Source organism: Sphingobium sp. HDIP04 (assembly GCF_000445085.1).
GTDB lineage: Bacteria > Pseudomonadota > Alphaproteobacteria > Sphingomonadales > Sphingomonadaceae > Sphingobium > Sphingobium indicum.
Map to the genome: position 1 here is coordinate 1 of NZ_ATDO01000102.1, position 44,720 is coordinate 44,720.

At 65.6% G+C, this 44,720-nt stretch carries 40 protein-coding genes; 26 read left to right on the top strand and 14 right to left on the bottom strand.

The features are described from left to right. Positions 1-37: 37 nt before the first annotated feature. The 3 genes from L286_RS38365 to L286_RS38375 all read right to left on the bottom strand — a co-directional run bounded on the left by L286_RS38365 (position 38) and on the right by L286_RS38375 (position 2,628). A complete protein-coding gene (locus L286_RS38365; protein ID WP_021223621.1) occupies positions 38-1,288 on the bottom strand; it encodes an efflux RND transporter periplasmic adaptor subunit in 1,251 nt (416 codons plus the stop codon). A gap of 3 nt (positions 1,289-1,291) precedes the next feature. Next, positions 1,292-1,675: a hypothetical protein gene (locus L286_RS38370; RefSeq protein WP_020819684.1), complete on the bottom strand. Its 384-nt coding sequence runs from the start codon at positions 1,673-1,675 to the stop codon at positions 1,292-1,294. Between the two features lie 344 nt (positions 1,676-2,019). Then, the gene (locus tag L286_RS38375; RefSeq protein WP_020819685.1) at positions 2,020-2,628 is read right to left on the bottom strand and encodes a TetR/AcrR family transcriptional regulator; all 609 of its coding nucleotides are present in this window, start codon (positions 2,626-2,628) and stop codon (positions 2,020-2,022) included. Between the two features lie 97 nt (positions 2,629-2,725). Here L286_RS38375 and L286_RS38380 point away from each other — a divergent pair, with 97 nt between their 5' ends. Beyond that, positions 2,726-3,613, top strand: coding sequence for a LysR family transcriptional regulator (locus tag L286_RS38380; protein ID WP_020819686.1), 888 nt, complete (start codon positions 2,726-2,728; stop codon positions 3,611-3,613). A gap of 175 nt (positions 3,614-3,788) precedes the next feature. Here the strand turns inward: L286_RS38380 and L286_RS38385 are convergent, their stop codons facing one another. Further along, the gene (locus L286_RS38385) at positions 3,789-4,232 is read right to left on the bottom strand and encodes a MarR family winged helix-turn-helix transcriptional regulator (RefSeq protein WP_020819687.1); all 444 of its coding nucleotides are present in this window, start codon (positions 4,230-4,232) and stop codon (positions 3,789-3,791) included. A gap of 112 nt (positions 4,233-4,344) precedes the next feature. On the opposite strand from L286_RS38385, the gene hmgA reads away from it, so the two are divergent. From hmgA to fdhD, 8 genes are all read left to right on the top strand, one after another. Next, entirely contained in the window at positions 4,345-5,634 is a 1,290-nt protein-coding gene (hmgA, locus tag L286_RS38390) for a homogentisate 1,2-dioxygenase (RefSeq protein WP_020819688.1), read from the top strand. Next, positions 5,631-6,932: a fumarylacetoacetase gene (gene fahA, locus L286_RS38395; RefSeq protein ID WP_020819689.1), complete on the top strand. Its 1,302-nt coding sequence runs from the start codon at positions 5,631-5,633 to the stop codon at positions 6,930-6,932. Before hmgA ends, fahA begins: the two co-directional genes overlap by 4 nt. Further along, on the top strand, positions 6,929-7,570 hold the full coding sequence (gene maiA, locus L286_RS38400; protein ID WP_020819690.1) for a maleylacetoacetate isomerase: 642 nt from the start codon (positions 6,929-6,931) through the stop codon (positions 7,568-7,570). The genes fahA and maiA overlap by 4 nt, the downstream gene beginning before the upstream one ends. An 83-nt stretch (positions 7,571-7,653) precedes the next feature. Beyond that, positions 7,654-8,121 (top strand): NADH-quinone oxidoreductase subunit E, encoded by a 468-nt coding sequence (locus L286_RS38405; protein WP_020819691.1) that lies wholly within the window; start codon positions 7,654-7,656, stop codon positions 8,119-8,121. Then, positions 8,118-9,698, top strand: a complete 1,581-nt coding sequence (locus L286_RS38410; protein ID WP_020819692.1) for an NADH-ubiquinone oxidoreductase-F iron-sulfur binding region domain-containing protein — start codon at positions 8,118-8,120, stop codon at positions 9,696-9,698. The genes L286_RS38405 and L286_RS38410 overlap by 4 nt, the downstream gene beginning before the upstream one ends. Continuing rightward, on the top strand, positions 9,695-12,541 hold the full coding sequence (gene fdhF / locus L286_RS38415; RefSeq protein ID WP_020819693.1) for a formate dehydrogenase subunit alpha: 2,847 nt from the start codon (positions 9,695-9,697) through the stop codon (positions 12,539-12,541). The genes L286_RS38410 and fdhF overlap by 4 nt, the downstream gene beginning before the upstream one ends. Before the next feature lie 10 nt (positions 12,542-12,551). Then, complete coding sequence (locus L286_RS38420; RefSeq protein ID WP_013053751.1) at positions 12,552-12,788, top strand: formate dehydrogenase subunit delta; 237 nt, start codon at positions 12,552-12,554, stop codon at positions 12,786-12,788. Next, positions 12,785-13,603, top strand: coding sequence for a formate dehydrogenase accessory sulfurtransferase FdhD (fdhD, locus tag L286_RS38425; protein ID WP_020819695.1), 819 nt, complete (start codon positions 12,785-12,787; stop codon positions 13,601-13,603). Before L286_RS38420 ends, fdhD begins: the two co-directional genes overlap by 4 nt. A gap of 70 nt (positions 13,604-13,673) precedes the next feature. On the opposite strand, the gene L286_RS38430 is transcribed toward fdhD, so the two are convergent. Genes L286_RS38430 through L286_RS38440 form a run of 3 tightly spaced genes read right to left on the bottom strand, consistent with a single transcriptional unit; the run spans position 13,674 to position 16,496 of the window. Beyond that, on the bottom strand, positions 13,674-15,068 hold the full coding sequence (locus L286_RS38430) for an NAD(P)(+) transhydrogenase (Re/Si-specific) subunit beta (RefSeq protein WP_020819696.1): 1,395 nt from the start codon (positions 15,066-15,068) through the stop codon (positions 13,674-13,676). Between the two features lies 1 nt (position 15,069). Continuing rightward, a complete protein-coding gene (locus L286_RS38435; RefSeq protein WP_013053754.1) occupies positions 15,070-15,360 on the bottom strand; it encodes an NAD(P) transhydrogenase subunit alpha in 291 nt (96 codons plus the stop codon). Then, positions 15,357-16,496 carry an NAD(P) transhydrogenase subunit alpha gene (locus L286_RS38440; RefSeq protein ID WP_020819697.1) on the bottom strand — a complete coding sequence of 380 codons (1,140 nt, stop codon included), beginning with the start codon at positions 16,494-16,496 and terminating at the stop codon, positions 15,357-15,359. The genes L286_RS38435 and L286_RS38440 overlap by 4 nt, the downstream gene beginning before the upstream one ends. A 223-nt stretch (positions 16,497-16,719) precedes the next feature. Here L286_RS38440 and L286_RS38445 point away from each other — a divergent pair, with 223 nt between their 5' ends. Continuing rightward, positions 16,720-17,415 carry an FCD domain-containing protein gene (locus L286_RS38445; RefSeq protein ID WP_013053756.1) on the top strand — a complete coding sequence of 232 codons (696 nt, stop codon included), beginning with the start codon at positions 16,720-16,722 and terminating at the stop codon, positions 17,413-17,415. A gap of 87 nt (positions 17,416-17,502) precedes the next feature. Next, positions 17,503-18,087, top strand: a complete 585-nt coding sequence (locus L286_RS38450; protein ID WP_025160586.1) for a TetR/AcrR family transcriptional regulator — start codon at positions 17,503-17,505, stop codon at positions 18,085-18,087. Between the two features lie 66 nt (positions 18,088-18,153). On the opposite strand, the gene L286_RS38455 is transcribed toward L286_RS38450, so the two are convergent. Then, on the bottom strand, positions 18,154-18,861 hold the full coding sequence (locus L286_RS38455) for a helix-turn-helix domain-containing protein (RefSeq protein ID WP_020819699.1): 708 nt from the start codon (positions 18,859-18,861) through the stop codon (positions 18,154-18,156). A gap of 140 nt (positions 18,862-19,001) precedes the next feature. Here L286_RS38455 and L286_RS38460 point away from each other — a divergent pair, with 140 nt between their 5' ends. Both L286_RS38460 and L286_RS38465 read left to right on the top strand, forming a co-directional pair. Next, positions 19,002-20,735, top strand: coding sequence for an acyl-CoA dehydrogenase family protein (locus L286_RS38460; RefSeq protein ID WP_020819700.1), 1,734 nt, complete (start codon positions 19,002-19,004; stop codon positions 20,733-20,735). Positions 20,736-20,745: 10 nt separating this feature from the next. Next, entirely contained in the window at positions 20,746-22,833 is a 2,088-nt protein-coding gene (locus L286_RS38465) for a 3-hydroxyacyl-CoA dehydrogenase NAD-binding domain-containing protein (protein ID WP_020819701.1), read from the top strand. A gap of 9 nt (positions 22,834-22,842) precedes the next feature. Here the strand turns inward: L286_RS38465 and L286_RS38470 are convergent, their stop codons facing one another. Next, positions 22,843-23,151: a hypothetical protein gene (locus tag L286_RS38470; protein ID WP_020819702.1), complete on the bottom strand. Its 309-nt coding sequence runs from the start codon at positions 23,149-23,151 to the stop codon at positions 22,843-22,845. 36 nt (positions 23,152-23,187) lie between these two features. On the opposite strand from L286_RS38470, the gene L286_RS38475 reads away from it, so the two are divergent. The 3 genes from L286_RS38475 to L286_RS38485 are packed head-to-tail and all read left to right on the top strand — an operon-like array spanning position 23,188 to position 23,873. Further along, positions 23,188-23,454 (top strand): DUF2171 domain-containing protein, encoded by a 267-nt coding sequence (locus L286_RS38475; protein ID WP_013053762.1) that lies wholly within the window; start codon positions 23,188-23,190, stop codon positions 23,452-23,454. A 27-nt stretch (positions 23,455-23,481) separates the two neighbouring features. After that, positions 23,482-23,667: a hypothetical protein gene (locus L286_RS38480; protein WP_013053763.1), complete on the top strand. Its 186-nt coding sequence runs from the start codon at positions 23,482-23,484 to the stop codon at positions 23,665-23,667. Then, positions 23,667-23,873 carry a DUF2945 domain-containing protein gene (locus L286_RS38485; protein WP_020819703.1) on the top strand — a complete coding sequence of 69 codons (207 nt, stop codon included), beginning with the start codon at positions 23,667-23,669 and terminating at the stop codon, positions 23,871-23,873. The genes L286_RS38480 and L286_RS38485 overlap by 1 nt, the downstream gene beginning before the upstream one ends. An 18-nt stretch (positions 23,874-23,891) precedes the next feature. Here L286_RS38485 and L286_RS38490 read toward each other — a convergent pair whose 3' ends face one another. Further along, complete coding sequence (locus L286_RS38490) at positions 23,892-25,772, bottom strand: gamma-glutamyltransferase family protein (RefSeq protein WP_020819704.1); 1,881 nt, start codon at positions 25,770-25,772, stop codon at positions 23,892-23,894. A 74-nt stretch (positions 25,773-25,846) separates the two neighbouring features. Then, positions 25,847-28,912 carry a TonB-dependent receptor domain-containing protein gene (locus tag L286_RS38495; RefSeq protein WP_020819705.1) on the bottom strand — a complete coding sequence of 1,022 codons (3,066 nt, stop codon included), beginning with the start codon at positions 28,910-28,912 and terminating at the stop codon, positions 25,847-25,849. A 512-nt stretch (positions 28,913-29,424) separates the two neighbouring features. On the opposite strand from L286_RS38495, the gene L286_RS38500 reads away from it, so the two are divergent. From L286_RS38500 to L286_RS38535, 8 genes are all read left to right on the top strand, one after another. Then, positions 29,425-31,299 (top strand): gamma-glutamyltransferase family protein, encoded by a 1,875-nt coding sequence (locus L286_RS38500; RefSeq protein ID WP_025160585.1) that lies wholly within the window; start codon positions 29,425-29,427, stop codon positions 31,297-31,299. A gap of 12 nt (positions 31,300-31,311) precedes the next feature. After that, positions 31,312-34,290: an amidohydrolase family protein gene (locus L286_RS38505; protein WP_020819707.1), complete on the top strand. Its 2,979-nt coding sequence runs from the start codon at positions 31,312-31,314 to the stop codon at positions 34,288-34,290. A 150-nt stretch (positions 34,291-34,440) separates the two neighbouring features. Then, positions 34,441-34,944, top strand: coding sequence for a RidA family protein (locus L286_RS38510; protein WP_020819708.1), 504 nt, complete (start codon positions 34,441-34,443; stop codon positions 34,942-34,944). Positions 34,945-34,982: 38 nt separating this feature from the next. Beyond that, complete coding sequence (locus L286_RS38515; protein WP_020819709.1) at positions 34,983-36,569, top strand: flavin monoamine oxidase family protein; 1,587 nt, start codon at positions 34,983-34,985, stop codon at positions 36,567-36,569. Continuing rightward, positions 36,566-36,973, top strand: a complete 408-nt coding sequence (locus tag L286_RS38520) for a c-type cytochrome (RefSeq protein ID WP_020819710.1) — start codon at positions 36,566-36,568, stop codon at positions 36,971-36,973. Before L286_RS38515 ends, L286_RS38520 begins: the two co-directional genes overlap by 4 nt. A gap of 153 nt (positions 36,974-37,126) precedes the next feature. Beyond that, positions 37,127-38,578, top strand: a complete 1,452-nt coding sequence (locus tag L286_RS38525; protein WP_020819711.1) for a UbiA family prenyltransferase — start codon at positions 37,127-37,129, stop codon at positions 38,576-38,578. Between the two features lie 21 nt (positions 38,579-38,599). Beyond that, positions 38,600-39,010 carry a DMT family transporter gene (locus L286_RS38530; RefSeq protein WP_020819712.1) on the top strand — a complete coding sequence of 137 codons (411 nt, stop codon included), beginning with the start codon at positions 38,600-38,602 and terminating at the stop codon, positions 39,008-39,010. A 1-nt stretch (position 39,011) separates the two neighbouring features. Beyond that, positions 39,012-40,307, top strand: a complete 1,296-nt coding sequence (locus L286_RS38535) for a hypothetical protein (protein ID WP_020819713.1) — start codon at positions 39,012-39,014, stop codon at positions 40,305-40,307. Between the two features lies 1 nt (position 40,308). On the opposite strand, the gene L286_RS38540 is transcribed toward L286_RS38535, so the two are convergent. The 3 genes from L286_RS38540 to L286_RS38550 form a co-directional block, all read right to left on the bottom strand. Next, complete coding sequence (locus L286_RS38540; RefSeq protein ID WP_021223626.1) at positions 40,309-41,238, bottom strand: acyltransferase family protein; 930 nt, start codon at positions 41,236-41,238, stop codon at positions 40,309-40,311. A gap of 41 nt (positions 41,239-41,279) precedes the next feature. After that, on the bottom strand, positions 41,280-42,044 hold the full coding sequence (locus L286_RS38545) for an IS6-like element IS6100 family transposase (RefSeq protein WP_001389365.1): 765 nt from the start codon (positions 42,042-42,044) through the stop codon (positions 41,280-41,282). 146 nt (positions 42,045-42,190) lie between these two features. Continuing rightward, positions 42,191-43,408 carry a tyrosine-type recombinase/integrase gene (locus L286_RS38550; protein WP_020818722.1) on the bottom strand — a complete coding sequence of 406 codons (1,218 nt, stop codon included), beginning with the start codon at positions 43,406-43,408 and terminating at the stop codon, positions 42,191-42,193. 99 nt (positions 43,409-43,507) lie between these two features. On the opposite strand from L286_RS38550, the gene L286_RS38555 reads away from it, so the two are divergent. Together L286_RS38555 and L286_RS38560 are read left to right on the top strand one after the other, a co-directional pair. Beyond that, entirely contained in the window at positions 43,508-44,152 is a 645-nt protein-coding gene (locus tag L286_RS38555; RefSeq protein WP_021222981.1) for a hypothetical protein, read from the top strand. Between the two features lie 4 nt (positions 44,153-44,156). Further along, entirely contained in the window at positions 44,157-44,591 is a 435-nt protein-coding gene (locus tag L286_RS38560; RefSeq protein ID WP_020818720.1) for a hypothetical protein, read from the top strand. The last annotated feature ends 129 nt before the right edge of the window (positions 44,592-44,720 follow it).

Sequence of the window (44,720 nt, forward strand, 5' to 3'; positions counted from 1 at the left end):
GGGGTGGGGGCTCGCCAGATGGCAGGACGCTAGGAAATCACCGCGCAAAGGTAGCCTGAGCCGCCGCCGGAACAGCCGCACCCACCGCCGCAACCGGCGCCGGAGCCGCCTTGACCGCCACCGCCCGCGTCGCGACCTTCGCCCCAGGCATGGCCGCCTGGATGTTCGAAACGATCACCCGATCCCCAGGCGCCAGCCCGGCGCGAATGATGCGCAACCCGTCCACCACCGGCCCCAGTTCCACCGGCTTCGCCACGACGCTGTCGTTCCTGGCCACCACCAGCACGGTCTTGCGCGCCTGATCGGACTGGATCGCCTCGTCCGGCACCAGCAGGGCGTCGACCTTGCCCCCATTGGCCAGCCGCATGTTGCCGAACAGCCCCGGCGTCAGGAACATGTCCGGATTGTCGAACACGGCGCGCACCCGGATCGTCCCCGAACGCGGGTCCAGTCCATTGTCGGTGAAGTCCAGCCGCCCCTTGTGCCGGTAATCCGCCTCATCCTGCAACCGCACCTCCACCGTCCCGCCGGCGCCCCTGTCCCGCTGCGACTTCAGGTACAGCGCCTCGGAAGCGTCGAAGTTGAAGTAGATGGGATCGATCTTGTTGACCGTGGTCAGCAACGTCGCGCCCGCCCCCTCACCGGCCGAGACGAGATTGCCAATATCGACCCGCCGGTCCGAAACCCGCCCCGAAATCGGCGCGCGCACCTGCGTGAACTCGACCTCCAGCGCCCGCTGCCGCTCCCGCGCCTGCGCCCCGGCCAGCGCGGCCTGAGCCGCCTGCAACCGCGACCGCAGCGAATCCACCTCGCTCGCGGAAACCGCCTCGTCCCCCGTCAGCCGCTGCACCCGGCCATAATCATTCTGCGCCAGCAGCAGCGCGCTCCGCGCACTCGCCGTACTGGCCCGCGCCTCGGCCAGAGCCGCCAGGAAGGGCCGCTGGTCGATGGTGAACAGCAATTGCCCCGCCTTCACATAATCGCCGTCCCGGAAATGGATCGCCGTCACCGACCCCGACACGCGGGGGCGGATTTCCACCGTCTGGCTGGGCGCGAAGCGGCCGACATAATCGTCCCACTGCGTCACCGCCCGGCTCAGCGGAGCGGCGATGCCCACGGTCACCAGCGGCGTGGCCGCCGCCTGCGCCTCCGGCCTGTCGACGATCTTCCACCCGACGCCGCCCAGGATGACCAGGGCCATCGCGGCCAGCGAAACATGGCGCTTGCGCCAGCGGGAGAGGGGGGTCGCCGACCGGGTGTCGACGTCGATGGGTGCATGCATGTTCATGATTTATCTGCTCCGGGAAGCGCGAAAGCGCCGTTGCGCGCTGATGCTGGCCAGCAGCGTTTCAAGCTGGCCCTCGTTGAAACCGGCCTTCAAAAAGGCCTTGAGATAGGACGGACGCACCGCATAGCCGCGATGCCAGGCGTCGACCGCCAGCCGCCGCAGGCTCTCCAGCCGCATATTGGCGAGGCGCGGATTGGACCGCCGTCCGAAAATCCAGCCCTTCACCCGATCCCACAGATCGGGCGCGCGCAGCGAATCCAGCCCGTCCCGCCGCGCAAGCTGGATGATCTGCCATTCGACCGGCGCGAAACCGGGGTTCGCCGCCGCCTTCTTGACGCCAATAGTCCCGCCATCGTCGGCCAGCGCGGCAAGTTGCAGAAATGCCATGACTATTCCCCTGTGAATGACGCAAAACCGGGGGGATCGGGCCGATGCAGGATCGTCCGCTGCGAGCCTTCCCGGCCGAACGTGAAAAAAATCTCCCCGCCACGCGACCGGCGGCCGCGCATCAGGCGTGCTATGTTTGTCTGGTCACGGCCCCCTGTTGGGCTGGCCGCTCAAGCCGTCAGCGACGACAGGTTTCGATAAATATCCGCATTTCACGACCCCTTTTGATCGCAGGTCCATTCAATACTGAACAGTATATAATGAACGACGGCAGCAGGGTCAACGATCTTTTTATACCGATCGGTAATTTTCTGGTATTTAATCCGGAAAGCCCCGGATTCCCGTCACTTCCCCGGCCAGACGGCCAGCGTCGTGTCCACCAGTTGCTCCAGCAGTTCGCGGGACATGCCCGCGCCCGCATGCACCGCCATGCCCTGCATCACTGTCGTCAGATAGGTGGCCAGCGCTTGCGGCTCGATCGTATCGGGAAAGTCGCCCTCGTCCCGCGCCCGCTCCAACCGGGCCAGCAACGCCGCGTCCGAAGAGGCGCGGCGGGCCATCACATCTTCGCGGATCGAGTCCGCCTGGATGGTGCACCCCACCGTGCTGATGACGCCCAGGCAGCCATGGGGATCGGTGGTCCCGGTCTGGATCGCCAGCGACCCGCGCAGCAGCCGTTCGGCCACGCCCTTCGCCGTCGGCGCCTCCAGCGCGGATTTCATGTAGCACAGCTTGTCCCGCTCATAGAGGTCCAGCGCCTTGCGGAACAGCGATTCCTTGTTACCGAAACAGGCATAGAGGCTGGGCTTGGTGATCCCCATCGCCTCGGTCAGCTCGGCCATGGACGCGCCCTCATAGCCGCGCCGCCAGAACACGTTCAGCGCGGCGCCGAGCGCTTCTTCCGGATCGAACTCGCGCGGGCGGCCCCGCGCTGCCTGAGTCTGTGTTTCCATACCGGTCGGTATATAGTAGGCCTTGCACCCATCGTCCAGACCCGGCTTACATGTCGCGACACTTTACCCTATCAACCGGGAAAACAAGGCAAGGCGCATGCAGACCCGGCTACTCCAATATTTCCTGGCGCTGGAGAGGGAGGGGCATTTCGCCCGCGCCGCGACGGCCTGCCACGTGTCGCAACCCACGCTCTCGGCGGGCATCTCCGCGCTGGAGGCGCAGCTTGGCAAGCGCCTGATCCTGCGCAACCGCCGCTATGCCGGACTGACGGAGGAGGGGAGGGCGATCCTGCCCTGGGCGCAGCAACTGGTCGCGGCTGCCGACAATCTGATGCAGGCGGCGGCGGTCGCCAAGGGACCGTTGCAGGGCGAATTGCGGCTGGGCGCGATCCCGGCGGCGATGCCCGCGGTCGGCCCGCTGGTGGAGGCGCTGCTGGAACGGCACCCCGGCCTCAACATCTCCGTCCGGGCGCTGACCTCCCGCCAGATCGAGCGGGAACTGACCGCGTTCGAACTGGACGCGGGCCTCACCTATCTGGATTTCGAGCCGCCCTCCCACATGCTCGCCGCGCCGCTCTACGTCGAACGCTACATGCTGGCGGCGGCGCAGGGCGTGCTGGACGAAGGCCGGACGCCAAGCTGGGAGGATGTCGCCGCCCTGCCGCTCTGCCTGTTGCACCAGGGGATGCAGAACCGCCGCATATTGGACGCCCGCCTGGGCGAACGCGGCCTGGCGCTGCGCCCGGTGGTGACAGCGGACAGCTATGTCGCCCTGTTCGCGCTGGTCCGGCAGGGCCGCCTCTGCTCCATCGTGCCGGACAGCCACGCCATGCTGCTGGACGGCCTGGACTGGGTCCGCACCTTCGCCCTCCCCGAAGCGGACGAAGGCAGCCGCATCGGCGTCATCGTCTCCGACCGCGCCCCCCTAGGCCCCCTGGCCCAGGCGGTCCTGAACATCGCCCGCGAAATCCCAAACATAACCTAAGCCACCAATTCCTCCCCATGCTTGCATGGGGAGGGTCGAAGAGAGGCACGTGACTCTCTTCGACGCCGCCGAAGGCGGTGGTGGAGGGGAAATACGCAGGTCGCGCCCCATTCCCCTCCACCAGCCTTCGGCCGGTCCCCCTCCCCACGCTACGCGCAGGGAGGAAAAGGACAGATCAACTCCCCAAAACCACCGCATCGATCCGCCGCAACATCCCCACAAAGGCCTCCACCTCCTCCGCGCTGAAATGCGAAAACACCCCGCTCTCCAGTTCCAGCGCCTTGGGCGCAATGGCCGCATGCAGCCGCTCCCCTTCCTCCGTCAGCGCCAGCAGATGCGACCGCCTGTCCTCCGCCTTGGGCAAGCGCCGCAGCACCCCCCGCCCGGTCAGGGCAATCGCCGCCCGGCTCACCGTCACCTTGTCCATGCGGCTCATCGCGCAAATCTGCTGCTGGGTGATGCTCCCCCGTTCCGCCACCCAGGCAATCACCCGCCACTCCGCGATGCCGATGCCGAACAAATCCTCATAACTTTGCGCAACGGCGTCGCTCAGCAACGCCGCCGTGAAGGACAGCCGATAGGGAATAAACGCATCCAGGCGCAGCACTTTGTCAGTCATCCCGAACTGGTAACATTTGATACTTCCTCCGCAAAGCGCTATGATGGTAACAATTGATACCATCAGGAGTCGCGCCGAAATGGGAGAGAGCAGGCCGCCCGAAGCCCCCCTGATGACAGGCTTCGGCAATCATTTCGCGACGGAGGCCGTGCCCGGCGCGCTGCCCGTGGGCCGCAACTCCCCCCAGCACGCCCCCTATGGCCTCTATGCCGAACAATTGTCCGGCACCGCCTTCACCGCGCCACGGGCGGAAAACCGGCGAAGCTGGCTCTACCGCCTGCGCCCGGCCGCCAATCACCCGCCCTATCGCCCCTATGAAGCCGATACGCTCCTGCGCAGCGGCCCGTTCGATGAAGTCCCGCCGACCCCCAACCGCCTGCGCTGGAACCCCCTGCCGATCCCCGAACGGCCGGTGGATTTCGTCGACGGTCTGATCAGCTATTGCGGCGCGGGCGATCCGGCGGCGGGGGAGGGGCTGGCCGTCCACCTCTATGCCGCCAACCGCCCGATGGAAAAGCGCGCCTTCGCCAATGCCGACGGCGAAATGCTGATCGTGCCGCAACAGGGCAGGCTGCGCATCATCACGGAAATGGGCATGTTCGACATCGCCCCGCACCAGATCGCGCTCATCCCCCGCGGCGTCCGGTTCAGGGTGGAACTGCCCGACGGAACGGCGCGCGGCTATGTCTGCGAAAATTACGGAGCCTCGTTCCGCCTCCCCGACCTTGGCCCCATCGGCTCCAACGGCCTCGCCAACCCCCGCGACTTCGAAACCCCCGCCGCACGATATGAAGATGACGACAGCCCCCATGAAATCGTCCAGAAATATGGCGGAAGCCTGTGGGTCACGACGCAGGACCATTCCCCCTTCGACGTGGCCGCCTGGCACGGCAATCTCGCGCCCTGCCGCTATGACCTGCGCCGCTTCAACACGATGAACACGGTCAGCTACGACCATCCCGACCCGTCGATCTTCACCGTGCTGACCTCCCCCAGCGACCGGCCGGGCACCGCCAATTGCGATTTCGTGATCTTCCCGCCGCGCTGGATGGTGGCGGAGGATACATTCCGCCCGCCATGGTTTCACCGCAATGTGATGAGCGAATTCATGGGCCTGATCCACGGCAGTTATGACGCGAAGGCAGGCGGCTTCGCCCCCGGCGGCGCGTCGCTGCACAATTGCATGGCGGGCCACGGCCCGGACAGGGCAAGCTATGAAGGCGCGCTGGCCGCCGAACTGAAGCCGCACCGGATCGCCGACAGCATGGCCTTCATGTTCGAAAGCCGCTACCCTTTCCGCCCGACCCGCTTCGCGATGGAAACGCCGCTGGGCCAGTTGGATTATGACGATTGCTGGTCCGGCTTCGCCAAGGCGCGACTGCCGCGAGAGGAACGGGCATGAGCTTCCCCCGGATCGACGAAACCCACGATCCCGCCCGGTCGAGCTGGGTGGAGGGAGCCGATGGCCATCCCGCCTTCCCGATCCAGAACCTGCCCTACGGCATCTTCTCGCCCACCGGCGGCGCGGCGCGGGCAGGGGTGGCGATAGGGGAGAGGATATTCGACCTGCGCGCCGCCGCCCAATCGGGCCTGCTCCCCGCCGCAGCATCCGCCGTCCTCGGCGAACCGACCCTCAACGCCCTGATGGCGCTCCCGGCGGCGGACCGTCTGGCGCTGCGCCGCTGGCTGAGCGCCCTTTTCAGCGACGAAGCCCAGCGCCACGCCATCGAACCCCTGCTGCACCCCGCGTCGGACTGCGCGCTGCATCTGCCCGCGACCATCGGCGATTATACCGACTTCTATGTCGGCATTCACCACGCCACCAATATCGGCAAGCTGTTCCGCCCCGACAATCCGCTGCTGCCCAATTATAAATATGTCCCCATCGGCTATCATGGACGGGCATCCTCCATCCGGCCGTCAGGCGTGCCGGTGATCCGGCCGCAGGGCCAGCGCAAGGCCCCCGATGCCGATGCTCCGGTGGTGGGGCCCAGCCAACGACTGGATTATGAGCTGGAACTGGGCATCTGGATCGGCGCGGGCAATGCGCTGGGGGAGCCTGTGCCGATTGCCGAGGCGGCGAACCATATAGCGGGCTTCTGCCTGCTCAACGACTGGTCGGCGCGCGACTTCCAGGCATGGGAATATGTGCCGCTGGGCCCGTTCCTCGCCAAGAATTTCCAGTCCACCATCTCCCCCTGGGTCGTGACGGCGGAGGCCATGGCCCCCTTCCGCATCGCCCAGCCTCCAAGGCCGCAGGGCGACCCGCAACCCTTGCCCTATTTGTGGGACGAACAGGATCAGGCCCATGGCGCGCTGTCCGTCGATCTGGAGGTCCATCTGTCGAGCGCAAACATGCGGGCGCTGGGCCTCGCGCCCATGCGCCTCTCGCGCGGCCCCGCTTCCTCCATGTACTGGACCGCGCAGCAGATTGTCGCCCATCATGCCTCCAACGGCTGCAACCTCAATCCCGGCGACCTGCTGGGGACGGGCACGCTGTCCGGCCCGACGCCGGACAGCTATGGCAGCCTCATGGAACTGACCCAGGGCGGCAAGACAAAGATCCTCCTGCCGACCGGCGAGGAACGCGCCTTTTTGCAGGATGGCGACGAACTGGCGCTGAAGGCGGTGGCGCGGGCGGACGGCTATGTCCCCATCGGCTTCGGGGAATGCCGCGCCCTGATCGAGCCGGCGCGATGAGCGCGCTGACGCTCCACGGCTATTGGCGCTCGACCAGCTCCTATCGCGTGCGGATCGCGCTGAACCTGAAGGGCGTGGCCTATGATCAGGTCACGCACGACCTGCGCACCGGCGCGCAGCGGGAGCCGGACTATCGCGCCATCGCGCCGCAGGGCCTCGTCCCGGCGGTGGAGGCGGACGATTTCACCCTCACGCAAAGCCCGGCCATATTGGAATGGATCGAGGAACGCTGGCCCCAGCCGCCCCTGCTGCCCGCCGACGCGGAGGGCAGGGCGCTGGTCCGCTCCATGGCGGCGCTGATCGGCTGCGACATCCACCCGCTCAACAATCTGCGCGTGTTGCAGGCGCTGAAACAGGATTTCGGCGCGGACCAGCCCGCGCTCGACCGCTGGATCGCCCGCTGGATCGCGGACGGCTTCGCCGCGCTGGAGGCATTGGTGGCGCGCCATGGCCGGGGCTTCGCCTTTGGCGACCGGCCGGGGCTGGCGGACTGCTATCTGGTGCCGCAGCTTTATTCGGCGGAGCGTTTCCATGTCGACCTCTCGCCCTTCCCCGCCCTCGTCGCGGCGGGGGAAAGGGCGCGGGCGCTCGACGCCTTCGCCGCGGCCCATCCCTCCGCCCAGCCCGACGCCGATTGATAGAGAATTTCTATCAAACATGATGCGCTTCGATTTGACGCCTCCCTCGCCAGGGCGCACCATGGGCGAAAAGGCGAGGGAAGATGCAGCAAGAAGAAACAGCCCGGCTGATAGAGGACTGGACCCAAACCCACGGCCGCGCTCGCGACCGCCTGCTCCCCCTCCTCCACATGCTCCAGGAAGAGATCGGCTTTATCGATGGTAGCGCTATCAAAATCATAGCCGAAAAACTCAACCTCACTCGCGCAGACGTTCATGGAGTCGTGACCTTCTACCATGATTTCCGCCGCTCTCCGGCCGGCCGCCATGTCGTGAAATTCTGCCGCGCCGAAAGCTGCCAGGCGAGAGGCGCCGCCGCGATGGAAAAGGCCGCCGCCGAACGGCTCGGCGTTTCGATGGGCGAAACCCGTTCCGACGGCCAGGTGACGCTGGAACCCATCTATTGCCTGGGCCTCTGCGCCGTCGGCCCCAACGCCCTGGTCGATGGCCGCCCCGTCGCCCGGATCGACATCGCCGCGCTCGACCGGATCGCGCAGGAGATCGCGGCATGACGCGCATCTATGTCAGCCGGGACATGGCCTCGGTCGCCCTGGGCGCGGACGATGTCGCCCGCGCCTTCGAAGCCGCCGGATGCGAAGTGGTGCGCACCGGAAGCCGGGGACTGTTTTCCATCGAACCCCTGGTGGAGGTCGAAAACGAGGGAAAACGGATCGGCTTCGGCCCGGTGGGACCGGGAGACGTCACGGCGGTGCTGGACGGCAGCCATAAGGCGCGGCTGGGCGAGGTAGCAGCGTTGCCCTTCTTCGCGGGGCAGCAGCGCTTCACCTTCGCCCGCTGCGGGATCATCGACCCGCTCAGCCTCCAGGACTATGCCGATCATGGCGGCTGGCGCGGACTGGACGCGGCGCGGGCGATGCCGCCCCAGGCGGTGGTCGACGCGGTCAAGGCGTCCGGCCTGCGCGGGCGGGGAGGGGCTGGCTTCCCCACCGGCATCAAATGGCAGACCGTGCTGGATGCGGTTTCCGACGCCAAGTTCATCGTCTGCAATGCCGATGAAGGCGACAGCGGCACCTTCGCCGACCGCATGCTGATGGAGGGCGACCCCTTCTGCCTGATCGAGGGGATGGCGATTGCCGGTCACGCCGTGGGGGCGGGCCATGGCTATATCTATATCCGCAGCGAATATCCCTTCGCCATCGCCGCCATGCAGGAGGCTATCGCGCTTTCCGCCGAACGGATCGCGCCCTTCACGCTGGAGGTCCGGGTCGGAGCAGGCGCCTATGTCTGCGGCGAGGAGACGGCGCTGCTCGACAGCATAGAGGGCAAGCGCGGGCAGGTGCGCGCAAAGCCGCCCCTTCCCGCGCTGGCCGGTCTGTTCGGCCAGCCCACGGTGATCAACAATGTGCTGAGCCTCGCGGCGGTGCCCTTCATCCTGGCGGAGGGGGCGGAGGCCTATGCGGCGGTGGGTTTCGGCCGGTCTCGCGGCACCATGCCGGTGCAGCTTGCGGGCAATGTGAAGCATGGCGGACTCTATGAGATCGGCTTCGGCATCACCCTTGGCGAACTGGTGAACGGCATCGGCGGCGGCACCGCCAGCGGCAGGCCGGTGCGCGCCGTGCAGGTGGGCGGCCCTTTGGGCGCTTATTTCCCGCCGGGCATGTTCGACCTGCCCTTCGACTATGAGGCTTTCGCGCAGGCGGGCGGGCTGATCGGCCATGCCGGGATCACCCTGTTCGACGACACTGTGGACATGGCGCATATGGCGCGCTTCGCCATGGAATTCTGCGCGGTCGAAAGCTGCGGCAAATGCACCCCCTGCCGCATCGGGTCGACGCGGGGCGTCGAGGTGATGGACCGGATCATCGCGGCGCGGGACAGCGCGCCTGCCGTCCCCGCCGGGCGGCAATGGGAGGGCTATCTCCAGAAGGCGCTCAACTCCCGCACCCCCGACCGGATCGATACCGGACTGGAGGCGCAGACCGCCCTGCTGCGCGACCTGTGCGACACGATGAAACATGGCTCGCTCTGCGCCCTTGGGGGCTTCACGCCCTATCCGGTGCTGAGCGCGCTCGACAATTTCCCTCAGGATTTCGGCGCTCCGGCCCCGATCAAGGAAGCCGCGGAATGAGCTACGCACGCGAAACCGATCATGGAACGCCGCCCGCCATCGCGACGGGCAAGCGCGTCACCCTGACCATCGACGGCGAGACGGTGACGATGCCGGAGGGCACGTCGATCATGCGGGCGGCGTCGCTTACCGGCTGCTCCATCCCCAAACTCTGCGCGACCGACAATGTGGAGAGTTTCGGTTCCTGCCGCCTCTGCCTGGTCGAGGTCGAGGGACGGAACGGCTATCCCGCCTCCTGCACCACGCCGGTCGCCGAGGGCATGGTGGTCCGCACCCAGAGCGAACGGCTGAAACAGCTTCGGCGCGGGGTGATGGAACTGTACATCTCCGACCATCCGCTCGATTGCCTGACCTGCCCGGCCAACGGCGATTGCGAATTGCAGGACCAGGCGGGCGCTGTGGGCCTGCGCGATGTCCGCTACGGCTATGACGGCGCCACCAATATGGGGCAGGCGAAGGACCAGTCGAACCCCTATTTCGACTTCGATCCCAGCAAGTGCATCCTCTGCTCCCGCTGCGTCCGCGCCTGCGACGAGGTGCAGGGCACGTTCGCCCTGACCATCGAAGGGCGGGGTTTCGATTCCAGGGTCTCGCCCTCGCAGGGGCAGGATTTCCTCTCGTCCGAATGCGTGTCCTGCGGCGCCTGCGTTCAGGCCTGCCCCACCGCCACCCTGACCGAGAAGAAAGTGGTGGAGGTCGGCACGCCCGACCGCTCGGTCGTCACCACCTGCGCCTATTGCGGCGTCGGCTGCACCTTCCGCGCCGAGATGCGAGGCGAGGAACTGGTGCGCATGGTGCCATGGAAGGACGGCAAGGCCAATCGCGGGCATAGCTGCGTCAAGGGCCGCTTCGCCTGGGGCTATGCCCAGCATCGCGACCGCATCCTCAACCCCATGATCCGCGCCTCCGTCGACGAACCCTGGCGCGAAGTGTCGTGGGAGGAGGCCATCGCCCACACCGCCAGCGAGTTCCGGCGCATCCAGGCCAAATATGGCACGCGCAGCATCGGCGGCATCACCTCCAGCCGCTGCACCAATGAGGAGACCTTCCTGGTCCAGAAGCTGATCCGCCAGGGCTTCGGCAACAATAATGTCGATACCTGCGCCAGGGTCTGCCATTCCCCGACCGGCTATGGCTTGAAGACGACGTTCGGCACCTCCGCCGGCACGCAGGATTTCGACAGCATCATGCAGGCCGATGTGATCCTCGTCATCGGCGCCAATCCGACCGACGGCCATCCGGTCTTCGCCAGCCGCATGAAGAAACGGCTCAGGCAGGGCGCGAAGCTGATCGTCATCGACCCCCGGCGGATCGATCTGGTGAAGTCCCCCCATGTCGAGGCGGCGCATCACCTGCCGCTGCGGCCCGGCACCAATGTCGCCATGCTGACGGCGCTGGCGCATGTGATCGTGACGGAGAAGCTCCATGACGAGGCCTTCATCCGCGACCGCTGCGATTGGGACGAGTTCGCCGAATGGGCCGATTTCGTCTCCGAACCGCAACGCTCGCCCGAAGCCGTCGAACCGCTGACCGGCGTCGAGGCGGAGGAAGTGCGCGCGGCGGCGCGGCTCTACGCGACGGGCGGGAACGCCGCGATCTATTACGGGCTGGGCGTGACCGAACATAGCCAGGGCAGTTCCACCGTCATGGCCATCGCCAATCTCGCCATGGCGACCGGCAATGTCGGGCGGGAGGGCGTGGGCGTGAACCCCCTGCGCGGGCAGAATAATGTGCAGGGCGCCTGCGACATGGGCAGCTTCCCGCATGAATTTTCGGGCTATCGCCATGTGTCGGACGATGCGGTGCGCGGCCAGTTCGAACAGGCCTGGGGCGTGGCGCTGGACGCCGAGCCGGGCCTGCGCATCCCCAACATGCTCGACGCGGCGACCGACGGGACGTTCAAGGGCATCTTCATCCAGGGCGAGGACATCCTCCAGTCCGACCCCAACACCCATCATGTCGCGGCGGGCCTCGCGGCGATGGAATGCGTGGTGGTGCAGGATCTGTTCCTCAACGAAACCGCCAATTACGCCCATGTCTTCCTGCCCGGATCGACTTTCCTGGAAAAGGACGGGACGTTCACCAACGCCGAACGCCGCATCCAGCGCGTGCGCAAGGTGATGGCGCCCTTGAACGGCTATGCCGATTGGGAGATCGTGCAATTGGTCGCGAACGCCATGGGCCTCAACTGGACCTATGATCATCCCTCGCAGATCATGGACGAGATCGCCGCCCTCACCCCCACCTTCGCGGGCGTGCATTATAACCGGCTGGAGGCGGAGGGATCGCTGCAATGGCCCGCCAATGACGCCGCGCCGGACGGCACGCCGACCATGCATGTCGGCGGCTTCGTGCGGGGAAAGGGCAAGTTCGTCGTCACCGACTATGTGCCCACCGACGAGAAGACCGGGCCGCGCTTCCCGCTGCTGCTGACCACCGGGCGCATCCTCAGCCAATATAATGTCGGCGCGCAGACCCGGCGTACGGCGAACGAGGCCTGGCATCCGGAGGACCGGCTGGAAATCCACCCCACCGATGCGGAAAATCGCGGCATCAACGACGGCGACTGGGCCTCGCTCAAGAGCCGCGCCGGGGAAACCAGCCTGCGCGCCCTGATCACGGAGCGGGTCGCGCCCGGCGTCGTCTACACCACCTTCCACCACCCCGACACGCAGGCTAACGTCATCACCACCGACTATTCGGACTGGGCCACCAACTGCCCGGAATATAAGGTGACGGCGGTGCAGGTCATGCGATCCAACGGGCCGAGCGACTGGCAGCGCGACTATGCCGAACAGGCGCGCCGCAGCCGACGCATTGCGCCTGCGGAAGCGGCCGAATAGGATCGGCCGCATGAGCGACGAAAATGAAGTCATGTCGACCGAGGACCGCCTGATCTACATGGCGAACCAGATCGCCCGCAATGTCGAGGCGTTGGGCGAAGCGGAGGCCGTGGCCATGACGGCGGATCACATCCGCGCCTTCTGGGATCCGGCGATGCGGCGGCGCATCGGCATGCTGGCCGCCGCGCGTCCCGGCGCCTTGTCCCCGATAGCCGCCGCCGCGGTGGGCCGGATCGTGGCGCCTTGAGCGCCGGGCCGGAAGATCGGTCCTTCACCTTCAGGCAAGTGACGCCGGAAGGCCGCGTCGCGCCAGTGACGCGGGAACTGGCGGAAGAAGTGCCGATTGCCATCGAATTCAACGGCATCGGCTACGCCGTGCTGATGGCCACGCCCGCCGATGTCGAGGAACTGGTGCTGGGCTTCGCGCTGGCGGAACGGCTGATCGGCCGGGAGGATGCGCCGTTCGAGGTGGACGTGCATGCGACCGCGCAAGGGATCGTCGCCCGGGCGACCCTGCCGCAGGAGCGGACGGAGGCATTGCTGAGCCGGGTGCGGCATCGCGCCTCGGAATCCTCCTGCGGGATCTGCGGGGTGGAAAATCTGGAACAGGCGATCCGGCCCTTGCCGCCCGTCACGGCCTCGATATTGACCGGCAGTCAGGCGGTTTTCCGGGCGTTGGAGGAACTGAAAGGGCGCCAGCCGCTCAATGCGCGGACCGGCGCTGCCCATGCGGCGGCGCTGGCGGCGGCGGACGGCGCCATCCGCCTCGCCCGCGAGGATGTCGGGCGGCATAATGCGTTCGACAAGCTGATCGGCGCGATGTGGCGGCGCGGATGGGCGTGGGACGGCGGCTTTGCGCTGCTCTCCTCCCGCTGTTCCTATGAGTTGGTGGAAAAGGCGGTGCTGGCGGACTGCCCCTTGCTGGCGACGATCTCCGCGCCGACGCGCCTTGCGGCCGAACGGGCGGCCGGGGCGGGGCTGGCTCTGGCGGTGCTGGCGCGCGCCGACTCCATCCTGTTGTACGGGGAAGGGACGTCGGGTCTCGATCAGCGGGAAGCGTAACGGTTCGGGGGGGCGGGCGGGAATGGCGCCCTTCCTCCTCCCAATATGGGGAAGGGCGCCGCCCTGCCGCTCAGTGCAGCCCCGAACCGCCGCCCGCCAGTTCCTTGGCGATGGTTCCGACCATGTCCTTGGCGTCGCCGAACAGCATCTGGGTGTTGCTGTTGTAGTAGATCGGATTGTCGATCCCGGCGAAGCCCGCATTCATGGAGCGCTTGATGACGAATACCGACTTGGCCCGATCCGCCTCGATGATCGGCATGCCCGCGATGGCGCTTTGCGGATCGTCGCGGGCCGACGGGTTGATCGTGTCGTTCGCGCCGATGATCAGCGCCACGTCCGCCTGCGGCAGCTCCGGGTTGATGTCGTCCAGCTCGACCAACTGCTCATAGGGCACGTTCGCCTCGGCAAGCAGCACGTTCATATGGCCCGGCATGCGCCCCGCCACCGGATGGATCGCAAACTTCACGTCCACGCCCTTCTTGGTCAGCGCCTGATACAGTTCGCTGACCTTGTGCTGCGCCTGGGCCACGGCCATGCCATAGCCGGGGATAATGACCACGCTGCTGGCATTTTCAAGCTGCAACGCGGCCTCCTCGGCAGAGGCGGAACGTACCACCCGGTCGTCCTTGCCGCCCGCCGCGCCCGCCACGACCGCGCCGAAGCCGCCGAACATGACGTTGGCGAAGCTGCGGTTCATCGCCTTGCACATGATGACCGCCAGGATGAAGCCGGAGGCCCCGTCCAGCGCGCCCGCCACGATCAGCAGCTTGTTGCCCAAGGCAAAGCCCATGGCGCTCGCCGCCAGACCGGCATAGCTGTTCAGCAGCGCGATGACGGTCGGCATGTCCGCGCCGCCGATGGGGATCACCAGCAATATGCCGAACAGCAGCGCCAGCGCCACGAAGGCCGGGAACAGCCAGGTCTGCGTCGGGTCGATGGCCAGCATCGCGCCGATCACCACCGTCGCCAGCGCCACGCCGCCGTTCAGCACCCGCTGCCCGACGAAGGATACGGGGCGGCTGCCCATCAATTCCTGCAACTTGGCGAAGGCGATGACCGATGCGGTGCAGGTCAGGAAACCCAGCAGCATCTCGAACATCAGCGCCCACAGGATGAAGCTGCCCGCATATTCGGCATGGGCATGCTTATAATATTCCGCCGCGCCGATCAGGCCCACGGCCAGCGCGCCGAAGGCGTGGCTGATCGCCGTCCGCTGCGGGATGGCGGTCATCGGCATCAGCAGCGCCATGGGAATGCCGGCGGCCGCGCCCGCGACCATGGCGATCAGGATCAGGTTATAATCGACCACCTCATGCTGGACCAGCGCGCCGACGATGGCGACCAGCATGCCGATCTCGCCCGCGCGAACGCCCCGGCGGGCTGTCGAGGGATGGCTCATCCACATCAGCGCCAGGATGAACAGCGACGATGCGACGATCGCCGCAAAGGGTACCAATGCGTTCATCTCACTTCCCCCGCGGCTTGAACATCTTGAGCATGCGGTCGGTGATCATGAAACCGCTGACCAGATTGACCGTGGCGCAGAACACCGCGATGAAGCCCAAAGTCTTCGCCAACGGCGTCGCGCCTTCCTCGCCCGTGATGGTGATGGCGCCGACGATCACCACCGCCGCGATGGCGTTGGTCAGCGACATCAAGGGCGAGTGCAGCAGCGGCGACACCTTCTTGATCAGCTGAAAACCGACGAAGGCCGCCAGGATGAAGACGAACAGATAATCGGGATTAAGCGAACTCATGACAGTATCCCCGCCAATTGAAGCAGCCTTTCGCTGACGACTTTCCCACCCTGCGTCACGCGGATGGCGTTGCCGATTTCCTCGTCCAGCACCGGCGCGTTCCGATCCTTGTTCCAGAATGCGGAGAGGAAATTATAGAGGTTGCGCGCAAACAGCGCGGACGCGTCGGCGGCTAGGCGCGACGGCACATTCTTGTGCCCCACGATCTTGACGCCGTGCCGCTCGACCACCTGGCCCAGCACCGCGCCCTCGACATTGCCGCCCTGTTCGACGGCCAGGTCGACGATCACGCTGCCCGGCTTCATCGTCGCGATCTGCGCGTCGGAAATCAGGCGCGGCGCGGCCTTGCCCGGAATCAGCGCCGTGGTGATGACGATGTCCTGCTTGGCGATATGGCCGGACACCAGTTCGGCCTGCGCTTGTCTGTAATCCTCCGACATTTCAGTGGCATAACCGCCCTTGCCCTCGCCCTCGATGCCCGCGACGCTCTCCACGAAGATCGCCTTGGCGCCCAGGCTCTCGATCTGCTCCCTGGTGGCGGAGCGCACGTCGGTCGCGGAAACCTGCGCGCCCAGCCGCTTCGCGGTCGCAATGGCCTGCAAACCGGCGACGCCGACGCCCATGATGAAGGCCTTGGCCGGCGAGACCGTGCCCGCCGCCGTCATCATCATCGGAAAGGACCGGCCATATTCGGCCGCCGCGTCCAGCACCGCCTTGTAACCGGCCAGGTTGGACTGGGACGACAATATATCCATCGACTGGGCGCGGGTGATGCGCGGCATGAATTCCATCGCCAGCGCCTCGAAACCCGCCGCCGCATAGGCGTCGATCCGCGCGCGTTCGACATAGGGGTTGAGTCCCGCGACGATCCAGGCGCCAGGCTTGGCGCCCGCGAGGCCGGCCGGGTCCGGTCCCTGCACGCCCAGGATGATGTCGGCATCCGCCACCGTCGCGGCGCGATCCGCCACCGTGGCGCCCATGGCGGCATAGTCGGCGTCCGATATGGCGGCGGACAGCCCCGCGCCCGTTTCCACGGCGACATCGGCGCCGAGCGCCCTGAATTTCTTGACCGTCTCCGGCGTGCCGGAAACGCGGCGCTCATCGGGCGCCGTCTCTTTCACTATGCCGATCTTCACTGCTTCCACCTCATCCCGTGCTGGCAGGTCTTTTGGCGCGGCCGAAACCGGCTGCGTCCAATGCTTCTGTTAATATGCCCATTATCAACCCTGCTGACTCGCCATAGTGGTAAATCTGGAAGAATCAAACAAATAATATGCGTGTTATTGGAAAGAGAGCGCGGGGAGTGCCCTTTTGCGCGCAAATTCGCTATTGGCGACCGGACGCCAGACGAGGAGCAAGATGAGCATTCGCAAGCAGAATTCCCGCGAAGGATTGGTGACGGCGGCGGTGGCGAAACTGCGCGACATGATCGTCGCGCAGCCGCCCGAAGCGCAGATCGGATCCCTGCCCGATCTGGCGAAGGCGCTGGGGGTCGGCATCGTCACCGTGCAACAGGCCGCGCGCGTCCTGGAGCATGAAGGATTTTTGAAGGTCCGTCGCGGGCCGGGCGGCGGCTATTACGGGACCCGGCCCGATGCGGAGGGGCTGAGCCAGGCGATTTCCGGCTTCCTGGCCCTGCATCATTCGGCGCATCCGGAGGCCATCGACATCATCACCTTGCTCGACTGCGAACTGATGGCGGCGGCGGCGCGGGCGACGGATGAGGCGCTGCGGCAGAGGCTTGCGGCGCTGGTCAAGTCGATCGACGGGCGCAACACGGCGCGGCAGCGCGGGGCCTTCGACCAGAGCATGCTGGACATTCTCTACCTGATGGTCGACCGGCCGCTGATGGAACTTCTCTCTCGCGTGGCCGTGCACCATTATGCCGAATATCCGCGCGGGCCGGTCTATGGCGGGAGCGAGGGCAAGCAGCGCTGGAAGCGTGAGCGGCGCGCCATCATCGCCGCGATCCTGGACGGAGATCCGGAGCGCGCCCGCTTCGAGGCGCAACGCCGCCGCCGCGAGATCATGCGCCAACTCGACGCGGCCATCTGAACAAGGCGCGGGAGCGGAAGGCGAAGCGGCCGTTCCCCTCCGAACAGAGGCTTCGCGGGCCATTCAGTATGTGCTAGCGCCCCGGCAATGACAAAGCCTGTCTCACCCTCCGGACCGAATGACGAGCCGTCGGCGCGCCGTCGCCAGATATTGGAGATCGCCGCCCAGCTGTTCGCCAAAAAGGGCTATCGCGGCACGTCGATGCGGGACATCGGGGAGCAGGCGGGCGTGTTGGGGGGGTCGCTCTACCACCATATCAGGTCCAAGGACGCGCTGTTCGTCGAACTGCACAATGCCGCGCTGGACGAGGCGGAGGCGCGCATAGACGAAGCCGTGCGGGCGCAATCCGATCCATGGGCAAAGCTGAATGCGGCCTGCGCGACCCTGCTGGACATCCAGCTCGCTCCCGATTCCCTGACCACGCCGATGATGAACGATTTTAGGGAAGTGTCCGATGATGTGCGCGAGCAATTGATCGCCCGGCGCGATCGGTTCGAGGGGCTGTTCCGTTCCCTGGTGGATGAATTGCCGCTGCCGCCCCGGATCGACCGATCGATCTATCGCAATCTGCTTCTGGCCCAGTTGAATGCCACCGCCGACTGGTATCGGCCCGGCAAGCTCACCCCTGCGCAGATCGCCGCGCAGATTGCCGCCATCTTCCGGCATGAATGATCCGCCGGCTCCTTTTCTGTCATTTTCCGCATCTTCCGGACGATCTCGCCCGACTGGAAAAATGCCTTAAAATTCGATGGAAATGTTGACCTTGAGCTTGCTGACGCCCGCGGCCTCGGCAATGCGGGTCTTCGACTGATCGATGACCTCCTTCAATGATCGGGCGTAGGATTCCGGTCCCGATCCGTCCGTTTCCCGAAGCGTCGAACGCCCCTTGCCGTAAAGCAATTGCTGTTCGGTCAGGCCGAAAACGGCGGAAAGAATGCGCAGATTTTCCCTACGCGGCGTGGTCCGGCCGGTTTCCCAGCCCCAAATGGTGGGCTTGCTGAATCCCGTCCGTTCCGACAGCGCCGTGCGGCTCATCCCCTTTTCGTGCCGCAGTCGAAGCAGGCGTTCGCCCAGACCCTCGTCAGCGCCCTCGGGCCGATCGCCGGCGGGCTGCATCGCGTCGCGGCCCGGATGGCGCAGCCTGATCGCGCTCACCACTCCCTGGGGCAGCGCGGTTTCGAAACGGCAGCCGAAAAGGGTGTCGTTCTGCCAGACGACGCGCGCCACGACCTCGTCCGCATCGGGCAGGGACAGCATGACGCCCTGTCCGATCTCCAGCGTCGACCTGGTCTCGATGAGCATGCCCGCCGTCGAGATGTCGTGGATCACCAGGTTCGCGTCGGCATCGCCGGACGTGCCAGGCAGTTCCAGGCGAATGCGCCAGCGCGCGGCGCCGCGCCTGTTGTCGGTTTCCGGTGGCTGATCGACGATCGCTGAAATGGGCATCGATCGACTATTCGCATGGGCGGGTTTCCGGAACGTTAACAGGATGGTCCCGACCCGTTCGCGCCACGCGATGGCCCGAGCCGCCGTTGACTGTAACAGATGTTTGGTATAGACCCTGGTCACGCTTTCAGGAGAGCCCCATGTTCAGCTATGTACCGCCGATCGACGATTATCGCTTCCTGTTGACGGAGGTGCTCGGCTTCGACCGGGCGATGGCGGACATGGGGAAGGAGGTCGATGCCGATCTGGCGGCGGCCGTGCTGGAGGAAGCGGGGCGCATGTGCGCCGACCGGCTGCACCCGCTCAATCGTCATGGCGATGAGGAGGGGAGCCTCCTCGTCGACGGGCTGGTGAAGACGCCGGAGGGCTTTGCCGACGCCTGGCGCGATTTCGCGGCGGCGGGCTGGGCGTCGCTGTCGGCGGACCCGGCATATGGCGGGCAGGGATTGCCGTTCATCCTCCAGCTTTGGCTGGACGAGATGCTCGCCGCGACGAACCTGTCCTTCGGCCTGTTTCCCGGCCTGACGCGCGGCGCGTGCGAGGCGATCATGGCCCATGCCAGCGATTTCCTGAAGGCCACCTATCTGCCGCCGATGGTGAGCGGCGAATGGACCGGCGCCATGGCGCTCACGGAAAGTGGCGCGGGCACCGACCTTGCCCTGCTGAAGACCAAGGCGGCGCCCGATGCCGACGGCAGCTATGCCATCACGGGGCAAAAGATCTTCATTTCCTCGGGCGATCATGATTTCGGCGGCAATATCGTCCATCTGGTGCTGGCGCGCCTGCCCGATGCGCCTGCGGGGGTGAAAGGCATCAGCCTGTTCCTGGTGCCTAAATATCTGCCCGATGCCGATGGCGGCTTCACGATCCGCAACAGCATGTCGGTCGGCGCGCTGGAGAAGAAGATGGGCATCCATGCCCAGCCGACCTGCGTGATGAATTATGACGGCGCGACCGGCTGGCTGGTGGGGGAGCCGCACAAGGGGCTGGCCGCGATGTTCACCATGATGAACGCCGAGCGGCTGATGGTCGGCATCCAGGGCCTGGGCATCGCCGGGGCATCCTACCAGCAGGCGGCCGGCTATGCGAAGGAGCGACTCCAGGGCCGCAGCGCCGACGGAGCGCGAGGCCCCGTCACGATCATCGAGCATGCCGATGTGCGGCGCATGCTGCTCAATATCCGCGCCTTCGTGGAGGCCGGGCGCGCGCTGGCCGGGTGGACCGCGTTGCAGCTTGACCGGGCGCATCACCATCCCGATGCGGCCGAACGAGCCAGGGCGGACGCGCTCGTCGCGCTGCTGACCCCGGTGGTGAAGGCGGCCTTCACCGATTTCGGCTTCGAAAGCGCGGTGCAGGCGCAGCAGGTGTTCGGCGGGCACGGCTACATCCGCGAATGGGGCATGGAGCAATATGTCCGCGACGCCCGCATCGCCCAGATCTACGAGGGCACCAACGGCGTGCAGGCGATGGACCTGGTCGGGCGCAAGCTCCCCATGGCGGGCGGCGCGGTGGTGGAGGGCTTTTTCGCCCTCGTCGAAACGGATCTGGCCGCTGCCGAGGGCTTGAACATCGCCGCGAAGACGCGGGAGGCGCTTGCCTTGCTGCGCGGGGTGACGGCCTCGTTGCGCGGCGCGGGGACCGAAGCGGCCGGGGCTGCGGCGGTCGATTATCTGCGCCTCTTCGCGCTGGTGTCCATGGGCTGGATGTGGACGCGGATGGCCGCCGCCGCGCAGGGCGACGCGCCGCTGCACGGCGCGAAGCGCGCCGTGGCGGACTATTTCGCCCAGCGGATGCTGCCGCAGGCCCAGGGGCTGGCGGTCGGCATCGCCGCGGGCGAAGCCGCGATCATGGCGCTCGGCGCCGAAGCCTTCTGAAAGGACCGACATGGCTGTAGAGAAGAGGAGGGAAGGCGAGACCATCGTCCTGCGCCTGTCCAACGGGCCGGTAAACGCCCTTTCCGCCGGCAACGGCTTTGTCGACCAGATAGCGGCGGCGGTCGACGAGGCGGCGGGCGATCCCGCATGCCGCGTCATCGTCATCGCAGGCGCGGGCCGGATGTTCTGCGGCGGCGCGGACATCGGCGATTTCGATGGCGCTCCGACGCAGGTCAGCCGCGTGCGGGACGTGATCGCGGCGGTCGAGGCCTGCGAGAAGCCGGTGATCATGGCGATCCATGGCATGGCTTTGGGCGGCGGCCTGGAACTCGCCATGGCGGGTCATTATCGCATCGCGCAGGCGGGCAGTCGCCTTGGCCTGCCGGAGGTGACGCTGGGCCTGTTGCCCGGCGCCGGGGGAACGCAGCGTCTGCCTCGGCTGATCGGGGCGGGCGCGGCGCTCGACATGATGCTGTCGGGCAAGCCCGTGACGGCGGAGCAGGCGGCCTCATCCGGACTGGTCGATCGGTTGGTCGACGGCGACGTGGTGGAGGCGGCGCTGGAAGTGGCGCGTGGCGCCCCCCCGCTGCGCCGCACGGGCGCTCTGCCGGTGCCTGTCGATCTTGCCGAAGCCGTCGATGCGCGCCGGGCAAAGCTGCGCGCCGGATTGAGCCAGGCGCCTGCCCGGATCGTCGATTGCGTGGCGGCGCTGTCGGACGATCTGGCCGCCGGCCTGGCCCTGGAGGCGAGGCTGTTCGGGGAACTGATGCGATCCGAAGCCTCCCGCGGCCTGCGGCACGCCTTTTTCGGGGAACGAACCGTGGCGCGCATTCCCGGACTGGCGGCGGACGTTCGACCGCGCGACATCCGCCGGGTCGGCGTCGTGGGCGGCGGCCTGATGGGCACCGGCATCGCGCTCGCGCTGCTGAATGCGGGCGTGCCCGTGACGATGGTCGAACTGCGGGCCGAGGCGCTGTCCAAGGCGGAGGCCACCATTCGCAAGACGATCCAGCGCGATGTGGAGAAGGGCAGGATCGGCCAGGATGCGGCCGATGCGCGCATGGCCGCCTTCACGCCCGCCACGGAGCTGGAGGCCCTCGCCGAAGCGGACCTGGTGATCGAGGCGGTGTTCGAGGACATGGGCGTCAAGAAGCAGGTCTTCTCCGCGCTCGACGCGATAACCCGGCCGGACGCGATTTTGGCGAGCAACACCTCGACGCTGGACCTGGACGCCATCGCCGCGCTGGTGGCCGATCCCTCGCGGGTCGTGGGCCTGCATTTCTTCTCGCCCGCCAATATTATGCGGCTGCTGGAGGTGGTGCGCGGCGGGGAAACGGCGCCGGACGTGCTCGCGACCGCGATGGCGCTGGGCAAGCGGATCGGCAAAGTGGGCGTGGTGTCGGGCGTGTGCGACGGCTTCATCGGCAATCGCATGTTCGAGGAATATCTGCGCCAGGTCTATTTCTTGCTGGAGGAAGGCGCGCTGCCGCAGCAGATCGATGCTGCGATGGAGCGCTGGGGCATGGCGATGGGCCCATGCCGGACCATGGATCTGGCCGGGCACGATATTGGCTGGGCGATCCGCAAGCGCCGCGCTGTGGAGCAGTCCGACCGCCCCTATTCCGGAGTGATCGACCGCATCTGCGAACTGGGCCGGTTCGGGCAGAAGAGTGGAAAGGGCATCTACGTCTATCCGGATGGCCGCACTGCGCAGCCTGATCCGGAAATCACCCGGCTGGTCGAGGATTATTCGGCGGAGATCGGCCTTCAGCGGCGCGCGATCGGCGATGAGGAGATCGTCGGCCGCTGCCTGCTCGCCCTGGTCAACGAAGGCGCCCATATCCTGGAAGAGGGGATCGCCTATCGCCCGGTCGACATCGACATGATCTACCTCCATGGCTATGGCTTCGGCCGCGAACGGGGCGGGCCGATGTTCCAGGCGGACCTGATGGGCCTGCCCGCGGTGCTGGACCGGCTGCGCGCCCTTGCCGCCGGCCGCAACGGTTGGGCATGGACTCCCGCCCCGCTGATCGAGCGGCTCGCCGCCATCGGCGGGGGCTTCGGGGATCTCGATTTTCAGGATGGGAACGCCCAATGACGAATGTCTTTACCGTATCGGCGGCGCGGACCGCCATGGGCTGAATCCCCACACACCCTGGCGCAGCCGCTCCGCCAGGCTGGTGAAGGGCTTGGCCAGCAGTTCGACGCCGCTGTCCGGCCGCCCGTCGCGCACGAGCACCTCCTTGGCGTAACCCGATGCGTAGAGGATGCGCAGCCGCGACTGCCGGGCGCGCGCGTCGTCGTCATCTCGACCGCCAAAATCGCTTCCGATGGGCGTATCCGCTACTTTGCACCCGGTTTGCGTGAAGTCGTGGCTCCTGCGCGGCAGTCGGCGACCGGCGGCGCATCTCTGCAAGGGTCCATGCGTTCAGGGCGGAAGAAGGAGAGAATCATGGCAGACCTGAGCGCGATCAAGGAACATATGGACATTATCGGCGCCGACGGCGTGCATGTCGGCACGGTCGACAAGGTGGAAGGCGACCGGATCAAGATGGTCAAGGCCGACAGCGGATCGCATGGGGACCATCATCATTTCATCGCCGGTGGACTGGTCGCGGCGGTGGAAGGCAATCAGGTCCGGCTTTCCGCCGAGGGCGCCGCGGCGGTCCTCCTGGAGGAAGAGGAAGGCGGTCAGGCGATCATGGACGATGACGACTGACGCGGGCCGCAGCAACGGAGAATCGTCATGGCTGGAAATTCGCCCGGCGACCATCGGGCCGAAGTGGCGAACATGACCGACGAGGAACTCATCGATAGCTGGGAAACGGCGTCGGACAAGGAGACGGAGAACCTGTCCCCCTTCCTTCGGGCCGTGGTCGAGGAAATGGACCGGCGCAGGATCGCCTTTTCCCGCGATCAAGGAGGCGCGTAATGGCCGGGCCGCTCGGCAAAGGCGATGCCGTGACGTGGAAAAGCCGTGGCGGAGAGGCCCGTGGCAAGGTGGTGAAGAAGGTTACCGGAACGACCCGGATCAAGGGTCACAAGGTCGCCGCCACGCCGGACGATCCCCAGTTCATTGTGGAAACCGACGCGGGCAAGCGGGCCGCGCACAAGCCCGAAGCGCTCAGGAAGCGGTGAGCGGGGCATGAGGCGGCCTCAATAGCCGACGGCATAGCCCATGCGGCGGGGGTCCGCCCCGCCCATGCGCGCGCCCGACGGGGCGACCGATATGCCCTGGACGCTGCCGATGGCATAGGGCCCCACCTTCTCGATCCGGTGGCCCATGGCGGCCAGCCCTTGCAGCACGGGATCGGGGAAGCGCCCCTCCGCCTGCACGGTGACGGCGGCGCCAGGCCGGTAGAAATTCGGATCGGCATCCAGCGCGAAGCGCGGCGCCTCTATGGCTGCTTGGATCGGCATGCCGCGATCGACGATGTTGACCAGGAACTGGAACTGCGTCTGGCCGATCGTCTCCCCGCCGGGCGATCCGAACACCAGATGCAACCGGCCCTTGTCGAGCAAGATGGTGGGGCCGTTGCCCAACAGCGCCACCTTGCCGGGCGCGACCTTGTTGGGGTGGCCGTCATAGGGCGCGGTGGACCCCAGCCTCAGCCCGTTGTTGAAGAGGATGCCCGTATTGCCCATCACCAGGAAAGTGCCGAATCCGCCGCCGATGGTGGTGGTGACGGCGATAGCGTTGCCGTCCGCATCGACGGCGGACAGGCTGGTCGTGTCGCCGCCCCGCGTGCGGTCGTCGCCCCGCGCCGCAAAGCGCGGCCGCGCCCGTTCCAGCGCTGCCGCCTGGTCGAAGGCCGCGGCATTGCCGCCCTCCGGATAGAGGCCTGCGCGGGCCGGATCGATCAGCTTGCGCCGTTCCGCCGCGAAGCGCTTGGAAAGCAGGCCCTCGACCGGCGTCTGCGCGAAGCGGGGATCGGAGGCGTAGCGATAGACGTCGGCCTTGGCCACCTTGATCGCCTCGATCAGCAAATGGGCGAGTTGCGGGCCGTCCGCCGGCAGGGCGGCAAGGTCGAACCCCTCGACCAGATTGAGCTGCTCGCACAACTCCAGCCCGGTGCGGGAGGTCAGTGGACTGCTGTAGACGTCCAGCCCGCGATAATGGGTGCTGACAGGGTCGCTCCAGCGCGGCCGATAGGCCTTGAGATCGTCGAAGCGCAGCCAGCCGCCGGTTTCGGTCGAAAAGCGCGCGAATTCCCGCGCAATGGGGCCGGTGTAGAAATAGTCGTAGGCGGCCTGCAGGGCGCGATCCCGGTCGGCGCCGCCCTTCAGCGCCGCGGTTTCGGCATCGGCCAGCGCCTGGAAAGTGCGGGCGAGATCGGGGTTGCGGAAGGTGGAGCGGGGCGCCGGCGGCTGTCCGTCCGGCAGGAACAGGGCGGCGCTGGTCGGATAGAGGCTGATCGTCTTTTGCGCCCGGCCGATGAACAGGGCGATGGACGGATCGAGCGGATGGCCGTCGCGGGCATAGCCGATCGCCGGTTCCAGCAAGGTGGCGAGCGGCAGCCTGCCGAAGCGCCGGGCCAAGGCGATCCAGCCGCCGAAGGCGCCGGGCACGGTCAGCGCCCTGGGGCCATGGTCGAGCGCCTTGGGATCGACCCGAGGATCCAGCAGGCGCGGCGCGCCGCCCGTGAAAGCGAGCGAATGGACCTTGCCAGCCTTGCGGTCCAGACAGGTGGCGAAGCCGTTGCCGCCTGCGCTGGATGCCCAGGGTTCGACGACGTTCATCACCGCCATTGCGGCGACCACCGCGTCGGCCGCGCTGCCGCCCTGCATCAGCATGCGGGTTCCGGCCATGGCGGCCAGAGGGTGGCCGGCGGTGACGCCGCCATGCGGCATCGGCACTTCGATGCGATGCGCCGCGACGCTCGTTCCGCCGGAACGGGGCGCATCCGGGGCGCGGGCGCCCGATTGCGCGCCGGCGGTGGACGCAATGCCGGCGAGGGCCAGGCCCGAAAGGCCGGCGGCAAGCAATTCCCGACGGTCGAGCGCTTCCGGGCGCCGGGGCTTATCGGGAGCGGCCATGGGTCAACCTTCGGTCCTGCTGACAAGGGAAAAGGGGATGCGGCGCCCAGGGCCGGACGCCGCATCCCCACGCATCAAAAGGACTTCTTGATGCTGGTGTACCAGTAGCGCGCCTGCGGCTGGTAGAGGTTCGACAGATAGCCGGTCGATGCCAGCGGCGGATCCTTGTCGAAGATGTTGCGCGCGCCGATCTGGATGCTGGTGTCGTTGAGCGGCCCGCCATTCTTGAACGTATATTGGGCATAGAGATTGACGGTCGTCTGCCCCTTCACGATCCAGGGATTGGTCGAGGCATCGCGTACCGCATTTTCATAGACGCTGTCGATGAACTGCGTGAAGGCGCCGATCTTCACCGGCCCCAGCGTCCAGTCCAGCGTCGCGGCGATCCGCCAACGGGGCTGGCCGTCGCGGCCGACGACATCGCCGCCGCCCTGGATCGGCACGCCCGCATTGACCAGGCCCGCCGAGCGCCCGTCGATCACCGCCGTCACCCCGGCCGGGGCGTCGACATAATAGCTGATCAGGCGCGATGCGTTGACGTTGAGCGAGAAGGTGCCGATGGCTGCGGTCGGCAGCAGATAGTCGAGGTTGAAATCGATGCCCTGCACCGTCACCGGCAGAAGGTTCTCGAAATTGGCGACGACATAGAGCAGCTCGCCCACCGGAGCGAGGCCGGTGCCCGCCACCAGCGCGGCATCGTCCGCCGTCGGGTCGCGCCGCACGACATTGGGGTTGGTGCTGCCCTGGACGCGCCGCAGATAGTCGAGGTTGAGGCCGTTCTGATAGTCGAGCAGGCCGACCACATTCTTCTGCTTGATGCGCCAGCGGTCGACGGTGAACGTCACCTTGCCCCATCCGTCGCCCAGCGGCGGGGAGAAGACCGCGCCGAAGCTCCAGCTTTCCGATTCCTCCGGCTTCAGATTGGGATTGCCGCCGCTGCGCCGCAGGACGGAGATGCTGCGGTTGCACTGGGAGAAGTTGGCGATCCGCCCGGCGCGCAGGTCCGCCTCGCACAGCACATAGTCGATGCCGGTGTTCACGCGGTCCAGCGTGGAGGTGTTGATGACCTCCAGGTTGGGGGCGCGGAAACCCTGCGACCAGGAACCGCGCAGGCGCATGCCCTCCAGCAGTTCCCAGCTTCCCGCGATCTTCGGCTTCGCGACCGACCCGACGTCGCTATAGTCTTCATAGCGTCCGGCGATCTGGAAATCGAGGCTGCGGAAGAAGGGAACCTCCATCTCCGGGCTGAAGATGGGGATGGCGAGTTCCGCATAGGCCGACTTCACGTTGCGCTTGCCGCGCACGTCCGGGCTGGGACTGGCGCCGCCCAGGTCGGAACCGTAGAAGATGCCGGTGACGGCGTCCGTATAGGTCGTGTCGACTCCGCGAATGCCGCCCTGATAGGGGGAACGATTGTCATGATAGGTTTCGCGGCGATATTCGACGCCCGCCGCGATGCCGATGCTGTTGTCCGCCCACAGGCCCAGCAGATTGGCGTTGGAGACCTTGAAGTCCCACAGGGCCAGCGACGTGCGCGTCTTGCGCGTCGCCTTGATGCGGAAGCTGTCGATGGTCGCATCGCTGTTGGGCGTGCAATCCCCGATGGACGGCCGGTCGACGCAGCCGCCGTTGAAGGGGTTGTAGGCGTCGGGCGTGGTGCGGTTGATCGCGGCCTGCAACAGGGTGTTGGAGAAGTTCTCCTGCGTGTCCGCGGCGGTCGCCCAGGTGTAGAGGCCGGCCGTATCCCAGTCCCAATCCCCGATCTGGCCCTTCAGGCCGCCCAGGAAGCGATACTGATAGTTGGTCACGTCGACCTTGCGCGATCCCACGTCGACATAGTTGAGCGAGGTGATCTGCACCGGCAGGCCCGACGCCGGAACGACGGCGGTGCTGAGGCCGGGCAGGCGGTTGGGCGAGCCGACCGGGCCGAGCGGGTTCCAATAGGCATTGGCGGCGACGGTGATCGGAATGTTCGCCAGCGAACCCGGCGCGCCGATGATCGCCTGCGTCTTGCCCCGATAGAAGCCGGCTTCGCCATAGAGGGTCAGGCTGTCGGTCAGGTCGAAATGACCGTTGGCGAACAGGTTGATGCGCTTGATCGAAGGCTGGGTGGTCAGATCGCTGAACGTCGCCGGCGAATTGAAGCGAAGGTTGCTGTCGACCGTCGCCATCTCCGTCGCGCCGTTGCCGTCGTCATAGCAGGTGCCCGTGGTGCCCGACGGGATGCGGCATCCGCTGTTGGTGCTGGGCTGGATGTGGAACTGGCTGGAACTGTTGGTGAAGGCGGTGCCGTTGCTGGTGATGGTCCGGTTGAGGAAAGTGCCGTTGGCGGCGGGGCTCAGCGCGCGGAACGTGCCCCATGGCGTGCTGGTGCTGGTGCCGTTGAACGCCGAGACATTGGCGAAGGACGTGCCCGCCACATAGCCGCGCCGGTCGACATTGGCGGTATAGTCCTGGTCGCTCAGATATAGTTTCGACTTCTGCGCATATCCGGCGAACAGGGTTATGTTGCCGCGCCCTTCGCTAAAGTCCTTGCCGATCAGTCCGTTGACTGTGAACTCGCGAAGATTGGTACCTTCCGCTCCGCCATATTGGGCGTCGAACTTCGCGCCGTCGAAATCGGAATTGAGGACATTGTTGACGACGCCCGCGACTGCGTCGGACCCGTAAAGCGCCGCTGCGCCGTCGCGCAGCACTTCCACGCGGGCGATGTTGCCGACGGGAATGGTGTTGGCGTTATAGCCGAAGGTGGGAACGCCGGAATCGATGACGCCCGAAATCGCCTGCGACGTCGGGTGCAGCACGGTGCGGCGGCCGTTGATCAGCAGCAGCGTGTTGCCCTGGCCCAGGCCGCGCAGCGACACGGTGGAAACGTCGCCGCGCGCAGCGTTCGCATTGCCGCCGCCCAGCACCTGCTCGTTGAAGGTGACGCCGCCCAGTTGCGGGATGGACCGGAACAGGTCCGCGCCGGAAACCGCGGCCACCGCCTCGATCTGCTGTTCGCCCACGACGTTGACAGGCAGGGCGCCGGTCGTGTTAGCGCCCCTGATCTGGGAACCGATGACGACGATCTCGGCGCCTTTGTCCGCTTCGTCCTGCGGTGCGGCGTCGGTCTGCGCATAGAGCGCGCCGGTCGTCATCGCCCAGATACTGGCTCCCGCCAGTATCGATATGCTGTTTCTTCTCACCCTCATCTTGCTGTTCCCCTGTGAAGAAATCCCTTGTCGCCGATCTCCCCGGCCGAAGGACTTTGCGCGATGTCAGTTATCGGGCAGGTGCGCGCCGATGAATCCCGTGCACGACTGGCGTTTGTTCTTGGAAATTGGGTATTGGCCCAGACTGTGCATTCGCGGATCCCCCGACAACTGGAGTTCCGGCATCATCCCCGCATGGGCCTATATCGCCTCCGGCTCCCCGCCGGCAGCATGGGTCGACGGGCGAAGCGCCCACTCCTGCGCCCGTTCAACTTGGTAGAACTGATGAGATCATGATTTCCGCCATGTTGGGATGAATATTTTTTTAAATCCATGAAATCTCGTCAAGGATAGCGGAAAGCGGGATCACTCTCGTTACAGGGAAAAAGACCGGCAGGGCAGATGCTTGCTTTCCCTCGGGTAGCGCTGACTATGCCGATTACAGGGGATCTTCGTTCATGACCGAGACTGCAAGGCAGGGATTGAGCCGCCGCGACTTTGCGGCATTGGCCGTCGGGGGCGTCGTCCTCGCCCAATCGCCCGCTTCCGCGCAGGATGCCGCTCCCGCCGCCAAGGCGCCGCTGGAACCGACCCGGCTGGTCAGCGCGGGGGAAACGCTGCGGCCCGAAATCGTCGGCAATTTCGGCATCGTCGCCGCCGGACGCCATTATGCGGTGGCGGCGGGGACGCGCATGCTGATGGCGGGCGGCAACGCCACCGACGCGGGCGTTGCGGCGGTGTTCGCGGCGGCGGTGACGGAAATCTCCCATTTCGGCTTCGGCGGCGAAGCGCCCACCATCATCTACGACGCGAAGACGAAGAAAGTCTCGACGGTGAACGGGCAGGGGGTCGCCCCCGCGCTCGCCACGCCGGACAAGTTCGCCAAGGCGGGCGTCATCCCCGGCAACGGTCCCAATGGCGGCACCGTCCCCGCCATGGTCGACGCCATGGCCCTCGCGCTGCAACTCAACGGCACGATGACGCTGGACCAGGTTCTGCAACCCGCCATCGAACTGGCGGACGGTTTCGTCATGTATAATTTCCTGGCCGAAGTCTTCGCCAGCCAGAAAAAGGCGACATCCAAATGGAAGGACGCCTACGACACTTATTATCCGGGCGGAACATTGCCGAAGGTCGGCGAAATCTTCCGCCAGCCCAATCTCGCCAAGACCATCCGCATCATCGCCGAAGCGGACCGCGCCACATATAAGAAAACAAAGGACCGCAAGGCCGCGATCCAGGCCGGACGGGACGCCTTCTACCGGGGCGACATCGCCCGCCGCATCGGCGCGGCGATGGAGCGCGACGGCGGCCTGATGCGCTACGAAGACCTCGCCGGTTACAGGGGCAGGGTGGAAACCCCGGCCATGACCAGCGTCTTCGGCTATGAAGTCTACAAGGCCGGTTTCTGGAGCCAGGGCCCGGCCATGCTGATGGCGCTCAACATAGCGGAGGCGGCGGGCATCGCGCGGATGGAGCCGGGGTCCGCCCCCTATCTCCACACCGTCGCGGAATCGATCAAGCTCGCCTTCGACGACCGCAACGCCTATTTCGGCGACCCCGACTTCGCGACCGTGCCGATGAAGGGCCTGCTGTCGAAGGACTATGCGGCGCAGCGGGCCAAACAAATCGGCCCGAAAGCCTCGCTGGAGCATCGCTATGGCGACCCTTGGGCGTTCGAGGGCAGGGCGCGCACCACCCCCGCCTTCACCCCCCATATGCTGAAGGCTCCGCCGCGTCCCACCGCCGACACCACCGCCATCGAAGTGGTGGACAAGGACGGCAATCTGTTCAGCGCCACGCCCAGTTCCGGCTGGCTGCTCGGCGGGGCCTATATTGCGGGCGACACCGGCGTGCCGATGAGCAATCGCCTGACCGTTTTCGACCTCGATCCGGAAAGCCCCAATGTCCTCGCGCCGGGCAAGCGGCCGCGCACGACGCTCTCCCCCTCCATGGTGCTGAAGGACGGCGCGCCCTATCTGGCCATCGGCACGCCGGGCGGCGACAATCAGGACCAGCAGATCATGAACGTGCTGCTGCGCGTGCTGGCCTTCGACCAGCCGCTCCAGGCCGCGATCGAGGCGCCCCGCATCAACAGCAACCATTTCCACGCCTCCTTCGCGATCAAGAAGGATGAGCCGGGCGTGCTCGAAATAGAAAATCGCGTGCCGCAGGAGGTCCGCGACGATCTCGCCGCGCGCGGGCACAAGCTCGACGTGCTGGGGCCGTTCGCCGTCTCCACGGGCATCGTCGCGGCGGGCGTCGTGCCCGGCAGCTTCACCTTGCGCGGCGGCGCGGACGTCCGCCGCGAACGCTATGTATTCGGTTGGTAAAAGGGCATTTCGATGATCTCCCATATGAAGCTGTTGTCCGTCGCCCTGCTGTCCGCCTGCGCCGCGCAGGCTCTTGCCCAGCCCGCCAATCTGGCCCAGCCCGCCAACCTGCCCCCGCCCGGCGGCGAAAAACCCATCGCCTTCGACGTGCATGAGGGCACGTCCATGGCCGTCTCCGTCTCGCCCGACGGCAAATGGCTGGCGGTCGACCTTCAGGGCAGCCTGTGGATCATCCCGGCGAAGGGCGGCAAGGCGAAGCGCATCACCGACTATTTCAACGACGCCCGCCAGCCCGTCTGGTCGCCGGACGGATCGCGCCTCGCCTATTTCGCCTATCGCGACGGCGGCTACGACCTCTGGACGATCAAGCCCGACGGCAGCGACATGCGCAAGCTGACGCAGGGCGCGTGGGACGACCGCGAACCCGCCTGGTCGCCGGACGGCAGGACCATCGCCTTCTCCTCCGACCGCAGCGGCAATTACGACATCTGGACGCTGGACGTCGCCAGCGGCGCGGTGAAGCAGGTCAGCAGCAACGGGCGCGAAGACCGCATGCCAAGCTGGTCCCCCGACGGCGCGAGCATCGCCTATGCCGGGATCGACGGCGGAAAGACCGCGCTCTATGCAACGACCGTGGCCGACGGCAAGGAAAGCCTGCTGCAGCAGGTGGCGGGCAGGGTCGACGCCCCCTCCTACGGCCCCACCGGCCAACTGGCCTATGTCGTCCAGGACGCCAAGGGCAGCCATCTCGAAGTCGACGGCAAGTCCGTCAGCGCCGCCGAAAATGTCTTCCCCTTCCGCATCAGCTGGGGGAAGGGCGGCTATTATTACGTCTCCGACGGCAAGATCCGATATCGCAGCGGCGCGCGCCTCTCCACCATCGACTTCGCCGCCACGCTGGAGGCGGTGAAGCCCAGCTACGCCCGCGCCAAGCGCGACTGGGATAGCACCGCCCCGCGCAAGGCATTGGGCATCGTCCACCCCACCATCTCGCCCGACGGCAGCCGCATCGCCTTCGTCGCCTTGGGCGATCTCTACCTCATGTCCTCGAAGGGCGGCGCGCCCGAAAACCTCACCAAGGACGTCGCGCTGGACGCCGACCCGGCCTGGTCGCCGGACGGCCAGAGCATCGCCTACACGTCCGACAAGGGCGGCGGCCTGCCGCAATTGTGGATACGCGACCTCAAGACCGGCAAGGACCGCAAGCTCACCAGCATCGACACCCAGCCTCTGGGCGCCGCATGGTCCCCCGACGGCAGCCGCATCGCCTTCCTGGATGTCGACGGCCGCTGGGGCGTCGCGGGCGTCTGCGTCGTCGATGTCGCGACCGGAAAGATAACGCGCCTCCAGGCCTCGCTCGGCCAACCCGGCAGTCCCACCTGGTCGCCCGACGGCAAATATGTCGCCATCGCGCTCTCCTACAAATATTCCAACAGCTTCCGGGAGGGCACGAACCAGATCTACGTCATCCCCGCGGACGGCAAGGGCGAACCCTTCTGGCAGATACCGCAGGCCAATGCCGGCACCGACACGCGCGGCGGCGGCGGCCCCGCCTGGTCGCCCGACGGCACGAAGATGGCCGCGATCTACGAAGGCCTGCTGAAGATCTGGCCAGTGGAAGCGGACGGCAAGCCGATGGGTCCGCCGCGCAGCTACACCTCCGAAATCGCCTATTTCCCGACCTGGACCGCCGACAGCCGCACCATCCTCTACCAGTCGTCCGACAAGCTGAAGACCATCGACACCGAAACCGGCGTCATCCGCGAAATCCCCGTCGACCTCAGCTACCGCCTCGCCATTCCCACCGGCCGGACGGTGATCCATGTCAGCAATCTCATCGACTCCGTCCGCGATGAGACCCAGCATGACAAGGACATCGTGATCGAGGGCAACCGCATCGCCGCGATCCGCAACCACGACCCGGCGCTGCACAAAGCGGACCGCTTCATCGACGGCACCGGCCTCACCGCCATTCCGGGCCTGATCGAACATCACGCCCATCTGCAAAAGGATTTCGGCGGCAATCTGGAACGCGCCTGGCTGGCCTATGGCATCACCACCGTCCGCGATCCGGGCAACCAGGTCTATGACGCCGTGGAGGACCGCGAAGCCGCCGAAGCGGGCGTCCGCCCATCCCCGCGCCTCTACATCAACGGCCCGCTGCTCGAATGGCAGCGCGTCTATTACAAGATGGGCGTCGCCGTCTCCGGCCCCGCCCATCTGGAGCGGGAACTGGAGCGCGCCCGCCTGCTCAAATATGACATATTGAAAAGCTATGTCCGCATGCCCGACATCTACCAGCGCCGCATCGTGGAGGCCGCGCACCAGATGGGCGTGCCCGTCACCGGCCATGAAATCTTCCCCGCCGCCTATACCGGCGTCGACGCGACCGAGCATCTGGGCGCGACCAGCCGCCGCGGCTATTCGCCCAAGCAGGGTCCGATGGGCATGGCCTATGAGGATGTCATCCAGCTTTTCGGCAGGAGCGGCCGCACGCTGACGCCCACCAATTTCGGCGCGCTGACCGGCTATCTGGAAAAATACCCCTCCTATCGCGACGATCCGCGCCTCAACCTCTATCCGATCTGGGCGCGCAAGACCGTGACGGAAAGCGATCCCTTGGCTGCCCTGCTGCGCCCCCTGATCGCGGGCAGCCTGACAAGCCTCAAGAAACTCTATGACGCAGGCACGCTGGTTGCGGCGGGCACCGACACGATGATCGCGACCAACCTGCATGCGGAGCTTTCCTCCTATGTCGACGCCGGGCTGACCCCCTTCCAGGCGCTCCAGACCGCCACGGTCAACTCGGCCAAATCGCTCAATCTGGACGCGGGCACGCTGGAGGCCGGCAAGCTGGCCGACATCACCCTGCTGGAGGGCGACCCCCGCGAAAATATCGCCAACACCTTCAACGTCAGGAAAGTGATCGCCAACGGCCAATATTATGACGTGGCGGAACTGATCGCCGCCGGACAGGAAAGCGGGAAATAACAGAGCAATAAAGACATGGCGGATTTTCCCCTCCGCCTCGTTCTCCCGAACATAAGCATCGACATTGCCAGAGTTTGCCCTGTTCAAGTTGAAGCTCAACCTGAAACATGCTTCAACTCGACAGGCCAGGCTCCAAAACAGGGAGCGTTCATGGCCAATCCGTCATCGTTCAGGCTTTCTCTCGCGGGCATCATGGCCGCCGCCATCCTGTCCTCGACGGCCCATGCCGCGCCGGTCGAACATAAACAGGCCCCCGGCGCAATGATCGCCAGCGCCGCCGTGGTCCCGCCCGGCAGCACCCTCTATTTCCTCTCCGGCGCGACCGGATCGCCCATCGACCCCAAGGACATGGAAAGCCCCGACGCCTTCGGCGACACCGAAGCGCAGGCCCTGTCCATCTTCACGAAGATGAAGGCGCAACTCGCCGAACTCGGCCTCACCATGGGCGACGTGGTGAAGCTGACCGTCTTCCTGGTCGGCGATCCCAAGCTGGGCGGAAAGATGGACCGCGACGGCATGACCCGCGCCTATAAAAAATTCTTCGGCACGGCGGAACAGCCCAACCTGCCGACGCGGTCGGCCTTCCAGATCGCGGGCCTGGCCCGGCCGCAACAGTTGATCGAGATTGAGGCGATCGCCGCCAAGGGCAACTGACCTATCCGCTGCCAACCGAACGCGCTCAGGGGGTATCCATGGACAACAGCACGCAGCCCAGCCGCCGCCAGCTTCTGGGCCTGATTGGCCGCGTCGGCGGCGCGGCGGCCATGTACCAGGCGATGACCGCGCTGGGCCATGCCGCAGAAACCCGGTTCGACGGCCCGCCCGTCCTCTCCGGCGCGAAGCCGGGTGCGTCGGTCGTCGTGCTGGGCGCGGGCCTGGCGGGCATGGTCGCTGCCTATGAACTGGAAAAGGCGGGCTATCAGGTCAAGATACTGGAATTTCAGGATCGCCCCGGCGGCCGCAACTATACGCTGCGCGGCGGCGACAGCTTCACCGAAAGCGACGGCACCGTGCAGAAGGTGCAGTTTGCGCCGGGCAACTACATCAATCCCGGCCCCTGGCGCATCCCCCACCACCATAATTGCCTGCTCCATTATTGCCGCAAATTCGGCGTGGCGATGGAACCGTTCATCCAGCTCAACCATAATGGCTTCATCCATTCCAGCGAAGCCTTTGGCGGCAAGCCCCAACGCTACAAGGCGGTGGCGACCGACTTTCGCGGCCACACCTCCGAACTGCTGGCCAAGGCCGCGAACGCCAAGGCGCTGGACGCCAGCATCAGCGCGGAGGACAAGGAAAAACTGCTGGAGGCGCTGCGCCACTGGGGCGTGCTGGACGCGAACATGGCCTATAGCAGCAGCGTCGCCGTCTCCGCCCAGCGCGGCTACGACCGCCCGCCCGGCGGCGGCGTAGGCGGCGCGCCCACGCCCTCCCAGATCGCAAAACTCGGCGACGTTCTGGACCCTCAGGTCTGGACCGCGATGAGCTTCTATTTCAACTATGTGATGCAGACCACGATGTTCCAGCCGGTCGGCGGCATGGACATGATCGGCAAGGCCTTCGCCCGGCAGGTCGGCAAGCTCATCACCTATAATGCAAAGGTTATGAAAGTCGCCCAGAACGGCAAGGGCGTGACCGTCAGCTATCGCGACGTGCCCAGCGGCCAGGTGAACAAGGTCAGCGCCGACTGGTGCGTCTGCACCATCCCCCTGTCGATCATCAGCCAGGTGGAAATGCAGGTCGGCCCGAAACTGGCGGCGGCGATGAAGGCCGTCCCCTATGCGGGCCAGCTCAAGATGGGCCTGGAATTCAAGCGCCGCTTCTGGGAGGAGGACGACAATATCTATGGCGGCCACAGCTTCACCGACCAGTCCATAGCCCAGCTTTCCTATCCCAACGACCGCTTCTTCTCCAGCGGCCCGGCGGTGCTGCTCGGCGCCTTCGCCCGCGACGCGGGTGCCTTCGAACTGACCGGCATGACCCCGCAGGAACGGATAGAGGCGGCGCTGGCCCAGGGCGAAATCTTCCATCCCCAATATCGCAAGGAATTTTTGAACGGCGTATCCGTCCCCTGGAGCCGCGTCCCCTGGATATTGGGCTGCACCTCCCGCTGGAGCGAGGAGAACAGGGCGGCCCATTACGACAATCTCGTCGCTCTGGACGGCAGCGTGGTGCTGGCGGGCGAACATGCCAGCTATTATGGTGGCTGGATGGAAGGATCGCTGCTCTCCGGCCTCGACGCCATCGCCCGCATCCACCAGAGGACGCAGGCGGCATGACCCCGCGCCGCGCCCTCATCCTGATCCCGCCCCTGTTGGCGCTGCTCGCCGCTCCGGCCCACGGTGACACCCCCGGCGGCGTGCAGGCAAAGAACAAGACGGTCGACGGGGAGAAGGTCTACAAGCAGATCTGCGCCGCCTGCCACATGCCCAACGCCATGGGCAGCGGCGGCGGCGCCATCCCGGCGCTGGCGAAGAACCGGAAACTGGCCGACCCCGCCTATCCCATCGGCATCGTGATGAAGGGCAAGGGCGCGATGCCGCCGATGAACGAGATGCTGTCCCCCGCGCAGGTAGCGGCGGTCATCACCTATGTCCGCACGAATTTCGGCAACGCCTATCCCCAAGCCGTCACGGAAGCGGACGTCAAACGCATCGTCAGGCCCGGCCGAAGCATGGAGTGACAGGAAACCCTGTTCTTTCCCGCGCATGCCGATGCGCGGGCCGGCCTGTAGAGCAGCGACGTCTTCACCGCGAAAACCCTTAGCAATTTCCCCTTAATTGATTCGCTTCCTCGCCTCACATCTAATCGGTTTCGATGAAGTGAAGGGGAAGCCATGCAAGTCGCTGTCCAGTCGAAGCCGCAGGTGAATACTCAATCCTGTCCGCTTGTCGTCGATCTGGACGGCACGCTGATCAAGGGGGACTTGCTGGTCGAATGCCTGATCTCGGCCTTCAACGACAGACCCCGCACCATCTTCTCGTCCTTTCTGCGCACTGGATGGAACAAGGCGGCGATCAAGGCGGAACTGGCGGACAGCCCCGATTTCGATCCCCATTACCTGCCCTATGACGATCAGGTGCTCTTGCTGATCCGCGCGGCGCGGGCGGAGGGAAGGCCGACCTACCTCGCCTCGGCGGCCGATGCCCGGCTGGTGTCGCAGATCGCGGATCATCTCTGCCTGTTCGACGGTTGGTTCGCGTCCGACGGGACGACCAACCTGTCGGGCAGGGCCAAGCGCGACCGGCTGGTCGCGGAATTCGGGGAGGGCGGCTTCGACTATATCGGCAATGCCATGGTCGACGTCCCGGTCTGGGAGCATGCCGCGCAAGGCTATGCCGTGCGCGCGCCCACTGCCGCCTTCCGCCATATGCAGCGCAGGGGCCGTCCGCTCAAGGCTCTGGCGGAGGAAGGGGCCAGCCCCGGGCTCTGGCTGCGTCAGTTGCGCGTCCACCAATATGTGAAGAATGCGCTGGTCTTCGTGCCGCCGCTGATCGGCAATGAGGTCACCCGGCTGGCCCTGCTGCAAAGCCTCTGCGCCTTCGTCGCCTTCTCCCTGATCGCGTCGTCCATCTATATCGTCAACGACATCGTCGACCTGCATGCCGACCGGCGGCACCCCAGCAAGCGCGGCCGTCCGCTCGCCAGCGGGCAGTTGCCGATCGGGGCGTCGCTGATCGTGTCCGGCCTGCTGCTGGCTCTCGGCCTGCTGACGGGAGCGATGGTGTCGCTGCCGCTGCTGGGCGTGCTGTTCGGCTATTTCGCGCTTACCAGCGCCTACAGTTTCGTGCTCAAGCGGAAATTCCTGATCGATGTCCTGGCGCTATCCCTGCTCTACGCCGTGCGGGTGATCGGCGGCAGCGCGGCGACAGGGATCGTCATGTCCGACTGGCTGCTCGCCTTCGCCGTCATGTTCTTCACCAGCCTGGCGCTGATCAAGCGCTACACCGAACTCGCCAAGCGCAAGGACGCCGATCTGGGCGACGCCAGCAACCGCAATTACAAGGTCAGCGACATGACCATGGTGATGTCGATGGCGGTGGCTTCCGCCTATGTCTCCATCACCGTGCTGGCGCTTTATTTCACCTCGCCGGCCGTCAACGGCTCCTATCGCCATCCCGACCTGTTGTGGATCATCTGCCCGATCATGCTCTACTGGGTGGGGCGGATGCTGATGCTGGCGCATCGCCGCCTGATCCACGACGATCCGGTCGTCTTCGCCCTGCGCGATCGCATGAGTTCGGGCATGGTCTGCCTGGTCCTGCTCATCATGTTCGCGGCGCACTGATCCCATCCCCGGAGGAAAACCTTGCCTGCCCAAGCCCTGGCTGAACATCGCGCCGCCGCCGGCCTGCTGTGGCCGCTTCTGGTCCTGACCTGCGTGCTGCTGTCCTCCGGATCGCAGGTGCTGATGAAGATCGGCATGAACGGCGTCCCGGTGCAGAATGCGTTGGCGCGCGGATCGGCGATCGAGATCGCGGCCACCATCGCAACCACCCCCCTGGTGATCGTCGGCATGGCGATGTTCGGCCTCAGCGCCGGGGCGTGGCTGATGGTCCTGTCCCGCATGAACCTGTCGCAGGCCTATCCCTGCGTCGCGCTCGGCATCGTGGTCACCGCCATTTGCGGCTTCTGGCTGCTGGGGGAGGCGATTTCGCCGGCACGCCTGGGCGGCATCGGGCTGATCGTGGCGGGCGTGCTCGTTACGGGGCTGAACTGAGATGGCGGCGACCGCGCTTGGCGCGCCCGCCCGCCGCACCTGGCCGATCGGTGTCAGCCGCGTCGACCTGGTGCTGGTCATCCTGCTCAGCATGACGGCCATGGCGACCTGCCTGTTCAACGGCAAGGCGCTGTCGCCGCAGGTCTATGACACGTTCAACATCTATTTCCAGGCCGATCCGCCCCGCGTCATCTCCAACATGACGGAGCGCTGGAGTCCATGGCAGAACCGCACCGTCGCCCATCCGCTCTTTTCCATAACCGCATTGTCATCGGTCAAGGCGCTCGCCTTGCTCGGCCTGCCGCCGATGCAGGCGATCGGCCTGCTGCTGATGATCGCCGCCGCGGTCAGCGCGGGCGGATTCCATGTGGCGATGCGGCTGATGGGCCTTGTCCCCGCGGCGGCGGCCGGCTTCACCCTCGCATTGGTCGCCAGCGCCGGTTTCCTCCACTGGTATGCCTTTATCGAAACCTATGCATTCAGCGCGACCGGCATCGTGCTGATGCTGATCTTCACCTGTTCGATGCGGGGCCTGCCCCGCGCCGGCTGGATCGTCGCTTCGGCGGCAAGCGTCGCGATGCTGATCACCAATTGGGGCCTGGGGCTGGCGGCTGCCTTCTTCCGCCTGCCGTTCCGCCAGTTTCTGCTGGTCAGCGGGGGCGCCTTCCTGCTGGTGTCGGCGGTCTCGGCGGTCCAGATGAAGCTGTTGCACCGCGCCGCCTTCTGGCTCGACCCGCGCATCATCGCCAAGGAAAAGACCTATGCCGGGCCGAAGATGCATGCCGCCGGCATAGAATGGCGCCCGTTCATCAGCGCGCGCAACGCCCTGGTGATGCCGGGCGTCGTGCCGTCGCCGCAGCGGGACAGGATGGAGACGGAGATCGGCGCTTCGACAGTCGTCACCAACCAGTTCGCGCCGCTCGGCCGGTGGGGCGTGGCAGGTACCGTTGCCGCCGCCGCCTGGCTGGTCCTGCTGGCCGGAGGCGTTGCAGGAACGCTGGCCGATCGGCAGAGGCGGCCCATCGGGCTGGCGCTGGGGCTGTTCCTGGCTTCGAAGATCCTCTTCCACAGCGTCTATGGGGAAATCACCTTCCTCTACGCGGCGGACATCGCGGCTGCGGCGCTGGCTTTCGCGGCGCTGGGATGGTTCTCCCCCTATCGCAAGACAGTCGTCGGCGCGCTGGTCCTCTTCATCGTCGTGGGTTCCATCCATAATGAGCGGCAGTTTCTGACCGCGGCGAAGCTTTCCAACCAGATTGCCCTGGACAAGCAGCATGGCCGCGCATCCGGCATCTGAGTCAAATTCTGAGCCGCTTCGGCAAGGACTGCCGCATGCCCTCTTCGCTATAGAGCCACATCCGGCCCAGACTTCCCACCCGGTCATGAAGGACCAGCGATCCGAACAGGGAGAACAGCATCAGGAAGGGCGTGACCCATAGAAAGGCATGATCCCCCAGCGGCAGGACCGACAGCGGCATGGACAGCGCGGCGATGACCAGCCCATGGCCGAGGTAGATGCTGAGCGTTCGCCGCCCGAAAAAAAGCAGCGGCCGCTTCAGCCACGAAATCCGGTTGAGCAACGGGGCGACGCCGACCGCCTCCATCAGGCCCGCCATGGACAGGCCGATATGCGCGCCGGGATGGCGCGTCAGCATCCAGAGGGCCGTAAAGCCTGCCGCTCCGCCGACGATCAGCATCGCGGCATGGCGCGGCGCCCATTCCGCCAGCGCCCGGCCATACCATGCCCCCCCGATGAAGAAGGGCACATAGAGCAGGCCGTTGCGCCACGGATAATGGGGCAGGTCCGCCGCCGCCTCGGCCGACAGGGCGCAAAGCAGGAAGATTGCCGACAGATGGACCGGACCTCGGAAGCGGGCAATCGCCTTGGCAAGGACCAGATAGATCGCCATCAGCCACAGGAACCATTGTCCGCTGGGCGGGATGATCCACATATAGATGAGCTGCCATTTGGAAAGGCCCAGCGGCTTCAGCCCGTCGGTCGGGTCGAAATAGCGGAAGAACAGCCAGTAGATCACGGTCCACAGGCTGTAGAGCCAGACGAGATTGGCCACCCGGCCGGTCAGCAGCCGGACCCACGACCGGCTGAGCGCCCCGGCGGCGAACAGCCCCGCTATGGCGAAGAACAGCGGCATGCGGATCGGCTTCGCCAGCGCATCGAGCGTGGAAAAGACCGCCCAGCCATGGCCGATGGAAGGGCTCTGTTGCAAAGATTGGCGGCAGTCAGAGGTAGGCTGTCGCTCTGCGCCGATCAGGCGGCTGCTGCGAAATGGTGGTTGAGCATGCCCATGGCCTCCGTCAGCGCCGAGGGCCCAATGCCAAAAGCTCTCTCCACAAGGCGCACCTCGCCCCTGATGCCGGGCTGCAGGCACCAGGGGCGAGCCTGTCCTTTGCGCAGGGCTCGCATGACTTCGAATCCCTTGATCGTGGCATAGGCCGTGGGGATCGATTTGAAACCGCGCACCGGCTTGATCAGTATCTTGAGCTTTCCGTGATCGGCCTCGATCACGTTATTGAGATACTTCACCTGCCGGTGGGCCGTCTCCCGGTCCAGCTTTCCTTCGCGCTTCAATTCGGTGATCGCTGCACCATAGCTCGGCGCTTTGTCGGTATTGAGCGTGGCAGGCTTTTCCCAGTGCTTCAGGCCTCGCAGGGCCTTGCCCAGGAACCGCTTCGCTGCCTTGGCGCTGCGGGTCGGCGACAGGTAGAAATCGATCGTGTCGCCCCGCTTGTCGACTGCCCGGTACAGGTAGGTCCACTTGCCCCGCACCTTGACGTAGGTTTCATCCAGGCGCCAGCTCGGATCAAAGCCACGCCGCCAGAACCAGCGCAGCCGCTTCTCCATCTCCGGGGCGTAGCACTGGACCCAGCGATAGATCGTCGTATGGTCGACCGAAATGCCGCGTTCCGCCAGCATTTCCTCAAGGTCGCGATAGCTGATCGGATAGCGACAATACCAGCGCACCGCCCACAGGATCACATCACCCTGGAAATGGCGCCACTTGAAATCCGTCATCGTTCCGTCCGTCCAATCTCCGCCAAGCATGCTCAAGCTTCACGATTTTTGCAACAGAGCCCGGCGTAGCACCCGTTCGGAAGTCCTGAGATCATAGCCGAGGCTACGGCGAACGGCGAGATAGCGGTCAAGCTGGCTGGCGAGGCTCATTGTGCACCTCCCGCGACGGGCCAGGGCTGGGCAATGGATCGCAAGCCTTCGATCTCAAGCCGGGCGTAGATCATGGTGGAACCGCGCGACCGGTGGCGCAGCATGTCGCCGACCTCGTCGAGTGAAGCGCCACGATTTATGAGTTGCGTGGCAAGGCTGTGGCGTAGAACATGCGATCCCACATAGGGCGTAGCGGGCTTCTGACCGGTCGCATCGAGCGCATCCTTGATGATAGCGTTGACGATCTGGCTATCCTTGAATGGTCGATGCGGAGCGCGCTGGGTGACGAACAGGGTCCGGCAGTCAGTCGGTCCGCGCTCCTCCCTCAGATACCGGCTTAGGGCTTCACCGACCTCGGCGGTGATGGGCACACGGTCATGCACTTTGCCTTTGCCGCGCACAGTCAGTTCGCCTGAACGCCAGTCGATATCGTCGAGTTCGATCCTGGTGATTTCCGGCGCGCGAAGCCCAAGCCGTGCCATGATCAGGAGCATCGCATAATCGCGAACGCCGTGCCGGGGATTTCGGCGAACCCAGTCAAGCACGGCTTCGACGCCTTCGGGCGACAGATGTCGGGGAAGGCGCTTGTCGCGAGCCATCGCTGCTTTGGGCACGCTTAGGGCAAGGTTGGTCGCGGTGACGCCTCGTGCGAACAGGTACTGGAAGAACGTGCGCAGATGCGTCACTGCACTCTTGTCTCGGTATGGCCGCCCCCGCGACAGCAAGTGTTGAACGAACCCGACGGCGTCAACGGGTCGTAAACTGGTCAGGTCGAACATGTCCGCACCAAAGCGGTGGTCCATGAAGCGGTTGGCAAAGCGGAGCGTATGGTGGATGCTGCGCGGACTGAGGCCGCGCTGTTTGGTGAGATAGGTTTCGAAGTCGGCCAGCAGTTCGGCGCGGGCGACCTCAGCGGGAGTCGGTGCAACCGGCTTGGCAACGCATATCTCGATCAGGTGCGCAGCGAATTTGCGCCCCAGGCTGTAAAGGCGGATCGTTCCTGTTCTCTGCGGCTCTGCTGCCCGACCCAGCTTTTCCGCAAGATCGGGCGTCAATGCCGATGGTGCAATGCCAGCCTCATCCATTGCCAGTCCAAATCTGCGGATCAGATTTCGGTATTCTTTGATCGTGGCGTGTTTGTAGTTCGCCTCGGCAAAGCAGCGCATGAAGCTGTCGATGTACGGCTCAATGCAGGTTTTGGTGATTATCGTCATGGTTTTCGTGCTCCATAGGGTTGGAGCGCGATCCGGGCCTTGTCGTCGCCCTGACTGCAAGATTATCAGTTGTGTTGGTTTCAGATATGCGGAGTGGGCATGAAGCAGAAGACCAAGGTTTTGGGTGATGCAGCCGTAAAGGCGTTGATCGAGAAGTACGACTGCCCGGTGCCATTCCACGAAGTGCGCACCCGGCTTCTGGGCAATATCGCAACCCCGGAGCTATCGGCCTCGCCCTTGCAGATGATTCAGGATTTATGGGGCGGTGAGTTGCCCGTGTTCGACAGCGTGGACGAAGCCAACGAATTGATTGGTGCTCTGATCGACGGCCTTTGGAATGGGCTGACCCGGCACCAGAAGCGTAGTCAGCCATTCAGGCTGACACGTGTGTCGATGGACCCAACTGCTGCAAATCTCGGACACTACGGGCTGATCCGTCTTGAGGAACTGGATGGCTTCATCGAAGGTCTGTTCAACGGTCATGATATCATCGATCTACCCGAACGTGCTCATGGCGCGATCGGCCAACTTGCCGAGCTCCGTGCGATGATGGGCGGTATCTGCGAACTCGTGGAACGTGACCCCAATGCGGATGATCGCACCCAGCTTGACACGACATTCAAGCACCTGCGCGAACTGACCAAAATCATGGAGACCGAAATCCACGAGACTGTGCTGGCTTGCACTCGTGCACGGCGACAGATGCTTGAAGGCATTCTCACCGAGAAGCCGACGGTGCATTGATCCAATGTCCGAGGAACGTCTCCGCGAGAAGCTGCGCAAGATCGAAGCTCTCTATGCCGGCGCCACGACCGCCGGCGAGCAAGCCGCCGCAGGTGCCGCTGCGGAACGCATTCGCCGCCAGTTCGCAACGGCCAGCAAACAAGAACGTGCCGAGGAGTTCAAGTTTTCAATTTCTGACCCCTGGTCACGACAGCTCTTCATCGCTCTGTGCCGCCGCTATGGCATCAAGCCATTTCGCTATGCGCGCATGCATCGTCAGACGGTGATTGTTCGCGCGCCAGCGAGTTTCGTTCGGATGACGCTATGGCCAGAGTTCGAGGAACTGAGCCAAGCCCTGACCTCGCATCTGGATGAAATCACGCAGAAGATCATCAGAGAAGAAGTGCACGAAGCCACGCAGGATGCGGAAGAAGTGAGCGAACCGCGTCAGTTGCGCTGAACGTTCCCACATTCCAGCGGATTACCTCCCAGGCACCAGGAATATGCCGAAGCGGCACGTCACCAAATCGCGGAAACACGAGATCCTACGATGCCATGCGGCATAATCCGGGTTACGGCATTATGAACC

What these genes read in the sequence shown, in the direction of transcription:
- L286_RS38365 (WP_021223621.1), bottom strand. Translation starts at nt 1,288, where the DNA reads ATGAACATGCATGCACCCATCGACGTCGACACCCGGTCGGCGACCCCC.
- L286_RS38370 (WP_020819684.1), bottom strand. Translation starts at nt 1,675, where the DNA reads ATGGCATTTCTGCAACTTGCCGCGCTGGCCGACGATGGCGGGACTATT.
- L286_RS38375 (WP_020819685.1), bottom strand. Translation starts at nt 2,628, where the DNA reads ATGGAAACACAGACTCAGGCAGCGCGGGGCCGCCCGCGCGAGTTCGAT.
- L286_RS38380 (WP_020819686.1), top strand. Translation starts at nt 2,726, where the DNA reads ATGCAGACCCGGCTACTCCAATATTTCCTGGCGCTGGAGAGGGAGGGG.
- L286_RS38385 (WP_020819687.1), bottom strand. Translation starts at nt 4,232, where the DNA reads ATGACTGACAAAGTGCTGCGCCTGGATGCGTTTATTCCCTATCGGCTG.
- hmgA (WP_020819688.1), top strand. Translation starts at nt 4,345, where the DNA reads ATGACAGGCTTCGGCAATCATTTCGCGACGGAGGCCGTGCCCGGCGCG.
- fahA (WP_020819689.1), top strand. Translation starts at nt 5,631, where the DNA reads ATGAGCTTCCCCCGGATCGACGAAACCCACGATCCCGCCCGGTCGAGC.
- maiA (WP_020819690.1), top strand. Translation starts at nt 6,929, where the DNA reads ATGAGCGCGCTGACGCTCCACGGCTATTGGCGCTCGACCAGCTCCTAT.
- L286_RS38405 (WP_020819691.1), top strand. Translation starts at nt 7,654, where the DNA reads ATGCAGCAAGAAGAAACAGCCCGGCTGATAGAGGACTGGACCCAAACC.
- L286_RS38410 (WP_020819692.1), top strand. Translation starts at nt 8,118, where the DNA reads ATGACGCGCATCTATGTCAGCCGGGACATGGCCTCGGTCGCCCTGGGC.
- fdhF (WP_020819693.1), top strand. Translation starts at nt 9,695, where the DNA reads ATGAGCTACGCACGCGAAACCGATCATGGAACGCCGCCCGCCATCGCG.
- L286_RS38420 (WP_013053751.1), top strand. Translation starts at nt 12,552, where the DNA reads ATGAGCGACGAAAATGAAGTCATGTCGACCGAGGACCGCCTGATCTAC.
- L286_RS38430 (WP_020819696.1), bottom strand. Translation starts at nt 15,068, where the DNA reads ATGAACGCATTGGTACCCTTTGCGGCGATCGTCGCATCGTCGCTGTTC.
- L286_RS38435 (WP_013053754.1), bottom strand. Translation starts at nt 15,360, where the DNA reads ATGAGTTCGCTTAATCCCGATTATCTGTTCGTCTTCATCCTGGCGGCC.
- L286_RS38445 (WP_013053756.1), top strand. Translation starts at nt 16,720, where the DNA reads ATGAGCATTCGCAAGCAGAATTCCCGCGAAGGATTGGTGACGGCGGCG.
- L286_RS38450 (WP_025160586.1), top strand. Translation starts at nt 17,503, where the DNA reads ATGACAAAGCCTGTCTCACCCTCCGGACCGAATGACGAGCCGTCGGCG.
- L286_RS38455 (WP_020819699.1), bottom strand. Translation starts at nt 18,861, where the DNA reads ATGCCCATTTCAGCGATCGTCGATCAGCCACCGGAAACCGACAACAGG.
- L286_RS38460 (WP_020819700.1), top strand. Translation starts at nt 19,002, where the DNA reads ATGTTCAGCTATGTACCGCCGATCGACGATTATCGCTTCCTGTTGACG.
- L286_RS38465 (WP_020819701.1), top strand. Translation starts at nt 20,746, where the DNA reads ATGGCTGTAGAGAAGAGGAGGGAAGGCGAGACCATCGTCCTGCGCCTG.
- L286_RS38475 (WP_013053762.1), top strand. Translation starts at nt 23,188, where the DNA reads ATGGCAGACCTGAGCGCGATCAAGGAACATATGGACATTATCGGCGCC.
- L286_RS38480 (WP_013053763.1), top strand. Translation starts at nt 23,482, where the DNA reads ATGGCTGGAAATTCGCCCGGCGACCATCGGGCCGAAGTGGCGAACATG.
- L286_RS38485 (WP_020819703.1), top strand. Translation starts at nt 23,667, where the DNA reads ATGGCCGGGCCGCTCGGCAAAGGCGATGCCGTGACGTGGAAAAGCCGT.
- L286_RS38490 (WP_020819704.1), bottom strand. Translation starts at nt 25,772, where the DNA reads ATGGCCGCTCCCGATAAGCCCCGGCGCCCGGAAGCGCTCGACCGTCGG.
- L286_RS38495 (WP_020819705.1), bottom strand. Translation starts at nt 28,912, where the DNA reads ATGACGACCGGCGCGCTCTATGCGCAGACCGACGCCGCACCGCAGGAC.
- L286_RS38500 (WP_025160585.1), top strand. Translation starts at nt 29,425, where the DNA reads ATGACCGAGACTGCAAGGCAGGGATTGAGCCGCCGCGACTTTGCGGCA.
- L286_RS38505 (WP_020819707.1), top strand. Translation starts at nt 31,312, where the DNA reads ATGATCTCCCATATGAAGCTGTTGTCCGTCGCCCTGCTGTCCGCCTGC.
- L286_RS38510 (WP_020819708.1), top strand. Translation starts at nt 34,441, where the DNA reads ATGGCCAATCCGTCATCGTTCAGGCTTTCTCTCGCGGGCATCATGGCC.
- L286_RS38515 (WP_020819709.1), top strand. Translation starts at nt 34,983, where the DNA reads ATGGACAACAGCACGCAGCCCAGCCGCCGCCAGCTTCTGGGCCTGATT.
- L286_RS38520 (WP_020819710.1), top strand. Translation starts at nt 36,566, where the DNA reads ATGACCCCGCGCCGCGCCCTCATCCTGATCCCGCCCCTGTTGGCGCTG.
- L286_RS38525 (WP_020819711.1), top strand. Translation starts at nt 37,127, where the DNA reads ATGCAAGTCGCTGTCCAGTCGAAGCCGCAGGTGAATACTCAATCCTGT.
- L286_RS38535 (WP_020819713.1), top strand. Translation starts at nt 39,012, where the DNA reads ATGGCGGCGACCGCGCTTGGCGCGCCCGCCCGCCGCACCTGGCCGATC.
- L286_RS38545 (WP_001389365.1), bottom strand. Translation starts at nt 42,044, where the DNA reads ATGACGGATTTCAAGTGGCGCCATTTCCAGGGTGATGTGATCCTGTGG.
- L286_RS38550 (WP_020818722.1), bottom strand. Translation starts at nt 43,408, where the DNA reads ATGACGATAATCACCAAAACCTGCATTGAGCCGTACATCGACAGCTTC.
- L286_RS38555 (WP_021222981.1), top strand. Translation starts at nt 43,508, where the DNA reads ATGAAGCAGAAGACCAAGGTTTTGGGTGATGCAGCCGTAAAGGCGTTG.
- L286_RS38560 (WP_020818720.1), top strand. Translation starts at nt 44,157, where the DNA reads ATGTCCGAGGAACGTCTCCGCGAGAAGCTGCGCAAGATCGAAGCTCTC.